This is a genomic window from Microbacterium sp. K2 (assembly GCF_051365005.1).
Lineage (GTDB): Bacteria > Actinomycetota > Actinomycetes > Actinomycetales > Microbacteriaceae > Microbacterium > Microbacterium foliorum_B.
Genome location: NZ_JBLWII010000001.1, coordinates 56,769 through 113,233, shown reverse-complemented (window position 1 = coordinate 113,233; position 56,465 = coordinate 56,769). Strand labels below are relative to the sequence as shown.

The window sequence follows — 56,465 nt, the reverse complement described above, 5'->3', positions numbered from 1 at the left end:
CACCATCAGGATCACGGTGAGCATCTGCGCGACCGCGGCATTCGTGGGTTCGCCCTCCATCGGCTCAGGGAGGCCTGTCCCACCCGGCGACGCCGTGGGCAGCGGCTCAACCGTACCGGCGGGAATCGGCTCGGCGGGACGGAATGTCGGCTGTCCCTGGATCGCCGACACGATCATCGCCACGACGAAGAGCACCACCACGACGAAAGGAAGGACCAGCCGATCGACACTCCGGCGCGCAGGACACGTCTGGTGGTCGATCGGCATGCCCACACCCTATGACGCGGTCACTCCGGGGACGGACGGCGCCCCGCGAACGCCGACAACCCATCACGCAGCGTCGCGATCTGCTGCAGGTCCATTCCCACGGCGGCCATCACCTGTCGGGGAACGTCGAGGGCTCGGTCACGCAGAGCCCGACCGGCCTCTGTGAGCGTGATGTCGAGACGCCGCTCGTCTTCGACGCTGCGCTGTCTCGCCACCAGACCGTCGGCTTCCAGCCGCTTCACCAGCGGCGACGCCGTCGCGGGCTCGAGCGCGAGATCGGCCGCAAGGTCGTTCAGTGGGCGCGGAGCGCGTTCCCAGAGCGCCAGCATCACGAGATACTGCGGATGAGTGAGCCCGAGAGGCTCGAGTATCGGCCTGTAGATCGCCACGACGTTGCGCGCCGCTGTCACCAGAGCGAAGCAGAGCTGGTTGTCGAGTTTGAGCAGGTCGTCCGATGCGGTCACGAATCCGAATATACATTGACACTAATAGTTAGTACACTAAGCAACATGGCCAGTTCTGATGATCGCCCTCCGCTCCGCTCTCGGATCCGCGAGGCAGGAGGCCTCTATGCCTGGTTCAACTCGAATCTGATCCGCTTCGCCGGCCCGGCCTCGGTCGGACCCTACGAGAAGACTCCTCCGCCGAGTCCCTCTGAGCGTGCAGAGCGCGCCTGTCCGCTGTGCGGATCACCGATGAGCGAGCACGAGATCGATCGATCGGGTCCGAAGACTCTCGTACACTGCCCCTGAGGCTCGACCTCAGTCATCTCGCTTCGCGTCTTCACGCGCGATGTCGAGCCAGGATGCGAGATCATCGTCGTCGACGATGACGCTCGGCGACACATCGAGCCAGCCGGCCCCCATCGTCCGTGGGCCCATGACCGCGGACGCGACCCCTGACCGCGTGATCAGCGAGGCGCCGTGCTCCTCATCGACGCGAACCAGCAGCACCCCGCCTGTGCGCGCTCCGACGAGGATGTGTCCGTCGAGAAGGAATGCGCGCGTGCCGAACATCCGCTTCTCCTCGACGTTTCCGTCGAGGGTGAGAAGCGCTCTCACGCGATCTGCGAGCTCCTCTCCTGCTGCATCCATGCTCGTCGCTCCCGTGTCGTCAGGCGTGGCCGGCCTTCTCCATGGCGCGCAGCTCCTTCTTCATGTCCTGCACCTCGTCGCGCAGTCGTCCGGCGAGTTCGAACTTGAGCTCGGCGGCCGCCGCGAGCATCTGGTCGGAGAGGTCCTGGATCACAGCCTCGAGCTGTTGGGCGCCCTCGGCGGCGATCCCGGTGCGCCGCAGGTTGGGCGTCGGCGACTTGCCCTTGCCGGTAGCGCGCCCGCGGCCGGACATCATCGCAGCAGTGTCGGCGCCTTCACGCGCGAGCACCTCGGTGATGTCGGCGATCCGCTTGCGCAGCGGCTGCGGGTCGATCCCATGTTCGAGGTTGTAGGCGACCTGCTTCTCGCGACGTCGATCGGTCTCTTCGATCGCCTTTGCCATCGAGTCCGTGATCTTGTCGGCGTACATGTGCACTTCGCCCGAGACGTTGCGCGCCGCACGGCCGATCGTCTGGATCAGCGACGTGCCCGATCTCAGGAACCCCTCCTTGTCGGCGTCGAGGATCGCTACCAGCGACACCTCGGGCAGGTCGAGTCCTTCACGCAGCAGGTTGATGCCGACGAGGACGTCGTAGACGCCTGCTCGCAGCTCGCTGAGCAGCTCGACTCGTCGCAGGGTGTCGACATCGGAGTGGAGATACCGCACGCGCACGCCGTGCTCGCCGAGGAAGTCCGTGAGTTCTTCGGACATCTTCTTGGTGAGTGTCGTCACGAGCACGCGCTCGTCGCGCTCTACACGCTGCCTGATCTCTTCGAGAAGGTCGTCGATCTGGCCCTTCGACGGCTTCACGATGATGTGCGGGTCGACCAGACCCGTCGGGCGGATGATCTGCTCGACGACACCGTCGGCGATGCCCATCTCGTACTTGCCGGGGGTCGCCGACAGATACACGGTCTGCCCGATCCGGTTCTTGAACTCATCCCATCGCAGCGGCCGGTTGTCCATCGCGCTCGGCAGCCGGAAGCCGTGCTCGACGAGCGTGCGCTTGCGGGAGGCGTCTCCCTCGTACATCGCGCCGATCTGCGGCACCGTGACGTGCGACTCGTCGATCACGAGCATGAAGTCGTCGGGGAAGAAGTCGAGCAGCGTATGCGGCGGCTCGCCGGGCTGCCGGCCGTCCATGTGCCGGGAGTAGTTCTCGATTCCCGAGCAGAAGCCGAGCTGCTGCAGCATCTCGAGGTCGAAGGTCGTCCGCATCCTCAGCCGCTGAGCCTCGAGCAGCTTCCCCTGACGCTCGAACTCCTTGAGCCTCTCTTCGAGCTCGTGCTCGATCGTGCCGATGGAGCGCTGGATCACGTCGGTGCCAGCCACGTAGTGCGAGGCGGGGAAGATCGGTACGGAGTCGAGCTTCTCGATGACCTCCCCGGTGAGCGGATGCAACGAGTAGAGCGCCTCGATCTCATCGCCGAACAGCTCGATGCGGATCGCGTGCTCCTCGTAGACGGGGATGATCTCGATGGTGTCGCCGCGCACGCGGAAGTTGCCGCGGGAGAAGTCGACGTCGTTGCGGTTGTACTGCATCGAGATGAACTGCCTGATGAGCGCGTCCCTGTCGTACCGCTCCCCCACCTGGAGGGCGACCATCGCTCTGAGGTACTCCTCGGGCGCGCCGAGGCCGTAGATGCACGACACGGTCGAGACCACGATCACGTCTCGCCGACTCAGCAGAGAGTTGGTGGTCGAGTGGCGCAGGCGTTCGACCTCGGAGTTGATCGAGGAGTCCTTCTCGATGAAGGTGTCTGTCTGGGGCACGTATGCCTCAGGCTGGTAGTAGTCGTAGTAGGAGACGAAGTACTCGACGGCATTGTTCGGCATCAGCTCGCGGAACTCATTGGCGAGCTGCGCGGCGAGCGTCTTGTTGTGCGCGAGGACGAGCGTCGGACGCTGCACCTGCTCGACGAGCCAGGCGGTGGTGGCGGACTTTCCCGTGCCCGTCGCTCCGAGCAGGACGATGTCGGTCTCACCGGCGTTGATGCGTGATGCGAGCTCGGCGATGGCCTTGGGCTGGTCGCCGGCGGGCGCGTACTCGCTGATGACCTCGAAAGGGCGGACGCTGCGCGTGGGTTGCATACCTCCAGCGTATGCCTGGCCGCCGACATCGGGGCCACGAGCGGCCTCCGCCTAGAGTGGGGGCGTGATCGAGTTCCTCATCGGCACCAGCCTCGCCGCGTCCGCGGGCCTCAACGCCTGGATGCCGCTGTTCCTGCTCGGTCTCACCGATCGACTGCTTCCCGCCGTGGTGCTGCCGCCTTCGTGGTCGTGGCTCTCGAGCGACCTCGCACTCTGGATCCTCGGCGCTCTTCTGCTGCTCGAGATCGTCGCCGACAAGATCCCGGCGCTCGACTCCGTCAACGACGTGATCCAGAGCATTCTGCGTCCGGCATCCGGAGGCATCGCCTTCGGCGCAGGCTCCGGTGCTCAGACGATCGCGGTCGACGATCCAGCGGCGTTCTTCACCGACAACGCCTGGGTGCCAGTGGTCGTGGGCATCGCGATCGCCCTGATCGTGCACGTCGTGAAGGCCACGGCGCGTGTCGCCGCCAACACCGTGACCGGCGGCCTTGCGGCTCCCGTCTTGAGCACGGCTGAGGACGGGGCGTCATTCATGCTCGCCGCGACCGCGATCGTCATCCCCATCGTCGCGGCCCTGCTGCTGGTGGGCCTCGTCATCGTCGCCATCGTGGGCGTGCGCCGCCTGGCGCGCGCGCGTCGAGAGGGCCGTGGCGGTCCGTCAGCCGGACGCGTCCGCACATAGGGAGTGGTGGTCGAGACCTTGACGAGTCCTGCCCGCTCGAGGATCGGCCGAGGGCGATCCTCCTGGACGACAGTGGCAGCGAGTGACGATGACGAGGTGCCGCTTCGCGATCATGCGCGCCCGGTCGGCGCCATCCGCAGCGCGCGTGCCGCCAGCGCCGCGGACACCGCGCACATGACCACGATCGCCGCGACGAACCACGCCCAATCAGCCCTCCCGAACACGATCCCCAGCATCCAGCCGAAGAGACTCGACCCCGCGTAGTAGCCGAAGTAGTACAGCGACGATGCCTGCGCTCTGCTGTCAGGAGCGGCTGCTGCGGGAGCCCACCCTGAGGCGACCGCATGCGCGCCGAAGAAGCCGCCGGTGAAGAGCAGCAGCCCGAGGATCACCACGAGGAGGACATGGCTGAGCATGGCGAGGGCACCGGCGGCCATCACGGCGATCGAGACCAGCAGCACCGGATACCGACCGAAGCGGGATGCGAGGGCGCCGGCCGTCGGCGACGACACGGTACCCGCGAGATAAGCGAGGAACAGAAGCGTCACCAACCAGCTCGGAAGAGCGAACGGCGGGTCGATGAGGTGGAACCCGAGGTAGTTGTACACCGCGACGAAAGCGCCCATGAGAAGGAAGCCCTGCGCGTAGAGCGCGAGCTGCGGCCCGGAGCGCAGCGGCATCACCAGGCGCTCGAGCATTCCCGGCGACGCATCGTCGCGAAAGCGACCGGGCACGAACCCCTGGGCCTTCGGCGTCAGCCAGAGGAACAGCACCGCCGCGACCGCGCACACACCGGCTACGGTCCAGATGCCCGCACGCCACCCCCACGGCTCGCCGACCAATCCCGACAGGACACGACCGAGCAGACCGCCCACGGTCGTCCCGGCTATATAGCTCCCGGCTGCAGTCGCGGCATCGCGTGCGCTCACCTCCTCGCCGAGATATGCGAGCGCCACCGCAGGCACCGCCCCCAACGCCACTCCCTCGAGCAGACGCAGCGCCAACAGCATCTCCATCCCGGTGCTCAACGGCGCCAGAAGCCCGAGCGCGGTCGCAGTGAGGATGCCGATCCCCATCGCGGGAACGCGTCCGATGCGATCCGCCACCATCGACCACGGAATCACAGCCGCCGCCAGGCCGAGCGTCGCGGCCGACACCGCGAGTGCCGCGGTCGCCGGTGTGATCCCGAGGTTCGATGAGAGCTGCGGCAGAACGGCCTGGGGCGAGTACAACTGCGCGAACGTCGCGACGCCGGCGAAGAACAGCCCGACGATGAGACGCCGATAGGCGGGAGACCCCGGTGAGTGACCGGTGAAGGTCACGACGAGCGGATCCGCTCCCACAGGGAGTCGGTCTGCCGGATCGTCTCCTCCAGAGAGCCGGAGGTGTCGACGATCTCGTCGGCGATCGCCAGCCGACGCTCGTCCGACACCTGCGCGTCGATCCGCTCCTGCGCCGCCTGCTCCGCCATGCCTCGCAGCTCGACGAGCCGGCGCCTGCGCTCGCCTGCGGGAGCATGCGCGACGACGATCAGATCCCACGGGTCATCGACCCGCGCCTCGACCAGGAGAGGGACGTCGTAGACGACGACCGTCTCGGGATCGGCGGAGGCGGCCGCCTCGAATCGACGCTGCGACTCGGCACGGACCGCGGGGTGCACGATCGCGTTCAGCCGCGCCAGCTGCTCGGGATCGGCGAAGACCTTGGCACCCAGCGCCGCACGGTCGAGTGCGCCATCCGCTGCGATGACGTCGGCACCGAAGACCTCCTCGATCCGTGCCAGAACCGCGGATCCCGGCGCCTGCACGTCGCGCACGATCTGATCGGCGTCGACGATGACCGCTCCGAGCTCTGCGAGTCGTCGTGCGATGGTCGACTTTCCCGAGGCGATGCCGCCGGTGAGCGCGATGAGAGGCATCTCGCCAGTCTAGGCTCGGCCGCGAACTCGGGTCAGCGCGCCAGCAGTTGCCGACGCGAGCTGATGACCCCGGTGTCGAATCCGGCGAGGTGGAGCCCACCGTGGAACCGGGCGTGCTCGATCTTGATGCACCTGTCCATCACCACCGAGAGTCCTGCGCTCTCGGCGATCGCTGCGGCATCCTCGTTCCACGACCCCAGCTGCAGCCAGAGCGTCTGCGCGCCGGCCTCGATCGCCTCCTGGGCGACCCCCGGCAGGTCGTCGTGCCGACGGAAGACGTCGACGATGTCGGGCACCACAGGCAGGTCCGCGAGCGAGGCGTAGACCGGCTGGCCGAGGATCTCGGATTCCCGCGGGTTGACGAGGTAGACATCGTAGGCGGTGCTGGAGAGCAGGTAGGTCGCGACGAAGTACGACGCGCGCGCAGGATTGTTCGATGCTCCGACGATGGCGACGGATCTCGCGCGTCGGAGGATGCCGAAGCGCTGCTGCTGGCCGGGGCCGGTCCAGGTGCGATCGGGGTGCACCGGTGCGGGGCCGGGCAGGGCGCAGGCCGCAGCGTCCTGCGCGTTCGGAAGCGCGCAGGCGTCGGCTGCCGTCGTCTCGATTCCGCTCATCGGGTCGCTCCTGTCGCTGTGGTGAGGGCCTGATCGAGATCCCAGATGATGTCTTCGGCATCCTCGAGTCCCACAGAGATGCGGATGAGGTCAGGGCGCACGCCCGCTGCGACGAGCTGCGGTTCCGTGAGCTGCCGGTGAGTGGTGGATGCAGGGTGGATGACGAGCGTGCGCGCATCGCCGATGTTCGCGAGATGCGACGCCAGCTGCAGGCTCTCGATGAGCGTCTCCCCCGCAGCACGGCCGTCGTCGGCCTTCACCCCGAAGGCGAACACCGAACCGGGACCGAGCGGCAGGTACTTCGCCGCACGCTCATGATGCGGGTGATGAGCGAGACCCGCCCAGGTCACGTAGTCGACCCTGGGGTCCGAGTCGAGCCACTCGGCGACGATCCGTGCGTTCGCGAGGTGCGCATCGATGCGCTGCGGAAGCGTCTCCACTCCCTGCAGGAGATTGAACGCCGACTGCGGGCTGAGCGCCGGACCGATGTCGCGCAGCTGCTCGGTGCGGAGCTTGGTGAGGAACCCGTACTCGCCGAAGTTGTCCCACCACTTGATCCCGCCGTAGGACTCGACCGGCTCGGTCATCTGCGGGAACCGTCCGTTGCCCCAGTCGAACGTGCCCTTCTCGATCACCACCCCGCCGAGCGTGGTGCCGTGACCGCCGAGGAACTTCGTGACCGAGTGGATGACGATGTCGGCACCGTGCTCGAGCGGCCGCGCAAGATACGGCGTGGCCAGCGTCGCGTCGACGACCAGAGGCACCCCTGCGGCATGGGCGACCTCTGCCAGGCCCTCGATGTCGGCGATCTCGCCCGAGGGGTTGCCGATCATCTCGACGTAGACGACCTTGGTCTCGGGGCGGATCGCTGCCGCGTAGTCTGCGGGGTCGGTGGAGGCGACGAAGGTCGTCTGCACGCCGAACCGGCGCAGCGTCACGTCGAGCTGCGTCACGGTGCCGCCGTACAGCTGGGCGGAGGCCACCACGTGGTCACCGGCTCCGACGAGGGCCGCGAACGTGATGAACTCCGCGCTCATCCCCGAAGCGGTCGCGACGGCGCCGATGCCGCCTTCCAACGACGCGAGGCGCTCCTCGAGCGCGGCGACGGTGGGGTTGCCGATGCGTGAGTAGATGTTGCCGTACTTCTGCAGCGCGAAGAGGTTGCCGGCGTCCGCAGCGTCCTCGAACACGAACGACGTCGTCTGATAGATCGGCACGGCGCGGGCGCCGGTGGCGGCATCGGGGGTGCCCCCGGCATGGAGTGCCCTCGTGCGAAATCCGAAGCGGTGTTCTTCCGTCATGATGTCCTCAGTTCTGCGGTCTCGAGCGCGGCGGCGATGTCGTCGACGGCCCACGGGTTCTGCAGCGATGTCGTGTCGCCGAGCTGAGCCGATGCGCGCCCCGCCCGACGGTCCTGCTCTGCTTCCCAGAGCTGAGCGAGCAGCCTGCGCATGATCTTGCCCGAGCGGGTCTTCGGGAGGTCGGGGACGACGACGATGTGCTTCGGCTTGGCGATGGGGCCGATGGCCCTCGCGACTTCTGCCCGCAGCACCGGGGTCGATACCTCAGCGCGACCCGATGCGGTCACGAAGGCGACGACAGCCTGCCCGGTCACCGGATCTGCGACACCCGCAGTGCCTGCTTCTCCGACCGTGTCGTGGGCCACCAGTGCCGATTCGATCTCGATGGTCGAGAGCCTGTGGCCCGACACGTTCACGACGTCGTCGAGCCGGCCGAGGATCCAGATGTGCCCGTCCGCGTCCCGGGTCGCCCCATCACCGGCGACGTAGTAGCCGCCATGCTCGCCGTGCCCTGCGAACGTCGACCAGTACGCGTCACGGTACCGCTGCGGGTCTCCCCATACCGTCCTCGCCATCCCCGGCCACGGGCGGCGCACCACGAGCGTCCCCGATCGTCCAGGGGCGACCTCGTCGCCGTTCGCGTCCACGACCGTCGCGTCGATTCCCGGCAGCGGCACGGAGGCGGACCCGGGCTTGAGCGTCGTCACACCGGGCAGTGGCGCGATCATCGCTGCCCCGGTCTCGGACTGCCACCAGGTGTCGACCACCGGCAGCTCGTCGCGTCCGAAGTTGCGCCGGAACCAGACCCAGGCTTCGGGGTTGATCGCCTCACCGACGGTGCCCAGCAGACGCAGGGTCGAGAGGTCGTGCCCCTCGGGCAGATCGGCGCCGAACCAGGTCATGAATGTGCGGATGAGGGTCGGAGCCGTGTAGTAGACCGTCACGCCGTAGCGCTCGATGATCTCGAGGTGGCGCTCGCGGTTCGGGGTGTCCGGCGTGCCCTCGTAGATGACCTGCGTCAGTCCGTTCGAGAGCGGACCGTAGATCTCGTAAGTGTGCGCCGTGACCCACGCGAGGTCGGCCGTGCACCAGTGCACGTCGTCGGGCTTCGCGTCGAAATGCGCCCAGTGCGCCCAGCTCGCATGGGTGAGGTACCCGCCCGAAGTGTGCACCAGTCCTTTCGGCTTGCCCGTGGTGCCCGAGGTGTAGATGATGAAGAGCGGATGCTCGGCGTCGAACGCCTCCGCCTCATGCTCCGGCGAGGCGGTGTCGACGACATCGTGCCACCAGACGTCGCGGCCGTGCGTCCAGGGCACGTCCTGCCCCGTGCGCCGGAGCACGAGGACGTGCTCGAGGTCGGCGAGGCCGGCGGCTGCGACATCGGCGGTGGACTTGACCTCGGTCGCGGTGCCACGGCGGAACTGGCCGTCACTCGTGACGAGCAGCTTGGCACCGGTGTCGGCGAGCCGGAACCGCACGGCCTCGGCAGAGAACCCGCCGAACACGAGCGAGTGCACGGCGCCGATGCGCGCGCAGGCGAGCGTGATGACGACCGTCTCGATCAGCACGGGTAGGTAGACCACGACGCGGTCGCCCGGTCGGATGCCGAGTGCGATGAGCGCATTGGCGGCGCGCGACACCCTGATCTGGAGGTCGGCGTATGTGACCTCCACGCGGTCGCCGGGCTCCCCCTCGAAGTGCAGGGCGACCTTGTCGCCACTCCCCGCCGCCACGTGCCGATCGACGCAGTTGTATGCGACGTTCAGTCGCCCTCCGACGAACCAGCGCGCGGCCGGAACGGCATCCCCCACAGGCGGATCCCACTCGTGCGCGGCGTGCCACGGCTCGACCCAGTCGAGGCGGCCAGCAGCCTGCTCCCAGAAGAGGGTCGGGTCGGACGCGGCCCTCGCATAGGCCTCTCGCGTGACGTTCGCCTGTGCCGCGAATGCGGTGGGAGCGGGATATGTGCGCGTCTCTTGCAGGCGTGCCTCTGTCATCGTCATATCCACCGTCGGAGCAGATACTTCTCGACCAGCACGAGGATCGCGTTGGTGATCGTGCCGAGAACGGCGAGCAGCACGATCGAGAGGATGATCCTGTCGACGCGTCCGCTGTTCTGCGAGTCGATGAGCAGGAACCCGAGTCCCATCGACGACGCGATGAGCTCGGCGGCGACGAGGAACAGCCACGCCTGGGCGAGCGCGAGACGAAGACCCGCCGCGACCGACGGCACGACGGCCGGCAGCTGCACAGTGCGGAAGAGAGACCAGCCACGGAGGCTGAACGACCGCCCCGCCTCGACGAGCTGCGGGTCGACGTGGCGGAGCGCCGACGCCACAGTGGTGTACACCGGGAAGAAGGCGCCGATGGCGATCAACGTCACTTTGGACTCCTCGCCGATCTGCATCCACAGGATCAGCAACGGAACCCAGGCCAGCGACGGCACAGCTCGGATCGCCGAGAGGGTGGGACTGAGCAGCACGTCGCCGATTCTCGAGAGCCCGACGATACCGGCAGCCGCGAGTCCGACCACCGATCCAAGCGCGAAGCCGAGCAGTACGCGCTGGACGGAGATCGCGATGTGCGTCCACAGCACTCCGCGTTCGGCCAGCTCGGCGCCCGCGGTGAAGACGGAGGCCGGCGACGGCAGCAGATACGGCGCGACGAGACCCATGGTCGTGACCACCTGCCATGCGCCGATGATGGCGATCGGCAGAAGCAGTCCGCCGATGAGGCGCACCGCCGGTCTATCCCACGCATGACGCGCACCTGCTCCGTCGCGCCGACGGACTCCGCGAGCGGCGTGGAGAGCATCCTGCGCGTCTGCGGGAACCACCACGCGCTGGTCGGGAAGAGTCACTCGCCCCCGACCGCCTTCTCTGCGAATGTGGCGTTGACGATCGAGTCGAGCGCCTCGTCGACGGAGTCCTTGCCGCCCTGGACGTCTCCTGACTCGACGAGCACCGGAGCGATCTTCTCGAGCACGTCGAGCTGCGCGTCGCCCGGGATGCCGCTCACATCGAGGTTCGAACGCTCCTCGATCACGGTCGTCGCGACCTCGATGTCGATTCCCGCGACCTCGGCCAGCAGGGCTGCGGTCTCCTCGGGGTTCTCGAGCGCCCACTCGCGTGCCTGCTCGTATGCGTCCACGACCGCCTGAGCGAGGTCGGCGTGGTTCTCGATGAAGTCCTCTGTGGCGTTGAGGAAACCGTAGGTGTTGAAGTCCACGTTGCGGTAGATCAGCTGGTCGCCCGACTCCACCTCGGCGGCTGCCATGATGGGGTCGAGGCCCGCCCAGGCATCCACCGAACCGCCGTCGAGAGCAGCACGGCCGTCGGCGTGCTGGAGGTTCTGCACCTCGACGTCATCGATCGAGAGCCCCGCCTCCTCCAGCGACTGGAGCAGGAAGAAATAGGGGTCGGTTCCCTTCGTCGCGGCGACCGACTTGCCGGCGAGGTCCTCCACCGACGCGATGTCGCTGTCCGGCCCCACGACGATCGCCGACCACTCGGGCTGCGAGAAGATGTCGATCACCTGGATGGGCGAGCCGTTCGAGCGCGCCAGAAGCGCAGCCGAGCCGGCCGTCGAGCCCACATCGATCGATCCGGAGCGGAGCAGCTCGTTCGCCTTGTTGGAGCCGGCGGACTGCACCCACTCGACCGCGACGTCGTCGCCGAGGATCTCTTCGAGAATGCCCTGGTCTCGGATCACCAGGCTGAGCGGGTTGTACGTCGCGAAGTCGATGGAGAGCGTATCTGCGGACCATTCGCCCGTCGCGGCCGCATCGTCCGTCGACGCGTCCGAGGCAGTGGCGTTCTCACCGGCGACGCACCCGGTGGCGACGAGCATCATCGTCCCGGCGACAGCGATCGCAGGGATGATTCGGCGGGTGATGGTGCTCATCGGGTCTCCTCGGTGGCAGTGCGGTGGTGGGTGTCGACGCCGAGTCCTTCGAGGAGCTCGGCGCGGAGGTCCGCGAGGCCGCGATCGGCGCGGTCGCGGGGGCGGATGCCGGGCACGGTGATCGTGCGCACGATCGAGTGCTCATCCGGGCCGCCGTCGGCGTCGAGCGTGCGCAGCAGCAGCACGCGGTCGGCCAGGTAGAGGGCCTCTTCGACGTCATGGGTGACGAGGAGGACGGTCGTGGGTTCTGCCGCGTGGATCTTCAGCAGCAGATCGTGCATCCGCAGGCGGGTGAGAGCGTCGAGCGCGCCGAACGGCTCATCCAGCAGCAGCACTCCGGGGTTCCGAGCGAGGGCGCGCGCGAGCGAGGCACGCTGGGCCATGCCGCCTGACACCTCGCGTGGGCGCTGGTCGGCGGCATTCTCGAGGCCGACCAGTTCGAGCAGCTCGCGCACGCGTTCTCGGCCAGCACGGCGTGCCGTGCCCCGCGGAAGGCCGAGCTCGACGTTCTGCGAGATCGTCCGCCAGGGCAGCAGCCGTGGCTCCTGGAAAGCGACGGCGGTGCGCTCATCGACGTCCGCGACACCCGAGTCGTCGAGCAGGATGCTGCCGCTGGAGGGCGCGTCCAGACCGCCGATCAGTCGGAGAAGCGTCGACTTGCCGCATCCTGACGGTCCGACGACGGCGATGATCTCGCCGGCCGCCACCTCGATGTCGACCCCGCGGAGAACATCGCGGCGTCCTCGCGCGAGCGGGAAGCTCCGCCCGACCTCTCGCAACCGCACGCGCTGCGCCGTGCCGGCGTCGGCCGACTCGTCGACGCGCGTGGTGGAGAGGAGGGAAGTCATATCCCCATGCTGGCGGGGCCAGCCCCATGTTACGAATGCCGTCGTAATGTTCGGTCACGGAGCCACCACACGCGACCAGAATGCAGAACGGGCCGCCATCCCGAAGGATGACGGCCCGTTCAGAGCGTGATGCTTAAGCGTTGCCGCCCGAGAGCTTCTCGCGCAGAGCGGCGAGAGCCTCGTCGTCAGCGAGCGTGCCCGCGCCTGCGACCTCGCTCGAGAAGACCTGGCCACCGAAGTCGTCGCCAGCGGCCGCCTCGGCCTCGGCTGCCTTGGCAACCTGAGCCTTGTGGGCCTCCCAGCGAGCCTGGGCTGCCGCGTACTCCTGCTCCCATGCCTCGCGCTGGGTGTCGAAGCCTTCCTTCCATGCACCGGTCTCGGGGTCGAAGCCCTCCGGGTACTTGTACTCGCCAGCCTCGTCGTATTCGGCGAGCATGCCGTAGAGCGCCGGGTCGAACTCGGTGCCGTTGACGTCGACGGCCTCGTTGGCCTGCTTCAGCGACAGCGAGATGCGGCGACGCTCGAGGTCGATGTCGATGACCTTGACGAAGACCTCTTCGCCGACCGACACGACCTGCTCGGCCAGCTCGACGTGCTTGCTGGAGAGCTCGGAGATGTGGACGAGGCCCTCGATGCCGTCCGCGACGCGGACGAACGCACCGAACGGAACGAGCTTGGTGACCTTACCCGGCGTGACCTGACCGATCGCGTGGGTACGGGCGAAGACCTGCCACGGGTCCTCCTGCGTCGCCTTCAGCGACAGGGAGACGCGCTCGCGGTCGAGGTCGACCTCGAGGATCTCGACGGTGACCTCCTGGCCGACCTCGACGACCTCGGAGGCGTGCTCGATGTGCTTCCAGGACAGCTCGGAGACGTGCACGAGGCCGTCCACGCCGCCCAGGTCGACGAATGCACCGAAGTTGACGATCGACGACACGACACCCTTGCGGACCTGACCCTTGTGCAGGTTGTTCAGGAACGTGGTGCGCGACTCCGACTGCGTCTGCTCGAGCAGCGCACGGCGGCTGAGCACGACGTTGTTGCGGTTCTTGTCGAGCTCGAGGATCTTGGCCTCGATCTCCTGGCCGAGGTACGGCGTGAGATCGCGGACGCGGCGGAGCTCGATGAGCGAAGCCGGAAGGAAGCCGCGGAGGCCGATGTCGACGATGAGTCCACCCTTGACGACCTCGATGACCGTACCGGTGACGACGCCGTCGTTCTCCTTGATCTTCTCGACATCTCCCCAGGCACGCTCGTACTGAGCACGCTTCTTGGAGAGGATGAGACGGCCTTCCTTGTCCTCCTTCTGGAGAACCAGGGCCTCGACCTCGTCGCCGACCTTGACGACCTCGTTGGGGTCTACGTCGTGCTTGATCGAGAGCTCGCGCGAGGGGATGACGCCCTCGGTCTTGTATCCGACATCGAGGAGGACCTCATCGCGGTCGATCTTGACGATCGTTCCTTCGATGATGTCGCCGTCGTTGAAGAACTTCAGGGTCTTCTCGACCGCGGCCAGGAAGTCCTCAGCAGATCCGATGTCGTTGATGGCGACCTGCTTGGTGGCCGGGGCGGTCGTTGCGGTAGTCATGTAGTGGGTTGTCCTTGTGAATGGAGACTCGGGCTGAAGGCTCCGGTCGCGCACGACCGATCACGAGCTCTGCAGCGATTGATTTGGTTTCTGCCACGCAGGCATGCATAGGCACGCCACGAGTGACAATCAAGGCTATCAGATCGCAGCGCGATATGACGGACTCGATACCAACAGCTTTCGCCGCGCTGACAGACTGTGTGCATGCCCCGCGCCGACAAGCTTCTCCTGCTCGACACCGCCAGTCTCTACTTCCGCGCCTTCTACGGAGTGCCCGACAAGGTCACGGCACCCGACGGCTCCCCCATCAACGCCGCGCGGGGGCTGCTCGACATCATCGCGAAGCTGATCACACTGTACGAGCCGACCCACGTGGTCGCGTGCTGGGACGACGACTGGCGACCCCAGTGGCGCGTCGATCTGATCCCGAGCTACAAGGAGCATCGTGTTGTCGAGGTCGTTCCCGCCGGGCCCGACGTCGAAGAGGTACCCGACCCGTTGGAGGCGCAGATACCGCTGATCCGTCAGACGCTCGGTGCACTCGGCATCCCGATCATCGGTGTCGCCGAGCACGAGGCCGATGATGTCATCGGCACCCTCACGACCCACGCGACCATGCCGGTCGACATCGTGACGGGCGACCGGGATCTGTTCCAGCTCGTCGACGATGCGAGAGGCATCCGCGTCATCTATACGGCTCGGGGAATGAGCAACCTCGAGATCGTCACGGATGCCGTCGTGGTGGCGAAGTACGGTGTGCTGCCCGGCCAGTACGCCGACTTCGCGACGATGCGCGGCGATGCGTCCGACGGCCTGCCCGGCGTCGCGGGCGTCGGAGAGAAGACCGCAGCCACGCTCCTGCAGGCGCATGGCGACCTGGTCGGCATCCGACAGGCCGCTGAAGCCGGAGAGGGCATGAGCGCGGGGGTCCGCTCGAAGATCCTCGCCGCGGCCGACTACCTCGATGTCGCCCCGACGGTGGTCGCGGTAGCGCCCGACCTCGACATCGTGGCGCCGAGCGACGCGCTCCGTCCGCTCGACCCGGCCGAGGTCGACGCTGCGACCGAGCTCGCGGAGAAGTGGAACCTCGGAGGCTCGATGACCCGTGCCGTCGCTGCGATCGCGACGATCGACGACTGATTCAGCTCGCCCAGGCGAGCAGCCGGTCGAGCCCCCAGGTCGTGATGATGCGGGATGCGGGCACCCCGGCCCGTTCCGCGCGCTCCGCGCCATGGTCGAGGAGCGAGAGCTGACCGGGCGCATGTGCATCCGAGTCGATCGAGAAGAGGCAGCCGGCGTCGAGGGCGATCGCGATCAGCTCGTCGGGCGGATCCTGACGCTCGGGTCGGGAGTTGATCTCGACGGCCACTCCGTTCTCCGCGCATGCCGCGAACACGGCAGCCGCATCGAACCGGGATTCCGGCCGCGTGCCGCGTTCGCCCTGCACGAGGCGGCCGGTGCAATGGCCGAGGACGTTGACGCGCGGATGCGAGACGGCGGCGATCATCCGAGCCGTCATCGGCCTCGCCTCCATGCGCAGTTTGGAATGGACGGAGGCGACGACGATGTCGAGCTCGCCGAGCAGCGCATCCTCCTGGTCGAGGGCGCCGTCCTCGAGGATGTCGACCTCGATGCCTGCCAGGAGCGTGAACCCCTCCACCGACTCGGCCCGCACGAGCGGGATCTGCTCGCGCAGCCTCTCTGGCGAGAGCCCGCGAGCGACCCTCAGGCGCGGTGAATGGTCGGTGATCGCCTGGTATTCGTGTCCGAGGGCTCGCGCCGCCGCCGCCATCACGGGGATGGGCGTGGTCCCGTCAGACCAGTCCGTGTGCGCGTGCAGATCTCCGCGCAGCTTCGCCCTCAGCGCGGACACCCGCTCCGGCTCGACGTCGCCACGCAGCTCGACGAGATAGTCGGGCACTTCTCCGCTCTGCGCCTGGCGGATGACCGCGAACGTCGACTCGCCGATCCCCTTCGATGCACGCAGCCTCGTCGGGTCGGCGCGCACGTCTTGGGGCAGCTGCTCCAGAGTCGCCGCGGCCTGACGGAACGCCTTCGCCCGATACCGGGATGCCCGTTCGCGCTCGAGCAACGAGGCGATCTCGAGCAGAGCGGCTACGGGGTCCATCGTGGTGCCTATGCCGACGCCAGCTCGCGGCTCACGCCGATCCACTGGTCGAGTTTGGCGATGGCGCTGCCGTCGTCGACGGCGGCAGCTGCTCGCTCGTATCCCTCGCGGAGGCGCTCGAGGATCGGGCGCTGCACCTGTGTCGCATCCTGGGAGAGCTCGAACGCGACGATGCCGGCGGCCGCGTTGAGCAGGACGATGTCTCGCACTGCCCCCTTCTCGCCCTCGAGGGTTCTGCGGAGCACTGCGGCGTTGTGATCAGGGGTTCCGCCGATCAGATCTGCGAGGTCGGCGATAGGGATGCCGAGGTCACGAGGGTCGAGGTCGTGCTCGTGGATGTCGCCGCGCGTGACCTCCCAGATGCGGCTGTGCCCCGTGGTGGTCAGCTCGTCGAGTCCGTCGTCGCCGCGGAACACCAGCGCCGTCGCGCCGCGCGTCCGGAACACGCCCGTGATCAGCGGCACACGCTCGAGCTGGGCGACGCCTACGGCGTTCGCCTCCGCCCGCGCAGGGTTGCAGAGCGGTCCGAGCATGTTGAAGACGGTGGGAACCCCGAGTTCGGCGCGCACGGCACCCGCGTGCTTGAAGCCGGGGTGGAAGGCGCCCGCCCATGCGAAGGTGATGCCGGTGCGGTCGAGGATCGACGAGACCGCTGCGGGATCGAGGGTGAGTTCCAACCCGAGTGCGCTCAGCACATCGGACGACCCGGAGGCCGAGCTGGCGGCACGATTTCCGTGCTTGACGACCGGGATTCCGGTGGCGCCGATGATGACCGCTGCGGTGGTCGAGACATTGACCGTGCCGACCCGGTCACCGCCGGTGCCGACGATGTCGAGGACGTCAGGCGACACGGGCAGCGGGACCGCCGCCTCGAGGATGGCGTCACGGAAGCCGACGATCTCGTCGATCGTCTCTCCCTTGGCGCGGAGAGCGACGAGGAAGCCTGCGAGCTGGGCCTGGGTGACGTCGCCGCGCATGATCTGCCGCATGGCCCACGTCGACTCCCAGACGCTGAGATCGCGACGCTCCAGGAGAGTGGTGAGCACGTCGGACCAGGTCAGGGAATCAGCCATGTGTGCGATCCTATCGGCGCCGGGAAAACGTGCAGGATCTTCGCGACAGACGCACGGGCGTGCGCCATCCCTCGTTTCCCGCGGATTCACCGAGGATTCGCAGCGTTTTCTTAGGGTCACCTAAGTCGAATTAGGGCCAAACGACGGCCGCCGGTGCGAGAATCATGCCCGCGGATCGGCCATAATGGAAGGGTGACGACCTCAGCGACGTATGCCCCGGCGGCAAGAACGATCAAGCGCCCCAACCCGGTAGCTGTCGGCACCATTGTGTGGCTCGGCAGTGAGGTGATGTTCTTCGCGGGACTCTTCGCGATCTACTTCACGCTCCGCAGCACCTCCCCCGAGCTCTGGGCCGACCGCACCGAACTGCTGAACGTTCCGTTCGCGTTCGTCAACACGGCCATCCTGGTCCTCTCCTCCTTCACGTGCCAGATGGGCGTGTTCGCGGCAGAGGACCTGCAGCCGTACCGCCTCGCCAAGGGCCTGAAGAACGGCGCAGGCCGCCGCCGCCTGTTCGGCTGGGGCATGGTCGAGTGGTTCTTCCTCACCTTCGCACTCGGCTCGATCTTCGTCGCCGGTCAGGTCTGGGAGTACGCGACGCTCGTCGCCGAGGGCATGCCGATCAGCGCAGACTCCTACGCTTCCGCGTTCTACATCACGACGGGCTTCCACGCCCTGCACGTCACCGGCGGTCTGATCGCGTTCCTCCTCGTCATCGGGCGTGCATACGCCGTCAAGAATTTCCGGCACAAAGAGGCGACGTCCTCGATCGTGGTGTCCTACTACTGGCACTTCGTCGACGTCGTCTGGATCGTGCTGTTCGTCGTTATCTACTTCCTGAAATAAGAGCGGAGCTGATCCCCGAGATGGCACGAGAGAAGAAGCGCCGTTCGAATGGCCGTCGCAGCCCACTGGCTGCGGCAGCGCTCATCGGAGCAGGCCTCATGATCACCGGCGCGGTATACGCCGGAACGTCCGCAGCCTTCGCTGCGACGGACACCCAGACCACCGCTGCGAGCACGCTCACGGTCGAGGACGGCGAGAAGCTGTTCACGGCCAACTGCGCCACCTGCCACGGTCTCGATCTGCAGGGGACTGCGAACGGACCGAGCCTCTACGGCGTCGGCGAGCTCGCGACCGAGTTCCAGCTGTCGACGGGCCGCATGCCGCTGCAGATGCAGGGACCGCAGGCTCCGCAGAAGGAGCCGCAGTTCACCGAGGAGCAGATCCTCGCGATCTCCTCCTTCGTGCAGGCGTCGGCTCCTGGTCCCACGTTCCCCGAGGATCACATCCTCGACGGTGGCGGAGACGTCGCCAACGGTGCCGAGCTGTTCCGCGTGAACTGCGCGATGTGCCACAACGTGGCAGCAGCCGGTGGCGCACTCACCGAGGGCAAGTACGCCCCGGCGATCACCGAGACCAGCGCACTGCACATGTATGCGGCCATGGTCACGGGACCCCAGAACATGCCCGTCTTCGGCGACATGAACCTGTCGGACGAAGACAAGCGCGACATCATCTCGGCTCTGCTCTACCAGCAGCAGTCCGTGCAGATCGGCGGTTTCTCGCTCGGTTCGCTCGGTCCCGTCTCCGAGGGCCTGTTCGTCTGGATCTTCGGAATCGGCGCGCTCGTCGCCATCACCGTGTGGATCACGGCGAAGTCCAACTGACGCTTATTCATCGAAGAGGAACGTACGAGGAGCACCATGGCACACGACGACGACTCGCAGGCTCTTGACAGGGCCTACCAGCCCTCTCCAGGGCTGGGTGTCGCAGTCAGCGATCCCGTGCAGAACCCGGGGCTGCCGCCGCACCGCGCGCGGATGACCGACAAGGACCCGCGCGCTGAGAAGGCTGCGGAGCGCACGGTCTACACGCTGTTCTATCTCTCGCTGGCAGGAAGCATCTGGGCGGTCGCCGCCTACATGCTCTTCCCCATCGAGAGCGGCGCGCTCATCGACATCCGTCAGAACAACCTCTTCATCGGTCTGGGAATCGCGCTGGCGCTGCTCTCGATCGGCATCGGCGCGATCCACTGGTCCAAGGCGCTGATGAGCGACAAGGAGCACATCGAGCACCGCCACCCCACCCGGGGCAAGGACTCGACGCGAGAGGCCGTCGTCGAAGCGTTCGCCACCGCGAACGAGGAATCCGGCTTCGGGCGACGCACGATGATCCGCAACTCGCTGTTCGCGGCGATCGTGGCCTCGATCATCCCCGGAGTCACGCTCTTCCGTGGCCTCGCCCCGCACAGCACTCCTGACGACCCCACCGCGGGCGACCCGGTGACGCTCCTGAAGCACACCATGTGGGAGAAGGGTCAGCGCCTCGTGCGCGACCCCGACGGCACGCCGATCCGCGCAGCGGATGTCACCCTCGGATCCGCGTTCCACGTGATCCCCGAGGACCTCGCCGAGCTCAGCCACCACGACGGCTACCTCGAGGAGAAGGCGAAGGCCATCGTGCTGATGATGCGCCTCCGCCCCGAGCAGCTCACCGAGGCCGAAGACCGCAAGGACTGGTCGTACGACGGCATCGTCGCGTACTCGAAGGTCTGCACGCACGTCGGATGCCCTGTGGCGCTCTACGAGCAGCAGACCCACCACCTCCTCTGCCCCTGTCACCAGTCGCAGTTCGACGTCACGGATCACGCCAAGGTCATCTTCGGACCGGCCGCACGTCCGCTGCCGCAGCTGCCCATCACCGTCGACGACGAGGGCTACCTCGTCGCACGCAGTGACTTCACCGAGCCCGTCGGCCCGAGCTTCTGGGAGCGCCATTGAGCACCGCAACGCTGTCCAAAGAGGACAAGGACAACAAGGCGCCTCTCGGCGGTCGATTCGTCGGCGCCGCGTCGAACTACATCGATGAGCGCACCAGCATCTCCGGCTTCGTCAAAGAGCTCGGTCGCAAGATCTTCCCCGACCACTGGTCGTTCATGCTGGGTGAGATCGCGCTGTGGAGCTTCGTGGTCGTGTTCCTCTCGGGAACCTTCCTGACCTTCTTCTTCGACGCCTCGATGGTCGAGACGCACTACACGGGCGCATACGCACCGATGCGCGGAATCGCCATGTCGGCGGCTCTCGAGTCATCCCTGCACATCTCGTTCGATCTCCGCGGTGGTCTTCTGGTCCGCCAGATCCACCACTGGGCCGCACTGGTCTTCGTCGCCGGAATCGGCGTGCACATGCTGCGCGTCTTCTTCACGGGTGCGTTCCGCAAGCCTCGCGAGCTCAACTGGGTGATCGGCTTCGTGCTGTTCGTCCTCGCGATGGCAGAGGGCTTCACCGGTTACTCGCTGCCCGACGACCTCCTCTCGGGCAACGGCCTGCGCATCATCGACGGAATGATCAAGGGCATCCCGCTGATCGGCACGTGGACGTCTTTCCTTCTCTTCGGTGGCGAGTTCCCCGGAACCGCGATCGTCGGACGCCTGTACACGCTGCACATCCTGCTGCTTCCGCTGCTGGTGATCGGCCTCATCGCCGTGCACCTGATGCTGATGATCGTCAACAAGCACACGCAGTTCGCCGGCCCCGGCCGCACGAACGACAACGTCGTCGGCTACCCGATGATGCCCGTGTACATGTCGAAGATGGGCGGCTACCTGTTCATCGTGTTCGGCACGATCGTTCTGATCGCGACGTTCTTCCAGATCAACCCGATCTGGAACTACGGCCCGTACGACCCCTCCCCCGTCTCGGCCGGTACCCAGCCTGACTGGTACATCGGCTTCGCCGACGGTGCACTGCGTCTGGCGCCGTCGAACCTCGACGTGGTCTTCCTCGATCACACCTGGTCGTTCGGAATCCTGCTGCCGCTGGTGGTTCTCGGTCTGTTCATCGTGCTCGTCGCGATCTATCCGTTCATCGAGGCCTGGGTCACGGGAGACAAGCGCGAGCACCACATCGCTCAGCGCCCTCGCAACGCAGCGACCCGCACCGCCATCGGCGTCGCCGGCGTCATCTTCTACGCCGTCCTGTGGGCTGCAGCATCGTCCGACCTCATCGCGACGCACTTCATGCTCACGATGGAGGGCGTGATCCACGCCCTCCAGGCACTGCTGTTCGTCGGACCGGTTCTCGGTTACTTCATCGCGAAGCGGATCGCGCTCGCTCTGCAGAAGAAGGACCGGGAGATCGTGCTTCACGGCTTCGAGTCCGGCCGTATCGTCCGCCTTCCCGGCGGCGAGTTCATCGAGGTCCACCAGCCGGTCGACAAGTACGACCGCTGGAAGCTCATCGATGTCGACGGCTACGAGCCCCTGGTCGTGCGCCCCAATGCGAAGGGACGCATCTCGTGGACCGAGAACCTGCGCTCCTCCATCTCGCGCTGGTTCTTCGAGGACCGTCTCGCTCCCCTCACTCAGGCCGAGATCGAGGCTGCGGATGCGCACCAGCATCACGTCACCGCACAGAACGACGAGACCGAAGCGGCCGAGATCCAGGGCGCTCACGAGCGCGCCGGTGTCCCCGATGCTCCTCTCACCGTCAGCGAGACCCACGTCGATGAGACCGCGAACACTCCCAGCACGGTCATCTCGACCGAGCCGGTGAAGAAGCCTCGCAAGAAGAAGTCTGAGGACGGCGAGTAATATCTCCCATCCCACGAAAGGGCCCTGTTCGATTCTCGGACAGGGCCCTTTCGCATGCGGAAGCCATCCATGTGCGCGTGGCAGGATCGTGACATGAGCTCAGCAGTCCAACTCATCCGTTCCGCCGACCTCGCCGCCGCACCGTACGCGTACGCAGCGACAGCCCCAGCCGGGTCTCGGCTTATCTTCTTCGCCGGGGCCTGCCCGCTCGAAGACGACGGCAGCACGACAGCCCCTGGTGACTACTCCGCACAGGCCGCACGCTGCGTCGAGACGCTCGACATCGCCCTGCGTGCCAGTGGTGCTACGCGGTCAGACATCATCAGCACACGCGTCCTCGTGGCGTCCTCGTCCCAGGACGACCTGGTGGCCGCCTGGGACGTCGTGCACGCCGCCTTCGGCGACCACGATGTGCCGAGCACCCTGATGGGAGTCACCGTGCTCGGGTACGACCATCAGCTGGTGGAGATCGAAGCGGTCGCGGCCATCACGGAGGATGCACGATGAGCGAACTCATCCGACCGGCAGTCGCCGAAGACGCGGAGGCGCTGCATGCCATCGAGACACAGGCCGACGCCCTCCTGATCAGCAGCCTGGGGGCGCCGGATTGGCCGCCCGCAGGCGATGGAGGTGCGCGACTCGCAGCTACAGGGTTCGTCCTCGTGCTCGAAGATCCCAGCGGCTCCTCCCCTGTCGGCTTCGTGCACGTCCTCGACGCCGACGGCCATGCGCACCTGGAACAGCTCTCCGTGCTTCCGTCTTCCACACGTCAGGGCTTCGGGCGCCGACTCGTCAGTGCCGCTCTCGAGGCGGCACGCGAGCGTGGCTACACCCGCATGACCCTGCGGACGTACGCAGAGATCCCCTGGAACGCTCCGTTCTACTCGTCGTGCGGCTTCCTCGAGAGCATCCCCGAGACGCCGTTCCAGCGCGGCCTCGTCGACACCGAGACCTCTCTCGGGCTCGACCGATACGGTCGTCGGGTGCAGATGACCGTCGAGCTCTGAATCGCGCATCGAGATTGGCGGGATCAGACCTGTCGTCGTCGGGAAGACGACGGCGGATGCACCCACGCGTCCCTAGGCTGAGTGAATGATCGATCGCGCTGAATACTATGCCGCCAAACTCGCCTACGAGACCGATGCGAGCGATGTGCACGCCGCGCTCCAGGCCGGAGACAGCGTCGTCATCATCGATGTCCGCTCCGACGAGGCATGGGCGCAGGGACGCGTCGCCGGGGCCACGCACATGCACTACAGCGAGATCGCGAGTCGCGCGCCGGGTGAGATCCCGGCAGGCTCCGCGGTGGTGGTCTACTGCTGGAGCCCGGGGTGCAACGCCGGCGCGAAAGGCGCTCTCGAGTTCGCGAAGCTCGGATACGCGGTTCGGGAGATGATCGGCGGTTTCGAGTACTGGGTCAGGGAGGGCTATCCCGTGGAAGATGCCGACGGCGTGCACCGACGCCCTGTCGACCCGCTGACCGGCATCGCCCGCATCCGCTCGCGGGCGTAGCCACTACATGCAGAAAGCCCCTGGGACCGGGTCCCAGGGGCTTTCTCGCTGTATGTCAGCGGGCGAAGTTGCCGCGGTAGTACTCGTAGACCCAGCCGATGATCGCGACCACGAAGATCGCAAGACCGATCGGGAGCAGGAACTGTCCGACGGCGAGGCCCACCACGAAGATGCCGGCGGATCCGGCCAGCACGATCGGCCACCAGGACCACGGGCTGAACTCACCGAGTTCGGGGTCACCGTCATCGATGTCACTCGTGAGGATGTCCTCGGGCAGCTCACCGTTCTGAGCCTTGTGGGTGCGGTCGAGGTAGAACGCGATCATCGCGCCCATGAACGCTGCGAAGAACAGCGCAACTGTTCCGACCCATTCGATCCGCATGGCGAAGTTGTCCGACGGCGTGGCAAGGATGTGCCAGCCGGTGTAGACGACTCCGACCAGGGCGAAGAAGGCGGTCAGGACCCACCAGAGGATGACGTTGTCGCGCATGGCTCAGTGGCCCTCTCGCTCGCCGGGTGCGGCATGTGTGAACTCCGCCGCCTCCGGGTGATTCAGGTCGAACGCGGGACGCTCGCTGCGGATACGCGGGATCGACGTGAAGTTGTGACGCGGCGGCGGGCAGGAGGTCGCCCACTCGAGCGAAGCTCCGTAGCCCCACGGGTCGTTGACCGTGACCTTGGGTGCCTTGCGAGCCGTGATCCAGACGTTCAGGAAGAACGGCAGCATGGACGCACCGAGGATGATCGCACCGATCGTCGAGACCTGGTTCTGCCAGGTCCAGCCGTCAGCCGCCGAGTAGTCGGCGTAACGACGCACCATGCCGTCGACACCCAGCCAGTGCTGGATGAGGAAGGTCATGTGGAAGCCGATGAACAGCATCCAGAAGTGCACGTAGCCGAGACGCTCGTTGAGCATGCGTCCGGTCCACTTCGGCCACCAGAAGTAGAAGCCGGCGAACATCGCGAAGACCACGGTGCCGAAGACGACGTAGTGGAAGTGTGCGACGACGAAGTACGAGTCGGACAGCGCGAAGTCGAGCGGCGGAGCCGCGAGGATCACACCGGTCAGACCACCGAACACGAACGAGACCAGGAAGCCGAGTGCGAACACCATCGGCGTCTCGAACGTCACGGACCCGCGCCAGAGCGTGCCGATCCAGTTGAAGATCTTCACACCCGTCGGCACCGCGATGAGCATCGTCATCAGCGCGAAGAACGGCAGCAGCACCGAGCCGGTCACGTACATGTGGTGAGCCCACACGGCGACGGACAGTGCGGCGATCGCGATCGTCGCGTAGACGAGGGTCTTGTATCCGAAGATCGGCTTGCGGCTGAAGACCGGGAAGATCTCGGACACGATGCCGAAGAACGGCAGGGCGATGATGTACACCTCGGGGTGACCGAAGAACCAGAAGAGGTGCTGCCAGAGCAGGACACCGCCGTTGGCCGGGTCGTAGATGTGAGCGCCGAGCACGCGGTCGGCGCCGGCGGCGAAGATCGCCGCCGCGAGCACCGGGAAGGCCATCAGGATGAGGAGGCTCGTGATCAGCGTGTTCCACGAGAAGATCGGCATGCGCCACATCGTCATGCCCGGGGCACGCATCGTGATCACCGTGGTGATGAAGTTCACTGCGCCGAGAATGGTTCCGAAGCCCGAGATGCCGAGACCCAGCATCCAGAGGTTTCCACCGGCACCCGGCGAGAACGACGCACTGGCGAGCGGCTGATAGGCGAACCAGCCGAACGACGCCGCACCCTGAGGGGTGAGGAAGCCGGCGACCGCGATCGTGGATCCGAAGAGGAACAGCCAGAACGCGAACGCGTTGAGACGCGGGAACGCCACGTCCGGTGCGCCGAGCTGGAGCGGCAGGATCGCATTCGCGAACCCGGCGAAGAGCGGCGTCGCGAACATGAGGAGCATGATCGTTCCGTGCATCGTGAAGAGCTGGTTGTACTGCTCCTTGGTCGGGATGATCTGCATCCCGGGAGCGAACAGCTCTGCGCGGATGACGAGGGCCATCACACCGCCGAGGAGGAAGAACAGCACCGAGGCGATGAGGTACATGTACCCGATCGTCTTGTGGTCGGTGGAGGTGATCCACTTGACGACGATGTTGCCCTTCTGCTCGACGCGTGACGTGCTCATGAGAGCGGCCTGGCGCGCGGGCAGAGTGGTGGGTCGAGAGCGAGGGGCCTCGTCGGTGCGGGGGGCTTCAGTGGTCGACATGGCTTACTCCTCTCCTTCCTCGGAGGTCGGGGCGGTTGTCCCGGGGTAGTTCGACAGACGGTCGTAGGCGTCCGTGATGTCTCCGGTGTTGCCTTCCTCCTCGAGCGACTGGAGGTAGGCGTCGTACTCGTCCTGCTCGACGACCTTGACGTTGAAGAGCATCATCGAGTGGTACTCGCCACACAGCTCGGCGCACTTGCCGGCGTACTCGCCGACACGCGTCGGGATGAAGGACCAGGAGTTGTCCTTCCCGATGTACATGTCCTTCTTGTAGAGGAAGTCGATGATCCAGAAGGAGTGGATGACGTCGCGGGACTGGAGGTTGATCGTGACCTTCTGGTCGACCGGCAGCACCAGGGTCGGAAGCTGCGCCTGGTCGATGTTGCCGTCTGCATCGGGCTGAGCCTGGATTCCCATGGTCCAGACGGCGTCGGAGTTGTCCTCCTCGTCGCCGTCGTACTGGAAGTCCCACGCCCACTGCTTGGCGATCGCCGTGATCTCGACGTCGGGCTCGTCCCACTTCGCCTCGATCGCCGACTGGTCACGAGCCGTGAAGAAGAACATGCCCAGCACGAGGATCAGCGGCACGACCGTGTAGAAGATCTCGATCGGCATGTTGTAGCGCATCTGCACCGGCAGACCCGTCTGACCCTTGCGACGACGGTAGGCGATCGCGGCCCAGGCCATCAGGCCCCAGGTGATCACGCCGACAGCGAGGAGGACGATCCAGGAGTTGACCCAGAGCGAGGACACGCGCTCGGTCTGGTTGGTGGCCGCAGGCTCACCCTCCACGAAGCCAGGGAGGTAACCGTTCAGCTCAGTGGCAGTACATCCCGCCAGGGCCACGGCTGCCGCTACTCCCAGGGGGAGAGCGGCCCAACGAAGGCGGCGTTTCGAGGGCACGATGCACCTTTCAGATTGCGGACAGGGCACACCCAAGTCTAGGGCAACCTCACACCTGATTCATGCCAACCACGCAGGTTGGCGAGGGGGTTCGGATCAGTGGAAGCTGTCTCCACAGGCGCAGCTGCCCGCGGCGTTCGGGTTGTCGATCGTGAAGCCCTGCTCGGAGATCGTGTCCTTGAAGTCGATCGATGCTCCATCGAGATACGGGACGCTCATGTTGTCGATGATGACCTCGACGCCGTCGAAGTCGACGGTCTCGTCTCCCTCGAGGAATCGCTCGTCGAAGTACAGCTGGTAGATCAGGCCGGAGCATCCTCCGGGCTGGACGGCGACGCGCAGACGCAGGTCGTCACGGCCCTCCTGCTCGAGGAGGTTCTTGACCTTGATGGCCGCGGCGTCTGTCAGCTTCACGCCGTGCGCCTGGGTGGTCTCTGCTGAAGTCAGTGTGGTGTCGCTCATGTCGCTCCTTCGGACGGGCCGTGCTCGCACGGCTGGTGACTCGATTTTACCCTCAGCCTCGACGATCGGGCTCAGATGATGATGTCGTTCATCCGCGAGAGCAGCAGCGCCTCGGTCGCCACCGCGTGGCGGAACGTGTCGAGGTGCAGTGATTCGTTGGGGCTGTGTGCTCGCGAGTGCGGGTCCTCGACGCCGGTAACGAGGATCTGCGCATCGGGGAACTCGCGCACGAGATCGGCGATGAACGGGATCGACCCGCCGACACCGAGGTCGACGGGCGGCACTCCGTAGCCGTCCCGCATGGCATCGCGGGTGAGCGCGACGGCCCAGCCGCTGGTGTCGACGAGGAAGCCGTTGCCGAGATCGACGTCGGAGAAGGTCAGCTCCGCGCCGTACGGCGCGTTCGCGCGCAGGTGCGCCTCGAGGGCGGCGTACGCCTCCTCACCGGTCTGGCCGGGCGCGACGCGCGCGCTCACGACGACCGTCACCTCCGGAAGGAGGGTGTTCGACGCCGCAGCGACACTGGTCGCGTCGATGCCGATGACGGTCACCGACGGCTTGTTCCAGATCCGGCTGAGGATGCTGCCGCCGCCGATCGGCGACGTGCCGGGCAGAAGGCCTGCTTCATCTCGAAGCGTCTCCTCGCTGTATTCGGGCGTGGGCGCCTCGCGCTCGGTCATCCCGTCGACCGCGACGGATCCGTCGTCGTTCCAGAGCGTCGATAGCATCTTGACCGTGGCCATCATCGCGTCGGGGACGGCGCCGCCGAACATCCCCGAGTGCGACGCGTGATCGAGCGTGCGCACGCGCACGGTGAATCGTGCGTTGCCGCGCAGCGAGACCGTGAGACCAGGTGTCACCGAATCCCAGTTCCCCGAGTCCGCCACCACGATGGCGTCGGCGCGGAGTGCCTCCTTGTTGTCCGAGAGGAACTGTGCGAACGAACGGGAGCCGTACTCCTCCTCACCCTCGATGAACATCGCGATGCCCAATTCGAGGTCATCACCGACGACCTCGGCGACAGCACGGATCGAGGCGATATGGGCCATGATCCCCGCCTTGTCGTCGGCAGCGCCCCGACCGTACAGACGTCCGTCGCGCACGGTGGGCTCGAACGGCGGCGTCTCCCACAGAGCGTCGTCGCCCGGAGGCTGCACATCGTGGTGCGCGTAGAGCAGGATGGTCGGCTTGCCGTTGCGCGCCGCGCGTGTCGCGAGCACCGCCGGCTGCCCGTGCTCGTCGGTGCCCGGGATCGCGGCACGGAGAACGCGCACATCGTCGAACACCCCGGTGGCCGTGGCGAGTGCGGCGACGGCCTCGGAGCTGCGCTCGAGCTGCGTCTGGTCGAACGCGGGCCACGCCATGCCGGGAATGCGGACGAGTGCACCCAGGTCACTCAGCGCCGCGGGCAACCCCGTCGACACAGCCTCCAGGACGGCCGGTTCGCGTTCGCTGGACAGATTCTGTTCGCCGGGCTGGGCAGGAGATGTCATGCGAGTAATCTTAAGGTGATCCGCCTTCACTGAACCGAGGAACCTCGTGGCCACTACCCCTGTCACCCCTTCGACGAACGACGACGCCCCCGAGACGCCTGCGTCGGGCAAGGGACGCGCGACGCCGACCCGGGCCGAGCAGGAGGCTGCTCGCCGTCGACCTCTGGTCGCGAACACCAAAGAAGCGAAGGCCGCGGCGCGCGCAGAGCTCAACGAGCGACGCAACCGAGCACAGGCCGGCCTGGCCGCCGGCGAGGAGAAGTACCTCCCGGCTCGCGACAAGGGGCCGCAGCGCCGTTGGGTCCGTGACTACGTCGACGCCGGTTGGCACCCGGCCGAGTTCGTCATGGGCGTCATGGTGCTCGTCATCCTGGTCTCGCTTCTGCCCGCGAACCTCGCCATCGGCGGATTCGCCATCGCCGGCTGGGCCTACCTCGTGATGATGGCGTACCTGATCCTCGCGATCGGCGGCATGGTGCTGCTGGGCATGCGGGTCAAGCGCAAGATCGCCGCGAAGTTCGGCAAGGAGCGCATGGAGCGCGGCCTCGGCTGGTACGCCGCGATGCGGTCGCTGCAGATGCGGTTCATGCGCCTGCCCAAGCCTCAGGTGAAGCGCGGCGACTACCCCGCCTGATCCCAGGACTTCCAAGAGAGGCGTCTCCTGCTCCCCGAGCACGAGGCGCCTCTCGCTTGCACGGGCGCGGCGGCTCAGCGAGCGACGAGACCCCGGTTGATCTCGCGACCCCAGAACGGACCGCGGTAGAGGAAGGCCGTGTAACCCTGCACGAGCGTCGCTCCGGCTTCGAGCCGCTCCTGAACGTCGGAGGGGGTCTCCACTCCCCCGACGGCGATGACGCAGAACTCCGAGGGCACGACCGAGCGCACGAGACGCAGCACCTGCAGAGAACGCTCCTTGAGCGGAGCGCCCGAGAGTCCACCCGCTCCGATCTCCGCGACCGTCGCCGAATCGGTCGTGAGGCCGTCCCTGCTGATCGTGGTGTTGTGAGCGATGATCCCGGCGAGCCCCTCGTCGACCGCGAGCTTCGCGATGGCGACGATCTCCTCGTCTGAGAGATCGGGGGCGATCTTGACGAGCAGCGGAGTCTCACCGGATGCTGCTCGCACCGCCCTGAGCAGCGGAGCCAGGGTCTCGACGGCCTGAAGCCCACGAAGTCCGGGAGTGTTCGGCGATGAGACGTTGACCGCCAGGTAGTCGGCGAGCGGGGCCAGCCTCGTCGCGGAGGCCACATAGTCGGCTGTGGCGTTCTCGACATCGACGACACGACTCTTGCCGATGTTCACGCCGATGACCGTGTCGGGTGCACCGCGCCGCAGTCGCGCGAGTCGCCGAGCGGCGGCATCCGCGCCCTCGTTGTTGAACCCCATGCGGTTGATGACCGCTCGATCGGCGATCAGGCGGAACAGCCGCGGCTTCGGGTTGCCGTCCTGCGGGATCGCCGTGACGGTGCCCACCTCGACGTGTCCGAAGCCGAGCGCGGCGAGACCACGGACGCCGACGGCGTTCTTGTCGAATCCGGCCGCGATCCCGAAGGGAGAGGAGAACGTCAGGCCGAGAGCCTGAACCTGCAGGGACGGGTCGGGCTTCGTCAGCGTCCGCGTCGCCCAGGAGAACGGCGGCGCCCCGAGCACGCGGATCACCGCCATACCGGCGTGGTGGGCGAACTCAGGGTCGAAGCGCGACAGGACAGCGCGAAAGAGCAGCGGATACATCCCTGCCAGATTACCGGTCGACGGGCTCCGGCTTGACGTGGTCGGCACGGAGGTCGGTGATGGCGCTCTCGAAGTCCTCGAGCGAGTCGAAGGCCTGGTACACGCTCGCGAATCGCAGGTACGCGACCTCGTCCAGGTCGCGGAGCGGCCCGAGGATCGCCAAGCCGATCTCGTTCGTGTCGAGCTGCGAGACACCAGTCTGTCGAACGGCCTCCTCGACCCGCTGTGCGAGGATCGCCAGATCGGCCTCGGTGACGGGCCGCCCCTGACAGGCCTTGCGCACGCCCGAGATCACCTTCTCGCGACTGAACGGCTCCATGACGCCGGATCGCTTGATCACGTTGAGGCTCGCCGTCTCCGTCGTCGTGAAACGGCCACCGCACTCAGGGCACTGACGTCGACGACGGATCGAGAGACCGTCATCACTGGTGCGGGAATCGATGACCCGGGAGTCCGAGTGACGGCAGAAGGGGCAGTGCATCTGACCGATCCTACGCGGTGAAACGCGCCTCGATCGCCTCGCCGTGTGCGGGAAGCACCTCGGTCTCCGCGAGGGCGACGACTCCCTCGCGCACATCGGCGAGTGCGGCGCGATCGTAAGAGATGACCTGCTGCGGACGCAGGAACGTGTATGCACCGAGTCCGGGCGCGTAACGCGCCTGTCCCCCGGTCGGCAGGACGTGGTTGCTGCCCGCCATGTAGTCGCCGAGGCTCACTGGGGTGTGGTCTCCGACGAACACCGCCCCTGCGCTGGTGAAGGCGTCGGCCGCGGCCTCGGCGTCTTCGAGGTGCAGTTCGAGGTGTTCGGGAGCGTACGCGTTGCTGAACGCCGTGGCCATCGCACGGTCATCGACCAGGACGATCGCCGACTGCGGCCCGTCCAGCGCCGCCGCCACTCTCGTCGCGTGGCGCGTGGCGCCAGCCCGTCGCTGGACCTCGACGGCGACGCGGTCGGCCAGCTGCGGCGAGTCGGTGACGAGCACAGCCGACGCCTGCTCGTCGTGCTCAGCCTGGCTGACGAGGTCGGCGGCGATGAGTCGCGGGTCGGCGGCGACGTCGGCGACGACGAGGATCTCGGTCGCCCCCGCCTCGGAGTCGGTGCCGACGACGCCCGCCACAGCGCGCTTCGCGGATGCGACGTAGTTGTTGCCCGGCCCTGACAGCACGTCGACCGGATCGAGCCCGATCCCCGCGACGCCGTGCGCGAAGGATCCGATCGCCCCTGCCCCACCGATCGCGTACACCTCCGTGATGCCGAGCAGGCCCGCTGCGGCGAGGATCGTGGGGTGGACGCGCCCGCCCTGGTCCTCCTGCGGCGGTGAGGCCAGTGCGATCTGCTGCACTCCCGCGACCTGCGCCGGGACGACGTTCATGATGACGCTGGACGGATAGACCGCTTTGCCTCCGGGGATGTACACCCCTGCGCGGTGAACGGGCTGCCAGCGCTGGGTGATCGTCGCGCCGGCACCGATCCGCGTGATCTGACGCTCCGGCACCTGCGCCGCCGAGGCGATGCGCACGCGGCGGATCGCCTCCTCGAGAGCGAGGCGGACATCAGGCGCGAGCACCTCGAGGGCGTCCGCGATGTGCTGGGCGGGCACACGGATCTCGTGCCCGGAGACCCGATCGAAACGCTCCGCCTGCTCGCGCAGAGCCTCTTCGCCTCGCTCTCGTACGTCGTCGACGATGCGGGCCGCGGTGTCGAGAGCCTCGGCCCGGGCCTGGGTGGCGCGCGGCACGACCGCGAGCATGTCAGCGGGCGAGAGCTCTTGCCCCCGCAGATCGATCGTGCGCAAGATCAGCCTCTCGTGATGTCTGCGATGTCGTGCAGGTAGCCGATGCGACCGTCATCGTGTCTGATGACGTACGCACCGCCCCGGTCCTCGATGACGAGAGCCCAGGCGTTCGGACCTACCCGGAAGATGCTCTCGCCGCGCTCATCATGCACGTCACGCTCGGTCGGTGCGAGGATCCAGAAGGGCTGCGGGGCCGAGAAGTCCTGCTGCGGGTTCGTCGCGGCGAAGTCGTTCTCGTCGTCGACGGCGGGGAACGCGGTGGTCTCGGCCGACGACACGTCGCGTGCGGTCGCTCCCAGCAGAGACTCGATGCTTCCGGTGTCGGAGACGATCTCGGGCTCCTGACCGCGTGATCGGCGCGAGTACGCGGGAGTATAGGCCTCATCAGAGGTCGTCTCCTCGGTTCCCGTGCCTCCGCCCGAGGCGTGCGAGGAGAGCGGCACCTGCTCGGCGAGATCGAGACGGGCGACCTCATCGGTCGCCTGCGCGTCGGACAGCTCGACGTCGATGCCGGACGACGGAGCAGCCACGGTCGTGTACGCCGGCTGGGTCGACTCCACCGTGTGCGGCGCGGGGGCAGGATCCTCCGTGTACGCCGGCGGGGCGGCATCTGTGGCGGAGGCCGCCGGGACTGGGACAGCGTCCGTCGTGTTCGCCGCCGGGGCGAGGTGGGACTCGTGGCCGACGTCGGCGGACGGAACGGACGCGAGGTGAGAAGCAGGTGCTGTCTCCTCGTGCGGCGCATGGTCTGACTCGGGGGCCCCGGCGGTGTTGTTCTCCGCGGGCGCAGGCTCGGGGCGCGGGCGCGCGATGACCGGCCGGACCGGATTCGCATTACGGTGCGCGAGGGTGACGAGTCGACCCTGGAAGTCCTCCTTGAGGCCGGGCACCAGCGGAGCGAACACCGTGAAGACGACGAGCGCGAGCGCCGCGAGAAGTTGGACGACGCCGTTCCAGGGGAGCCCGAAGACGCCGAACTCGATCACGAAGGCGACCGCGTTCCAGAGTGCTCCCAGCCAGAAGACGGCCGAGACGGAGAACGCCACGGAAGCGAACTGATCGATCCCCAGCGAACCGACGCGTCGGATGCCGTCGGGCGAGAAGCGGCGGAGGACCAGCAGGAACACGGCGACCGTCGGCACGCCGATGGGCAGAATCCACTGGATGCCGGCGCCCCAGATCGACGCGTCGCCGACGTAGGGGAAGAACGAGGCGATGAAGGCGATGAGCCACACGCCGACGATGAGCAGCTCCCGCAGCGTGAACCCGAGGATGCCGTACTCCGGCGTCACCTCATCGTCATAGAGAACGCCGTCGTCATCGGAGAAATCCTCCTCGATCGCGACGTCGGATGCGGCCGCGGAACGGTCTGCATCTGAGTCATCGTTGTTCAGGAAGGGTGATTCCGTGCTCATGGGGAGGGTCCTTTCGCCACGGTGCAGAGCCTCTGCGTCGTGCACCCGAACGCGTCCTGATACTACCCGGTGCGCCCGTGAGGACCCATCGAGCGGCGACGCTTCGCTGATGCTCAGCCCAGGCAGGTCGGCCCGAGCAGCGATTTGAGATCGCCGAACAGATCGGCTGACACCTTGACCGGCATCGGCACGTCGAAGACCTTCGCCGTGCCTCCGCGGTGCACGCGCAGCACCACCTCGGTGTCGCCGTTGTGGCGTCGCAGCACTTCGGCGAGCTCGGTCATCACACGCTCGGTCGCCCTCTGCTCCGCCAGGACGAGCGAGAGGGGTCCCGCGGCGTCGAAGGAGCCGACATCCGGCGCGAACGCCGACTGCGCATGCAGGTTGAGTCCGTCATCGCGCTTCGACACGCGTCCGCGCACCGCGAGGATGGAGTCCTGCTGCAGGATGTGCTGGAACTCGGTGTAGGTCTTGCCCATGAACATGACCGTCACCTCGCCGTTGAAGTCCTCGACGGTGATCATGCCGTAAGGGTTTCCGCTGGCCTTCGCGACACGATGCTGGACGCTCGTGACGAGACCGGCGACGGTGACCTGCTCGCCGTCCTGCATATCCTCGGAGTTGATCAGGTTGTGGATCGAGATCGATGCGTGCTTCGCAAGCGGCACCTCGAGCCCTGCGAGGGGGTGGTCCGACACGTAGAGCCCGAGCATCTCGCGCTCGAACGCGAGCTTGTCCTTCTTGATCCACTCCGGCCGCGCCGGCACCTTCGCAGGCGGCGCCTCTTCCATGTCGTCGTACAGGCTGTCGAAGTCGAAGCCGATCGCGCCCTGCGCCTCGTTCCGCTTGCGATCCACAGCCGCCTCGACGGCGTCCTCGTGGACTTCGAGCAGCGCGCGGCGGGAGTCGCCCATCGAGTCGAACGCACCGGCCTTGATCAGCGATTCGACCGTGCGCTTGTTCGAGACATGCAGCGGCACCTTCTCGAGGAAGTGGTGGAACGAGGTGAATCGCTCGTCCTTCCGTGCCGCGATGATGCCCTCGACGACGTTGCTGCCGACGTTGCGGACGGCACCCAACCCGAATCGGATGTCGTCGCCGACGGCGGCGAAGTACTTGATCGACTCGGAGACGTCGGGCGGGAGCACCTTGATGCCCATGCGACGGCACTCGTTGAGGTACAGCGCCATCTTGTCTTTCGAGTCGCCGACGCTGGTGAGCAGCGCAGCCATGTACTCGGCGGGATAGTGGGCCTTGAGATAGGCGGTCCAGTACGACACGACGCCGTAGGCCGCCGAGTGCGCCTTGTTGAAGGCGTAGTCCGAGAACGGGAGCAGGATCTCCCAGATCGCGTTGACGGCTCCGTCGGAGTATCCGTTCGCGTGCATGCCGGCCTGGAAGCCCTCGAACTGCTTGTCGAGCTCCGACTTCTTCTTCTTGCCCATCGCGCGGCGGAGGATGTCGGCCTGTCCGAGCGAGAACCCGGCCACGCGCTGGGCGATGGCCATCACCTGCTCCTGGTAGATGATCAGACCATAGGACTCGTCCAGGATGTCGGCGAGCGACTCGGTGAACTCCGGATGGATCGGCGTGATGGGCTGCTGACCGTTCTTGCGCAGCGCGTAGTTCGTGTGCGAGTTCGCGCCCATGGGCCCTGGACGGTACAGCGCGATGAGTGCCGAGATGTCACCGAAGTTGTCCGGACGCATGAGGCGCATGAGCGACCGCATCGGACCGCCGTCGAGCTGGAAGACGCCGAGCGATTCGCCTCGTCCGAGCAGGTCGTAGGCCCCGCGGTCGTCGAGTGCGAGGTGTTCGAGGTCGAGCTCCTCTCCGCGGTTGGTGCGGATGTTGTCGAGCGCGTCCGAGATGATCGTCAGGTTGCGCAGCCCGAGGAAGTCCATCTTGATCAGGCCGAGCGACTCGCACGAGGGGTAGTCGAACTGCGTGACGATCTGTCCGTCCTGCTCGCGGCGCATGATCGGGATGATGTCGATCAACGGCTCGGACGACATGATCACGCCCGCCGCGTGCACTCCCCACTGTCGTTTCAGACCCTCGAGACCGAGCGCGCGGTCGAAGACCGTCTTCGCCTCCGGGTCGGTCTCGATGAGAGCGCGGAACTCGCTCGCCTCCTTGTAGCGGGGGTGCGCGGAGTCGAACATTCCGTCGAGGGGCATGTCCTTGCCCATCACGGGCGGCGGCATCGCCTTGGTCAGCCGCTCCCCCATGCTGAACGGGAACCCGAGCACGCGGCCCGCATCCTTCAGCGCCTGCTTGGACTTGATCGTGCCGTACGTGACGATCTGTGCGACGCGCTCGGATCCGTACTTCCTGGTCACGTAGTCGATGACCTCGCCACGGCGCCGGTCATCGAAGTCGACGTCGAAGTCGGGCATCGAGACGCGGTCGGGGTTCAGGAACCGCTCGAAGATGAGGCCGTGCTCGAGCGGGTCGAGATCAGTGATCCTCATGGCATAGGCGACCATGGAACCGGCTCCGGATCCACGACCGGGCCCCACGCGGATGCCGTTGTCCTTGGCCCAGTTGATGAAGTCGGCGACGACGAGGAAGTAGCCCGGGAAGCCCATCTGCAGGATGATGCCGGTCTCGTACTCGGCCTGCTTGCGCACCTTGTCGGGGATCCCGCTCGGGTACCGGTAGTGGAGACCCGCCTCGACCTCTTTGATGAGCCAGCTGTCCTCGGTCTCTCCGTCGGGCACCGGGAAGCGCGGCATGTAGTTCGCCGCCGTGTTGAACTCGACCTCGCAGCGCTCGGCGATGAGCAGCGTGTTGTCGCAGGCCTCAGGGTGATCGCGGAAGAGCTGACGCATCTCGGCGGCGGTCTTGATGTAGTAGCCGTCGCCGTCGAACTTGAAGCGGTTGGGGTCGTCGAGTGTCGAGCCCGACTGCACGCACAGCAGGGCCTCGTGCGCATCGGCCTCGTGCTGATGCGTGTAGTGCGAATCGTTCGTCCCGACGAGCGGGATGCTCAGATCTTTCGCGAGCCGGATCAGATCCGTCATGACCCTGCGCTCGATGGAGAGACCGTGATCCATGATCTCGGCGAAGTAGTTCTCCTTGCCGAAAAGGTCTTGGAACTCCGCGGCTGCGGCGCGGGCCGCGTCGTACTGGCCGAGGCGAAGACGTGTCTGGATCTCTCCCGAGGGGCACCCGGTGGTGGCGATCAGTCCCTTGCCGTAGGTCTGGAGCAGCTCACGGTCCATGCGGGGCTTGAAGTAGTAGCCCTCCATGCTCGACAGAGAGCTGAGGCGGAACAGGTTGTGCATCCCCTGCGTGCTCTCGCTCCACATCGTCATGTGCGTGTAGGCACCCGAGCCCGAGACATCGTCGCTCTTCTGATCGGGAGACCCCCACTGCACGCGCGTCTTGTCACTGCGATGTGTGCCGGGCGTGACGTACGCCTCGAGTCCGATGATCGGCTTGACCCCTGCCGCGTTCGCCGCCTTGTAGAACTCGAAGGCCGCGAACGTGTTGCCGTGGTCGGTCACCGCGATGGCCGGCATGTCGTAATCGGCCGCCGCCTGGGTCATCGCCGCGATCTTCGCCGCCCCGTCGAGCATCGAGTACTCGCTGTGCACGTGCAGGTGGACGAAGGAGTCGGATGCCATGCCTTCGAGTCTACTTTCGGCATCCGACATCGCAGGCCGGGTGGAGCGGCGCGGTCACCGCAGATCGAGGCGCATCAGCACCCGGGGAAACCCGTCGAGGGTGGAACCGGTGTCGGCGGCCTTCTCGAACCCCGCGTTCTCGAAAAGTCGCCTCGTTCCGACATACGCCATCGTCAGATTCACCTTCTCCCCTCGATTGTCGACCGGGTACCCCTCGATCGCGGGCGCCCCACGCTCCTCGGCGTACGCGACGGCTCCCTCGATCAGTGCGTGCGAGATGCCCTGCTTCCGATAGCCGGGGCGGATGCGGATGCACCACAGCGACCACACTTCGAGGTCATCGATATGCGGGATCAGCCGATTGCGGGCGAAGCTCGTCGCACTGCGGGGGTGCACCGCGGCCCAGCCCACGGGTTCTTCGTCGAGATAGGCGATGACTCCGGGCGGCGGGTCCTGATGGCAGAGCTCGCGTACGCGGTCGGCGCGCTGCGCGCCCCGCAGCGCGTTGTTCTCCTTGCTGCCTATGCGGTAGCTCAGGCAGAAGCACACGTTCGACGTCGGCTTCTTCGGACCGACGAGGGTCGCCACGTCGTCGAACTCGGTCGCCGGTCGCACCTCGATGTTCATGCGCTCAGTCTGGCTCACGGCGCCGACATCCGCCGCTGACGATTCACTCGCCGCGCAGGATCTCCAGTGCATGCTCGAAATCTGCGGGGTAGGGCGACTCGAACTGCACCCAGTCCCCCGTCGTCGGGTGCGAGAACGCGAGCCTGTGTGCGTGCAGCCATTGACGGGTCAGGCCGAGCCGCGCCGACAGCGTCGGGTCGGCGCCATAGAGAGGGTCGCCCGCACACGGGTGGCGGAGCGCCGCCATGTGCACGCGGATCTGGTGCGTGCGCCCTGTCTCGAGGTGGATCTCCAGCAGCGACGCCCCCGGAAAAGCCTCGAGCGTCTCGTAGTGGGTCACCGACGGCTTGCCGTCCGGCACCACGGCGAACTTCCAGGAGTGATTCGGGTGCCGGCCGATCGGCGCGTCGATCGTTCCCGTCAGCGGGTCGGGGTGACCCTGAACCACCGCGTGATAGATCTTCTCGACCGTGCGCTCTTTGAACGCGTGCTTCAACCTCGTGTACGCGATCTCGCTCTTGGCCACGACCATGAGTCCGCTCGTGCCGACATCCAGACGGTGCACGACCCCCTGGCGCTCCGAGGCCCCGCTGGTGGACACTCGGAACCCCGCCGCGGCGAGAGCCCCGACGACGGTCGGCCCCTCCCACCCGAGTGAGGGGTGCGCAGCGACGCCGGTGGGCTTGTCGACCACGACGATGTCGTCGTCGTCGTAGACGATTCCGAGTTCGGGAACCGCGATCGGGATGATCCGCGGCTCTTCCTTCGGCTGCCATTCCACCTCGAGCCACCCTCCGCCACGTAGGCGGTCGGACTTGTCGAGGGTGACTCCATCGAGGCGCACGCCCCCGGCGGAGGCGACATCCGCGGCGAAAGTGCGCGAGAAGCCCATCAACTTCGCCAGCGCCGCGTCGACGCGTGAGCCCTCCAATCCGTCAGGAACCGGGAGGGAACGGGATTCCACGCTCAGCGTCCGTCCGACGCCGAGGCCGGCGCATCGGGAGATGCTCCGTCCGGGCGGGAGACCTCGGAGCGAGGATCCGAGCCGGCTTCTTCGGCCATGGCGGCGGCCTCGGCTTCCTCGTCGGTCTCGACAGGAGCATGATCTCGCTCGCGCGTGCCGTCGAAACGAAGCCCGAGCACGACGAGCAATGCCACAGAGATCATTCCGCTGACGATGAAGATGTCGGCGACGTTGAAGATCGCGGGCATCATCCACGGCATCGAGATCATGTCGACCACATGTCCCATGGGGAAGCCAGGATCGCGGAAGAGCCGATCGGTGAGGTTGCCGAGAACCCCGCCGAGCAGGCAGCCGAGGACGACGGCCCAGAGGCGAGAGCGGAGCCCGAAGGCCTTCCACACGATCACTCCGGCGACGACCGCCAGAGCGATCGTGAAGATCCATGTGACATCGGATCCGAGCGAGAACGCCGCACCGGGGTTGCGCACGTAATACAGCTGAAGGAACTCACCCAGCACCGGGACGGGCTCCTGCAGGGGCAGGTTCTCGGTGGTGAGGTACTTCACAAACTGATCGGCGGCCAGCACGATCGCTGCGAGAACCGCAACGATCGCACCGGCCGCCGACCGACGAAGGGCAGGGCGTCCTGGCAAAGGGACGACCTACAGTCCGATCGCAGAGACCGGGGTCGAGTCCGTCGACGCCGACTTCTCGTCGAGGTCGCGGAGCTGGCCCTCGATGTAGCCGCGCAGCTGCGAGCGGTAGTCGCGCTCGAAGTTGCGGAGCTCGGTGATGCGAGCCTCGAGCGCATTGCGCTCGCGCTCGAGACGTGCCGACTCTTCGCGCTGCTTGGCCTCGGCCTCGGTGCGGATGCGGTTGACTTCGCCTTCGGCTTCGGCGATGAGCTGAGCGCGCTTGGCCTCACCCTCGGCGACGTGCTCGTCGTGCAGGCGCTGCGCGAGCTCGATGATGCCGGCGGTCGCGGTGGCGGAACCCGACGGAGCGGGCTCAGCGGGCGCCTGGGCCGGAGCCGGAGCCTCTTCGACGACCGCAGCGGGTGCCTCTGCAGCGGCTGCGGGAGCGGCCGGCGCGTCGCCGGACTCGTACGCGGCCAGCTTGGCCTTGAGTTCGACGTTCTCTTCGAGGGCCTTGCGCCACTCGATGACGATCTCGTCGAGGAAGTCGTCGACCTCGTCCGGGTCGAAGCCGTCCTTGAAGCGGACGTGCTGGAACTGCTTGGTGACGACGTCATCCGGGGTAAGTGCCATGGTGGCTCCTTCGATGAGTTCGGTTGCCAGTTTGGAGAATGGCGTGGTCGAGATTCGGCGCGAACCCGGGGCGCGCACCTGGGAGCCAAGCATAGTCCCCGAGCCTGTCAGTCGCGACGCCACGACACCCCAGGGTGTCGAAGTCGCACAGGTCTCAGATGAAGCTTCGGACGATGCTCATCAGGATCAGAACGATCAGGATGGTGATCGAGAACCCGAAATCCAGGGACAGCGAGCCGACTCGCAGGGGTGGGATGATCCGCCGGAAGAACCGGACGGGCGGATCGGTCACCGTGTAGACGAGTTCGGCGGCGACGAGCCCGGCGCCCTTGGGCCGCCACTCACGATTGAACAGCGGGATGTAGCTCAGGATGAGCCGCGCGAAGAGCACCAGCAGGTACAGCAGAAGAGCCAGATGCACGATGCTGGCGACGATGGAGACGACGAACCCCACGGTCTACGACTGGTCGAAGCCCGCGGACTCTGCATCCGCGTGCGCGATTCCCCCGTGCCCCGAGACCGCGATGTTCTCCGGCGACAGCAGGAAGACCTTCGACGTGACCCGCTCGATGCGGCCGTAGAGGCCGAGCGAGAGCCCGGACGCGAAGTCGATCAGACGGCGAGCGTCTGCATCGCTCATCTGCGACAGGTTGATGATGACCGGCACACCCTCGCGGAAGCTCTCCGCGATGAGCTGAGCATCGCGGTACTGCTTCGGGTGCACGGTGAGGATCTCGTTCACTGCCCCTCCTGCGGGCTGGCGCACGGCGACGGGGCGCCGTAGCGGGGTCACGGGCGCCGGAGCGGGCTCCTCGCGTTCGCGGTCGCGATCACGCTCTCGGTGGGAGCGGGCCGGGGCCGGCTCCTCCTCGTAGACCTCTTCCTCGTCAGCGAGGCCGAGATACACCATGGTCTTCTTCAGCGGGTTACCCATCGTGTCCTCCGGTTCGAACGTGTCGGGTGGTCTTTCTAGAGGTTAACCCCGGTCGGGGCGGGGTCCCGTGATTGCGGACCCGATCCGCAGGTGTGTCGCGCCCGCATCGATGGCCGCGACGAAGTCGCCGGTCATACCTGCGGATATCCAGTCGGCGGAGGGCTCGACCTCGCGCACTCTCTCGGCGATCGTGCGCAGGTGCGCGAATGCCGAGGCGGGTTCCTCGTCGAGCGGTGCGACCGCCATCACGCCGCGCAGGCGCAGCGACGGAAGGGCGAGGATGTGCTCAGCGAGCGACCGGGCATCGTCGGGCTCGACTCCGCCCCGGCCCGCATCGTCGGTGAGGTTCACCTGGACGAGGACGTCGAGGATGTCATCGTCCTCTGCGGCCCTGTGCAGGGCATCGGCCAGCCGGTCTCGGTCGACCGAGTGCACGGCATCCGCACCGCGTCGGATCGCGGACGCCTTGTTGGTCTGCGCCTGGCCGATGAAGTGCCAGCGCAGATCGAGGTCACCGAGCTCGCCGGTCTTCGACGAGAGCTCCTGTTGACGGTTCTCCCCCACGTCGCGGACGCCGAGCGAATGCAGTTCGCGGACGAGCGACGAGGGGTGGAACTTCGTCACGACGATCCGGGTGATCTCCCCCGGATCCCTGCCGGCCAGGCGCGCGGCGTCGGCGATCCGTCGATCGATCGCCGACAGCCGCGCTGCCAGACCGGACTCGGTCTGGCCCTGCGCCGGAGTCACTTCAGGAATTCGGGGATGTCGATGTCGTCATCCGCGAAGGCCGGCTCGATGCTCGTCGCCGCGACGCGCTGCTGCGCCTTCTCAGGAGCAGGCGTCTCGGCTGCGGGCTTGCTCTCCTCGTCGTTCGAGAGCGCCACCTCGGGCAGCGTGCTGGCCGCGGCCGGACGCGAGACGACCATCGGGTCGAGACGCAGCGAGGGCTCGCCGCTGTCGAAGCCGGCGGCGATCACGGTGACGCGCACCTCGTCGCCGAGCGTGTCGTCGATGACGGTACCGAAGATGATGTTCGCCTCGGGGTGCGCGGCCTCCTTGACGAGGTCGGCGGCATCGTGGATCTCGAAGATCCCGAGGTTCGAGCCACCCTGGATCGAGAGCAGGACTCCATGAGCGCCTTCGATGCTGGCCTCGAGAAGCGGCGACTCGACAGCCAGCTCGGCGGCCTTGATCGCACGATCGGCGCCACGAGCGGATCCGATTCCCATGAGCGCGGAACCTGCGCCCTGCATCACCGACTTCACGTCTGCGAAGTCGAGGTTGATGAGACCAGGGGTCGTGATGAGGTCGGTGATTCCCTGGACACCCGCGAGGAGCACCTGGTCTGCGGTGGCGAATGCCTCGATCATCGAGATGCCGCGATCGCTGATCTCGAGGAGACGGTCGTTCGGCACCACGATGAGGGTGTCGACCTCTTCCTTGAGCTTCACCACGCCGGCTTCCGCCTGGCTCTGACGACGACGACCCTCGAACGAGAACGGCTTGGTGACGACGCCGATGGTCAGCGCGCCGATCGACTTCGCGATGCGAGCGACGACGGGGGCTCCACCGGTTCCGGTTCCGCCTCCCTCACCTGCCGTCACGAAGACCATGTCGGCTCCCGTGAGCGCCTGCTCGATCTCCTCGGCGTGGTCCTCGGCGGCGCGACGACCCACTTCGGGGTCGGCACCGGCGCCGAGTCCACGGGTGAGCTCACGACCCACGTCGAGCTTGACGTCGGCGTCGCTCATCAGCAGCGCCTGAGCGTCGGTGTTGACGGCGATGAACTCGACTCCGCGGAGACCGAGATCGATCATGCGGTTGACGGCGTTGACGCCGCCACCGCCGACGCCGACGACCTTGATCACGGCGAGGTAGTTCTGGTTCTGGCTCATGGCCGGCCTCCGAATAGTCGAACCTGTCTTGGGAGAGATTCCGCCGGGTTGAACCTTAAACCTCAACTAGAGGTGTAAAGTATTTCCCGGTATTGGTTTCTCTTGTTCGAAGGTAAGCGTCACGCACCCGTGCACTCGCAGCGACACGGGCGTGTCGCCCGTTTGCCGTCGAAACCTCAGCCGACGACCACCGCATGCGGCGAAGTGACGTCGATCGTCGACGCCTCGGGGTTGCTCAGCAGGGTCTTCGTGAGCACTTCGCTCTTCATCGGAGAGTCCTCGGAGCTGCCCCACACGACCGTCAGGCCGCTGCTCAGTGTCAGCGTCACGTCATCGGCCGTCGTCGCACTCACTCCCGTGAGCAAGGCACGCACGTCAGCGGGGACGGAACGCACCACGAGACCCGCGCTCTCGAAGGCCACCGAGTCGGTGCCCCCGTCGATCTCGAGCACAGGCTGACCTGCCGGCTGGTCGGAGGTCGTGGCGAGAGCGACGCCCGCGGCGTCCACGACGGTGTAACCGGCGTCCGAGCGGATGACGCCGACCGGCGTGCGCTCGACGATCCGCACCGTGAGGTCGTGAGGCGGCTTCGCCTCGAGCGCATAGGTCTCGATCAGAGGGAATGCGAGCAGTGCGGCTTTCACCTCGCTCGAGTCGACCAGAGCCAGCGGGGTGCCCACCTGCTCCGCCAGAGCCGCCTCCACAGCGGCGGCGTCCAGCGTCGTCGCACCCAGCACCGTGATCTTCTCGACGGCGAAGAGCGGACTGTACGCGGCCGCGGTCGTACCGCCGATCAGGAGAACCACGGCGCCGATCGCGCTGAGCCAGACGATGCGACGCCGACGCGAACGCTGCGTGAACCGCCTGATCTCCGCCCGCAGCGCCCTGCGCCGCGCTCGTGCCGCGCGCCAGACGTCGCGAGTGGACGTCGGCCGCACCGCGGCATCCTCAGCCGTCTCCGCAGCGACCTCGGGCTCCGGCCTCAGCGGGGCGACCCGACCGCCGGCCTGTTCGTCTTGCTCGACGTCACGCGCGCGGCCCCTGGCCGACTGCGCCCGTCGTCGGGGCGCGCCCTCCGCGGGACCCGCGGGAGGCGTGGGGAGCGGAGGCGGACGACGCATCTGCTAGACCTCGGTGGTCCGCAGCGACTCGAGCACCTGCGGGATGATCTGGTACACATTGCCGCAGCCGAGCGTGACGACGAAGTCGCCGTCGCGGGCTACCGACGCCGTGTAGTCGGCCGCCTGCTGCCAGTCGGCCACGAAGTGCACATGGGAGGGGTCACGGAACGCGCCGCTCACCAGTTCGCCGGTGACACCGGGCACCGGGTCCTCCCGAGCACCGTAGACGTCGAGCACGACCGTGTGGTCGGCGTACGTCTCGAGCACGTCGGCGAACTCGCGGAACATGTGCTGCGTGCGCGAGTAGGTGTGCGGCTGCTGGATCGCGATGATCCTGCCCGAGCCCGCGATCGATCGCATCGCCTCGAGCGCCGCGCGCACCTCTGTCGGGTGGTGGGAATAGTCGTCGTAGACCGTGACACCGCGCTCGACACCGTGCTGCTCGAGGCGACGGACAGTGCCGGCGAACCCCTCGACGGCACGCGCGGACTCGGCCAGGCCGAAGCCGACAGAGAGGAGGACCGTGATGGCTCCTGCCGCGTTGATCGCATTGTGCACACCGGGGACGGCGAGCTGCAGGCGCACGCTCTCCGAACCCCGACTCACGGTGGCCGAGACCGGCCCGTCCGTCACGATGTCGGTCACCCTGACATCCGCGCCCTCCGCCTGCCCGAAGGTGATGACGTTCGGGTGCGAGAGACCTCCTCCGACGCGCAGCGCGCCGGGGTCGTCGCTCGAGATGACGACGGCCTCCGTGGCCGCGTCGGCGAAGCGCACGAACGCATCGTGGAACGCCTCGTCGGAACCGTAGTGGTCGAGATGATCCGGGTCGACGTTCGTGATGAGAGCGACGGCGGTGTCGTAGAGCAGGAAGGTGCCGTCGGACTCGTCGGCCTCGATCACGAAGAGCTCGCCCGACCCCGTCGCGCTGGAGACGCCGAGCTGTTCGATCACGCCGCCGTTGACGAAGTTCGGGTCGGCACCGAGCGCCTGAAGCGCGGTCACGATCATGCCGGTCGACGTGGTCTTGCCGTGGGCGCCGGCGACCGAGACGAGTCGCCGCGAGCCGATCAGCCAGTGCAGCGCCTGTGAGCGGTGGATGACGTGCAGCCCGCGCTCCTTGGCGGTGACGAACTCGGGGTTCTCCGGCCAGATCGCCCCCGTGTGGACCACTGTGTCTGCGTCGCCGAGATGGGCGGCGTCATGCCCGACGTGCACGACGGCTCCGGCCGCCTCGAGTGCGCGCAGGTTGTCGCTGTCGGCGCGGTCGCTGCCGGACACACGGATGCCCGCATCGAGGAACATCTTGGCGAGCCCGCTCATGCCGGACCCGCCGATGCCGATGAAGTGCGCGGAGGAGATCGACTCGGGGATCGGGAGGGAGAGGTCAGGTCTGATCATGTCGGGTTCAGTCTACTTTTCGGTGATGACGTTGCGGGCTCGCGGAGGCGTGTCCAGGGCGATGTCAGGAGGCCCTGAGCGCGCGATCCACCAGGGCGATGAGGTTCTCCGTGCCGCTGCGGGTGCCGACCTGTCCTGCGGCCGCCTGCATGGCTGCGAGCTGCTGCGGATCCTTCATGACCGGGATCACCAGTCGGCGCACCGCATCGCCGTCGAAGGTCGCGTCGTCGAGGAGACGCGCAGCGCCGGCGGCCACGGCCGAGGCCGCGTTCAGCCGCTGCTCGCCGTTGCCCACCGAATACGGCACGTACAGCGCGGGGATTCCGAGCGCGCTGATCTCGCTCACGGTGGCGGCGCCGGATCTCGAGACGATGAGGTCGGCCAGGGCGAATGCGAGATCCATCCGGTCGACATAGCGGCGCATCGCGTAACCGGGCACCTCGGGGTCTGCGAGATCGCTGCGCTCACCCGTGACGTGCAGCAGCTGCCACCCGGCGGCCAGGACATCGCCCCACGAGTCTGCGAGGGCCTCGTTCAGCCGCTGAGCGCCGAGCGAGCCGCCGAAGACGAGAAGTACGGGGCGCGCGGGGTCGAGCCCGAAGCTCGCGGCGGCTTCTTCGCGCAGGGCTGCGCGGTCGAGCTCGATGACCTCGCGACGCAGCGGCATGCCCACGACCTCGCCACCTCGCAGGGGCGTCCCTGCGAAGGCGACTCCCGTGGCAGCTGCCCGACGAGCACCCAGCACATTGGCGAGGCCGGGCTTCGCGTTGGCCTCGTGCACCACGAAGGGCACCCTCTCGCGGCCCGCGGCGACGTAGGCCGGTGCAGAGGCGTAGCCTCCGAATCCGACGACGACGTCGACGCCATGAGCGCGGATGTGATCGCGCACCTGAGCGACCGCCCGACGGAACCTGGCCGGGAACATGGCTGCCTGCTTGTCGGGCCGCCGCGGGAACGGGACCTTGTCGACGATGAGCAGCTCATAGCCCCTGGCCGGGACGAGACGGGATTCGAGTCCCTCGGCCGTTCCCAGCACCAGAACGGTCGCGTCCGCGTCGCGGGCGCGCAGTGCGTCAGCGACGGCGAGCAGGGGGTTGACGTGACCGGCGGTTCCACCGCCGGCGAGAAGGTACGTGGTCACCGTGTGACCTTACCCCGCCCTGCTGAAGCGGCCCGTCCAGGCGAACGGCCCTCGGCGACGGGGATGGTGCGCGCGAACGAGAGCAGCACTCCGCAGGCGATGAGAACGGCCAGGAGCGCCGTGCCACCCTGCGACATGAAAGGCAGCGGCACACCCATGACGGGGAACAGCCCGATCACGACGCCGATGTTGAAGACGGCCTGCCCGGTGATCCACACGGTGATTCCACCGGCTGCGACGCGGATGAACGGGTCTGCGGTCTTGCGGATGATGTGGAAGGCACCGACGGTGAAGAGGGTGAACAGCGCCAGCACGACGATGCAGCCGATCAGTCCCAGCTCTTCGCCGACGATGGCGAAGATGAAGTCGTTGCCCGCGGCGGGCAGCCACCCGTACTTCTCCTGCGAGTTGCCGAGCCCCACTCCGAAGACGCCGCCGGAGGCCATGCCCCACACACCATGGATCGACTGATAGCAGTCACCCGTGTAGGCAGACATGTCCGAGCATGTGGCGGTGATGCGCCGCATGCGGTCAGGGCTCGTGATGGCCAGGGCGATGACGGCGACCACCCCGAGCAGCACCGGGAGGATGAACAGCCGGAGCTTCACGCCCGAGAAGAAGAGACAGCCGAGCAGGATGATGACGAGCACCATCGCGGTGCCGAGGTCTTTGCCCGCGATGACCGTTGCGATCGCCAGCGCGCCGACGGGCACGACCGGGATGAAGACCTGGTGCCAGGTGCCGAGCATGGTCTGCTTGCGCATCAGAACGAAGCCGATCCACAGTGCGAGTGCGAGCTTGAGGAACTCGGACGGCTGCAGGGTGAACCCCGCGATCATGATCCAGTTGCGGTTTCCGCCGTCCTCGATGCCGAGCGGCGTGAAGACGAGAAGCTGCAGCGCGATGGCGCCGAACAGCGCGGGCCAGGCCATGCGCTTGAGGAACGCGATCGGAAGTCGTGAGATCAGGAACATCAGCGGCACGCCGAGCACGGCGAAGATCCCCTGGCGCAGCGCGCCGTCCATCGGGTTCTCACCGTTGGACACGGCGGTCGCGCTCGTCGCCGAGAGCACCATCACGAGACCGAAGATGGTCAGCATCAGCGCGGCCGATGCGATCATCAGGAATTCGGTCGAGACAGGGGTGAACCGACGCCCGAGCGACACTCTGGCGGCGAGGCCCCCTGAGCCGGTGCTGCCGGTGTCAGAGCGGTGGGGGCGTTCGACCTGCGTCATCGGCGCTCCCCCGGTCTATCCAGTCGTGCACCGCTTCGGCGAAGCGGTGTCCTCGATCCGCATAGCTGGAGAACTGATCGAAGGAGGCCGCTGCGGGGGCCAGCAGAACTGTGCCCTCGTCTTCGACGATCCCCGCGGCGATCTCCACCACGCGATTCATGACCTGACCAGTCTCGCCAGCATCCACCTCGAACACCGGCACCTGCGGCGCGTGTCGCTCGAATGCCGCGACGACGGCCGCGCGCTCCACTCCGATGACCACGGCCGCACGGGCGGTCGTGCCGGCCGTCGCGACCAGAGCGCCGATGTCGACGCCCTTGAGGTCGCCGCCGACGACCCAGACCGCACCGGGGTACGCGCGGAGCGACGAAGCGGCCGCATGAGGGTTGGTCGCCTTGGAGTCGTCCACCCACGTGATGCCGCCGTGCCGGGCGATGATCTGGATGCGATGCTCGTCGAGCCGGAAGGACTGCAGCGCCGAGTGGATGGCCTCGGGCGCGACGCCCAGCGAGCGGGCGAGCGCACTCGCGGCGAGGATGTTCTGCACGATGTGGGGTGCGGCGAGGCCGGCCTCCTGAAGGTCCGCGACGGTCGTGAGCTCGAGGGCGCTGCTGGACCGATCGTCCAGGAAAGCGCGATCGACGATCAGGCCCTCCACGACACCGAGGTCACTCGGACCGGGGATGCCGAGATCGAAGCCGATCGCGCGTGCCCCCTCGACGACCTCGGCCTCCTCGACCATGATCCGGGTCGCCTCGTCGGCCTTGTTGTAGACACAGGCGACGCGGGTGTTGCGGTAGACGAGAGCCTTCGCATCGCGGTACGCCCGCGCACTCCCGTGCCACACCAGGTGGTCGTCGGCGAGGTTCAGGCACACCGAGGCATGCGGATACAGCTCGCCCTCGGCTCGCGAGAGCCCGAGATACCAGAGCTGATGGCTCGACAGCTCGACGACGAGCGCATCGAAGCCCGCCGGATCGCGCACCGCGTCGAGCACCGGCACTCCGATGTTGCCGCAGGGCGCCGCACGCAGTCCGCCTTCGACCAGAAGGGAGGCGGTGAGCTGCGTCGTGGTGGTCTTGCCGTTGGTGCCGGTGATGAGCACCCAGTCGGCAGGAGTGCCATCAGGGCGAGTCACCTTGTCACGCACTCGCCAGGCGAGCTCGATGTCACCCCAGAGCGCGATGCCGACCTCCTGCGTCCAGCGGATCACGGGGTGCGAGGGAGAGAACCCCGGAGACGCGATGACGACCTCGGGCGCGAATTCCCTCAGTGTCTCGGGAACCTGATCGAGAGGCCCGAGCTCGAGCCGGGCGCCGATCACAGGAAGGAGCTTGGCATACTCCTCTTCCGCGGATTCGGACAGGACCAGCACATCCGCACCGAGTTCGGTCAGCGTGTCGGCCACCGAGAATCCGGTCATGGAGAGTCCGAGAACCGCCACACGCAGACCCGACCAGTCGGAGCTCCAGCTCGTGAGGGTCGCAAGCCTCGCCTCAGTCGACACGTGTCAGCCACTCCACGTAGAACAGGCCCACCGCCGAGATCGCGAGGAGACCCGCGATGATCCACATGCGGACCACGATCGTCACCTCGGACCATCCACGCATCTCGAGATGGTGGTGGAAGGGGCTCATCAGGAACAGCCGCTTGCCGCGGGTGATCTTGAAGTATGCGCGCTGGAGGATCACCGACCCGGAGGCGAGGACGAACACTCCTGCGATCACGAGAAGCAGCAGCTCTGTGCGGGTGAGGATCGCCATGGCGGTGATGACGCCTCCGATCGCCATGGAGCCGACGTCGCCCATGAAGACCTTCGCCTTCGGCGCGTTCCACCAGAGGAAGCCGATCAGGCTCGCGGCGAACGACGCGGCGATGATCGCCAGACTGAACGGATCGCGCACTTCGTAGCATCCGCCCAAAGCCGCCGTCTCGACGCCCTCTCCGACGCACGACTGCTTGAACTGCCAGAACGCGATGAGACTGTAGGCACCGACGACGATGACTCCCGCGCCTGCAGCGAGACCGTCGAGACCGTCTGTGAGGTTGACGCTGTTCGACGTCGCGACGCCGATGACCGAGATCCAGAGCAGATACAGCGCCCAGCCGAGGATCGCCGTGAAGGCGAACAGGTTCAGCCAGGGGATGTCGCGGAACAGCGAGATCGACCCGGATGCCGGGGTCTGATCGAACGCGTTCGGGAAGTTCAGGGCGACGATGCCGAACGGGATGATCACGACGAGCTGGCCGATGATCTTGCGCCAGCCCGAGAGCCCGAGGCTGCGCTGGCTGCGCACCTTCATGTAGTCGTCGATGAAGCCGACGGCTCCGAAGCCCACCATCAGCCAGATGACGAGAAGCGCGGACAGCGCAGGGGTGCCGCCACCGACGTACGTGCCGGTGAAGTAGCCGACCATGGTGCCGACGATGAAGATCACGCCACCCATGGTGGGTGTTCCGCGCTTCGCCTCGTGGTTAGGGTTTTCGATCGCCTCGGGCGTGCGGATGACCTGGCCCCAGCCCCACTTGCGGAAGAGCCGGAGGAAGACGGGAGTCAGGAAGAGAGTGAAGGCGAGCGAGATGGCAGCCGCCATGATGAGAGATCTCACGAGAACAATTCTCCCAGACGATCGCCGAGGTGCCGGAGGCCCACGGAATTGGAGGACTTCACGAGCACGCGGTCGCCGTCGCGGAGTTCGGAGCGGAGGTAGTCGAACGCCGCGTCCTGGTCGGGGAAGAAGATGGCTTCGCTGTCCCAGGAGCCTTCGCCGATCGCCGAGATGTAGAGCCGGCGGGCCTCGGGGCCCACGACGACGATCCGCTGGATGTTCAGCCGCACGGCCAGCAGTCCGATCCGGTCATGCTCCTCGCCTGCGGTCTCACCGAGCTCGCTCATGGCGCCGAGCACCGCGACCGTCCGCTCATCCGGGCCGGTGATCTGGGCGAGAGTGCGCAGCGCCGCCGCCATGGAGTCGGGGCTGGCGTTGTAGGCGTCGTTGATGATGCGCACTCGGTCGCTGCCCATCGGCTGCATGCGCCAGCGCTCCGCGATCTCGACCGTCTCGAGACGCGCGATGGCGTCGGCCGCTGACACGCCGAGCACCCCCGCGGCGGTGATGGCCGCCAGCGCATTGCCGATGTGGTGCGCGCCGAGCACCTGCAGGCGCAGGGGCAGGCTCTCCCCCGCCGCTTCGATGATGCATGAGGTGCCGGATGCGGTGACCTCGAGGTCGTGGGCCTGCACGTCTGCGTTGGCACTCTGGCCGAAGCTGACGACCTGCATGCCCCGCGACTCGGCGAGCTCGCCCATCGCGGCCACACGGGAGTCGTCGATGTTGAGCACAGCTGTGCCTGAGGGGCGTGCAGCGGCCACGAGCTCGGACTTGGCCTTCGCTGTCGCCTCGATGCCGCCGAATCCGCCGGCATGCGCCATTCCGACCATCAGCACCACCGCGACGTCCGGCTCCACGAGTCCGGCGAGACGGGCGATGCTCCCCGGCGCATCTGCGCCGAACTCACTGACGAGGAAGCGCGTGCCGTACGTGACGCGCAGCATGGTGACCGGTGCGCCCACCTCGTTGTTGTACGAGTTGATCGGCGCGACGGTCTCGCCCTCGTCGGCGAGGATGCGGGCGAGGAAGTTCTTCGTCGTCGTCTTGCCGTTCGATCCGGTGATCCCGACGATCTTCAGATCTCCCGCCGCGCGCACGCGCGCGACCACCTCGCGCGCGAGGTCGGCGAGAGCGACGACGACGTCGGGCACGACGATCTGCGCGATCTCCTCATCGACCTCGTGCTCGACGATCGCGAGAGCGGCACCGGCGGCCAGCGCCGACCCGACGAACCGATGTCCGTCGGTCTCGGCTCCTGGCTTGGCGACGAAGACGGATCCGGGCGCCATGTTGCGCGAGTCGGTGTCGACCACACCGTCGATGACGGTGTCGGCGGTCGAAGAACCGGCGAGGCGGAGATCACCCCCGACGACGGCGGCGATCTCAGCAAGCGACAGGGCGATCATGACGTCTCCAGGCGCGGCAGGGCGCCGTCTACTCGAACTTGGGAAGCAGTGCGTCCATCGGGCTGGAGGACGGCATCACGCGGTAGGTCTTCATGGTCTGGGTCATCGCCTTCTGGAAGGCAGAAGCGGTAGCAGCAGACGATGTAACTCTAGTCGGCTCATCGAGAGTCACCACCACGACGTACTGCGGATCGTCGACCGGCGCGAAGCCCACCATGCTGGTGTAGTACACGCCCGACTTGTATCCGCCCTTGCCGTCAGGGATCTGCGCAGTACCCGTCTTGCTCGTCACACGGTAGCCGGGCACCTGGATGCGGTCGGCGTTGCCTCCCTGGACGGCGACGTTCTCGAGCATGCGCGTCAGGTCGGCTGCGGTCTCGGGCTTGACGATCTGCTCTGACTCGGGCGCCTCGGGTGTGACCACCGTGCCGTCGGGCGCCGTGCACGACTCGACCAGCGAGAGACCGATCTTCTCGCCGCCGTTCGCGATCGCCTGATACGCGCCGGCGAGCTGGGGAGCGGTGACCGTGAAGTACTGACCGAACGTGGTCGTGTACAGCGACTGGTTGTCCCAGTCGCTCGTGGGGTGGATCTCCCCGGACGTCTCGTTGGGGAACCCGATCGTCGTGTCGCCCACGCCGAAGCGCTCGAGGTAGTCGTGCCGGATATCGGGGCTCACCATGGTGCCGAACTTCGACAGTGCGACGTTCGAGGAGTCGATCAGCGCGCCGGCGAGGGTGTACTGGAACGTGGGGTGGACGAACGCGTCGTTGATCACGGCACCGTTGTCGAACTTCTCATGCGAGGACGCCGACACGGTCGGACTCGTCATGGTCACGCCGGCGTTCTCCATGACGGCCGCAGCGGTCACCGCTTTGAAGGTCGACCCCGGCTCGAACGGGTAGGTGAAGAGCTTGCTGGTCCAGGTCTCCGGCGACGATGCGTCGAGATCGTTGGGGTCCATGGTCGGCCATTCGGCGGCTGCACGGATCTTTCCGGTGCCGACCTCGACCACGGTGACGGTGCCGCCCTTGGCGCCCTGGGCCTGCGCCTCTTCGGCGATCATCTGCTGCATGTACCACTGCAGATCACTGTTGACCGTCAGCTGCACGGTGCCGCCGTCGACGGCATCCACCCTGCTCTCACTGCCGGGGATGACGACGTTGTTCTTGCCCGTGCGATACGACTCTTCGCCGTCGGTCGGAGCGAGGCACTTCTCGTCCATCTTCTCGACCCCGGTCTGCGCGGCGCCCGTTCCGTCGAGGTAGCCCAGCAGGTTTCCCGCCACAGCTCCGTTCGGGTAGACCCGAACCTCGCGCGGCTTCATCTCGAGGTACGACGACACCTTGAGTTCGCGGAGTGCGATGTACTTCTCGGTGCTGAGACCCTTGACCAGCGGAAGGTACTGCGAATCAGGGTTCTCCGCGAGCTTCGCTGCGACCTCGGCCCGCAGCTCGTCCGCATCGATGCCCATGATCTCGGCGATGCGGGTCGATGCCTCGGCCCACGGCAGCTTCGGCGGATTCTTGTCGTCCTCCTCCAGCAGCCGGATGACCTGGGGGCTGAGCTGCGCGTCGTAGACCAAGACGCTCTCGGCGAGCACCGATCCCTCGCTGTCGACCACTGAACCGCGTTCGCCCGGAATGGAGGTGCGGTGCGCGATGAACTCGAGCGACTGGGCCACGTGCTCATCCGCCTTCACCACCTGGATGTCGACGAGACGCACGACGAATGCCGCCAGGACCGCCAGGATCACAGCGAGCGCGACGACCGTGCGTCGCCGGGGCGTCCGGGTTGCTCGTGTCGTCATGGACTCTCTCCGTCAGGTCTCGGTGGTGGGCGGATTCGGCTAGCGGGTGCTGGGGCTCGGGAGCCCGTCGGTGATCGCGGGCGGGAGCTCCTGCACGGACTGGCCTGCGGTCCCTTCGGGCACGGCGTCGTCTGCCGTCGAGGGGTTCACCGGCACATCGTTCAGCAGGGAGTTGCTCACCGCGCCCGCGCCGTTGGGATCGATCGTCGACGAACCGGTCGCACCGGTTCCCTGACCGAAGACGGCGCCGTCGCTCAGCCGCAGATAGGACGGAGCCCCTGCCACGACCATGCCGAGGGAGGCGGCGCTGGCAGCGAGGGACTGCGGCGAGCTCGTTCCCGTGAGATCCTCCTGCAGGGCGTTGGCGTGCAGGTCGAGCTCGTGCTGCTGTGCAGAAAGACCGGCCAGCACGAACGAGTCCTGCGTGATCGCCAGTGAGAGTCCGATCTGCACGGCTCCGATGATCATCGCCCCGGCGAGTGCCGCGATCGCGTAGGCGAGCTTCGGCTTGCGGCGGACCGGGGTGCCGGTCACCGGCTCGAGACGTCGCCGAGGAGCGCGCTCAGGCGCGTCAGGCAGTGCTCTGGACTTCGGAGCTGCGACGTTCAGGCTCATGAGCTCTCCCGCACTTTCTCTGCGGCACGCAGTCTGACCGGAATGGCTCGGGGGTTGCGAGCCCGCTCGTCGTCGTCGGCGAGCTCGGCTCCCTTGGTGATGATGCGGAATCGAGGTGCGTGTTCCGGCAGTTCGACGGGCAGGCCCCGAGGCGCGGTGGAGGCGGCGCCGGCGGCGAAGGCCTGCTTCACGAGTCGATCCTCGAGAGACTGGTAGGACATGACCACGATGCGCCCGCCGACCGCGAGCGCGTCCATCGCAGACGGGATCGCGTCCGCCAGCACGTTGAGTTCGGCGTTCACCTCGATGCGCAGGGCCTGGAAGACGCGCTTGGCCGGGTGACCGGAACGCTGAGCGGCTGCAGGCGTGGCCGCTTGGAGGATCTCCACGAGCTCACCGGATCGGGTGATCGGCTTCTTCTCGCGCGCGGCGATGATGAACCGCGCGTAGCGACCCGCGAGCTTCTCCTCGCCGTAGCGCTCGAAGATGCGACGCAGGTTGCCCTCGTTGTAGGTCGCGATGACCTCGGCGGCCGTGACGCCCTTCGTCTGATCCATCCGCATGTCGAGCGGGGCGTCTTTGGAGTACGCGAAGCCGCGCTCTGCCTCGTCGAGCTGCAGAGACGAGACGCCGAGGTCGAAGAGGATGCCTGCCGCGCCCTGGGCGTGCAGCCCGATCTCGTCGTAGACGGTGTGCACGAGTGTGATCCGGTCCTTGAAGCGAGCGAGCCGCTCCCCCGCGATGCGCAGGGCGTCGGTGTCGCGATCGAGTCCGACGAGACGGATGTTCGGGAACCGCTCGAGCAGTGCCTCGGAGTGACCTCCCATGCCGAGAGTGGCATCGACGAGCACCGCTCCGTCGGCCTGCAGGGCGGGAGCGAGGAGCTCGACGCAGCGGTCGAGCAGAACTGGGGTGTGGATGTCGCGGAGGTTCATGATCTTTCTCGGGTGACCTCTGTATGTCGGTGACCAGGGCCCTGATCCCCCTCCGCTTCACGACCCGGCACCGGGGAAGTGTGTCGGGGCAGGAGCGGCGGGGCATCACAGCCGTGGTCAGAAGAGTCCCGGAATCACCTCCTGCTCGAGTTCGGAGTAGGTCTCCTCGCCGGCTGCGAGGTAGCTGTTCCAGCTCTCGGCATCCCAGATCTCCGCATGGGCGCCGACTCCGGTGACGATGAGTTCCTTCTGCAGGCCCGCGTACTGACGAAGGTGCACGGGGATGGTGATGCGGTTCTGGCTGTCTGGCATCTCCGCACTCGCACCGGAGAGGAACAGTCGCATGAAGTCACGCGCCTGCTTGTTCGCGAGCGGCGCCTGACGGATCCGTTCGTGCATCGTCTCGAACTCGGCCGTGCTGAAGACGTAGAGGCAGCGTTCCTGCCCTCTGGTGACGACGATGCCGCCACCGAGGTCTTCGCGGAACTTCGCGGGAAGGATGACCCGTCCCTTGTCGTCCAACTTCGGAGAATGCGTTCCCAGCAACATCAGCCATCACCCCCTCTCCGTCCGGCCAACTCGAGGTGCGCCCCACTTTACTCCACTTTCCTCCACAAACCTACGATCAATCCGCGATCGAGCCCGGTGAGCGTGTCAGAGCGCGCCGAAAAACCGCGTGATCTAGCGGCTCGACGCCAGTGGAGGGAGGTGGAGGACCAGTGGAGGGCCAGTGGAGCGTCAGCAGACCGGCGTCAGCGCGCAGCCGTGCGGCGGTTCAGGGTCCGAACACGACGAAGGCCCGGATGCTCAGAGCATCCGGGCCTTCGAAAAACAGTTGGGGTCAGTTGCCGTCTTGGCGGCGGTCCCATCGATCGTTCATGCGATCCATGAAGGATGCTGAACTCCGCTGCTTGGGTGCGCGCTCACGAGGAACGGCAGACAGGGGCTTGCGGACGGGGGTCACGGCGATCATGACGCCCCCGAGCATGGCGACGAATCCGATGACGCCGACCACGACGCCCCAGACGTCTCCGAGCACGACTCCGACGATCAGTCCGCCGACCCCGGCAAGGAGCAGAAGTGCTCCGTAGACGAGGTTGCGGTAGCTGAGAGCTCGATCGCCTGACGGCGCACTGACGACATCGGCGTCGTTGTGGAGGAGATGGCGTTCCATCTCATCGAGCAGACGCTGCTCCTGTTCGGAGAGTGGCATTTCGTCCCC

General features: G+C 66.9%; 56 protein-coding genes (1 of these 56 only partly in view). 11 read left to right on the top strand and 45 right to left on the bottom strand.

Annotated elements, in window-relative coordinates; all coding sequences use genetic code 11:
• Positions 1-267 carry the beginning of a DUF4129 domain-containing protein gene (locus tag ACLKOY_RS00560; RefSeq protein WP_436451994.1) on the bottom strand. Its footprint begins 465 nt before the window's first position, so only the first 267 of its 732 coding nucleotides appear in the window; its start codon is at positions 265-267; its stop codon lies beyond the left edge, outside the window.
• 20 nt (positions 268-287) lie between these two features.
• The gene (locus ACLKOY_RS00555; RefSeq protein WP_436451993.1) at positions 288-731 is read right to left on the bottom strand and encodes a MarR family winged helix-turn-helix transcriptional regulator; all 444 of its coding nucleotides are present in this window, start codon (positions 729-731) and stop codon (positions 288-290) included.
• A 45-nt stretch (positions 732-776) separates the two neighbouring features.
• Here ACLKOY_RS00555 and ACLKOY_RS00550 point away from each other — a divergent pair, with 45 nt between their 5' ends.
• Positions 777-1,019, top strand: coding sequence for a hypothetical protein (locus ACLKOY_RS00550; RefSeq protein ID WP_140037408.1), 243 nt, complete (start codon positions 777-779; stop codon positions 1,017-1,019).
• Between the two features lie 9 nt (positions 1,020-1,028).
• On the opposite strand, the gene ACLKOY_RS00545 is transcribed toward ACLKOY_RS00550, so the two are convergent.
• Both ACLKOY_RS00545 and uvrB read right to left on the bottom strand, forming a co-directional pair.
• A complete protein-coding gene (locus tag ACLKOY_RS00545; protein ID WP_436451992.1) occupies positions 1,029-1,361 on the bottom strand; it encodes a TfoX/Sxy family protein in 333 nt (110 codons plus the stop codon).
• Positions 1,362-1,380: 19 nt separating this feature from the next.
• Positions 1,381-3,453: an excinuclease ABC subunit UvrB gene (uvrB, locus tag ACLKOY_RS00540; RefSeq protein WP_363569870.1), complete on the bottom strand. Its 2,073-nt coding sequence runs from the start codon at positions 3,451-3,453 to the stop codon at positions 1,381-1,383.
• 64 nt (positions 3,454-3,517) lie between these two features.
• Here uvrB and ACLKOY_RS00535 point away from each other — a divergent pair, with 64 nt between their 5' ends.
• The gene (locus tag ACLKOY_RS00535; RefSeq protein WP_436451991.1) at positions 3,518-4,138 is read left to right on the top strand and encodes a DUF4126 domain-containing protein; all 621 of its coding nucleotides are present in this window, start codon (positions 3,518-3,520) and stop codon (positions 4,136-4,138) included.
• Between the two features lie 110 nt (positions 4,139-4,248).
• Here the strand turns inward: ACLKOY_RS00535 and ACLKOY_RS00530 are convergent, their stop codons facing one another.
• The 9 genes from ACLKOY_RS00530 to rpsA form a co-directional block, all read right to left on the bottom strand.
• Positions 4,249-5,481 carry an MFS transporter gene (locus ACLKOY_RS00530; protein WP_436451990.1) on the bottom strand — a complete coding sequence of 411 codons (1,233 nt, stop codon included), beginning with the start codon at positions 5,479-5,481 and terminating at the stop codon, positions 4,249-4,251.
• Positions 5,457-6,056: a dephospho-CoA kinase gene (coaE, locus tag ACLKOY_RS00525; protein ID WP_436451989.1), complete on the bottom strand. Its 600-nt coding sequence runs from the start codon at positions 6,054-6,056 to the stop codon at positions 5,457-5,459. Before coaE ends, ACLKOY_RS00530 begins: the two co-directional genes overlap by 25 nt.
• A 32-nt stretch (positions 6,057-6,088) precedes the next feature.
• Positions 6,089-6,673, bottom strand: coding sequence for a CoA-binding protein (locus ACLKOY_RS00520; RefSeq protein ID WP_436451988.1), 585 nt, complete (start codon positions 6,671-6,673; stop codon positions 6,089-6,091).
• Positions 6,670-7,974, bottom strand: a complete 1,305-nt coding sequence (locus ACLKOY_RS00515; RefSeq protein ID WP_436451987.1) for an O-acetylhomoserine aminocarboxypropyltransferase/cysteine synthase family protein — start codon at positions 7,972-7,974, stop codon at positions 6,670-6,672. The genes ACLKOY_RS00520 and ACLKOY_RS00515 overlap by 4 nt, the downstream gene beginning before the upstream one ends.
• Positions 7,971-9,971, bottom strand: a complete 2,001-nt coding sequence (gene acs / locus ACLKOY_RS00510; protein ID WP_436451985.1) for an acetate--CoA ligase — start codon at positions 9,969-9,971, stop codon at positions 7,971-7,973. Before acs ends, ACLKOY_RS00515 begins: the two co-directional genes overlap by 4 nt.
• Positions 9,972-9,973: 2 nt before the next feature.
• On the bottom strand, positions 9,974-10,834 hold the full coding sequence (locus ACLKOY_RS00505; RefSeq protein WP_436451984.1) for an ABC transporter permease: 861 nt from the start codon (positions 10,832-10,834) through the stop codon (positions 9,974-9,976).
• Positions 10,831-11,877 (bottom strand): aliphatic sulfonate ABC transporter substrate-binding protein, encoded by a 1,047-nt coding sequence (locus ACLKOY_RS00500; RefSeq protein WP_436451983.1) that lies wholly within the window; start codon positions 11,875-11,877, stop codon positions 10,831-10,833. The genes ACLKOY_RS00505 and ACLKOY_RS00500 overlap by 4 nt, the downstream gene beginning before the upstream one ends.
• The gene (locus ACLKOY_RS00495) at positions 11,874-12,725 is read right to left on the bottom strand and encodes an ABC transporter ATP-binding protein (protein WP_436451982.1); all 852 of its coding nucleotides are present in this window, start codon (positions 12,723-12,725) and stop codon (positions 11,874-11,876) included. Before ACLKOY_RS00495 ends, ACLKOY_RS00500 begins: the two co-directional genes overlap by 4 nt.
• A gap of 133 nt (positions 12,726-12,858) precedes the next feature.
• Positions 12,859-14,313: a 30S ribosomal protein S1 gene (rpsA, locus tag ACLKOY_RS00490; protein WP_056377208.1), complete on the bottom strand. Its 1,455-nt coding sequence runs from the start codon at positions 14,311-14,313 to the stop codon at positions 12,859-12,861.
• Between the two features lie 204 nt (positions 14,314-14,517).
• Between rpsA and ACLKOY_RS00485 the strand changes: the two genes are divergently transcribed.
• Positions 14,518-15,453 (top strand): 5'-3' exonuclease, encoded by a 936-nt coding sequence (locus ACLKOY_RS00485; protein ID WP_436451981.1) that lies wholly within the window; start codon positions 14,518-14,520, stop codon positions 15,451-15,453.
• Between the two features lies 1 nt (position 15,454).
• On the opposite strand, the gene ACLKOY_RS00480 is transcribed toward ACLKOY_RS00485, so the two are convergent.
• Entirely contained in the window at positions 15,455-16,441 is a 987-nt protein-coding gene (locus ACLKOY_RS00480) for a PHP domain-containing protein (protein ID WP_436451980.1), read from the bottom strand.
• A gap of 8 nt (positions 16,442-16,449) precedes the next feature.
• A complete protein-coding gene (gene trpD / locus ACLKOY_RS00475; protein WP_140037421.1) occupies positions 16,450-17,514 on the bottom strand; it encodes an anthranilate phosphoribosyltransferase in 1,065 nt (354 codons plus the stop codon).
• A gap of 192 nt (positions 17,515-17,706) precedes the next feature.
• On the opposite strand from trpD, the gene ctaE reads away from it, so the two are divergent.
• The 7 genes from ctaE to ACLKOY_RS00440 all read left to right on the top strand — a co-directional run bounded on the left by ctaE (position 17,707) and on the right by ACLKOY_RS00440 (position 23,620).
• Complete coding sequence (gene ctaE / locus ACLKOY_RS00470) at positions 17,707-18,360, top strand: aa3-type cytochrome oxidase subunit III (protein WP_140037422.1); 654 nt, start codon at positions 17,707-17,709, stop codon at positions 18,358-18,360.
• 20 nt (positions 18,361-18,380) lie between these two features.
• A complete protein-coding gene (gene qcrC / locus ACLKOY_RS00465; RefSeq protein WP_140037423.1) occupies positions 18,381-19,184 on the top strand; it encodes a cytochrome bc1 complex diheme cytochrome c subunit in 804 nt (267 codons plus the stop codon).
• Between the two features lie 36 nt (positions 19,185-19,220).
• Complete coding sequence (gene qcrA, locus ACLKOY_RS00460) at positions 19,221-20,297, top strand: cytochrome bc1 complex Rieske iron-sulfur subunit (protein WP_140037424.1); 1,077 nt, start codon at positions 19,221-19,223, stop codon at positions 20,295-20,297.
• Positions 20,294-22,108: a cytochrome bc1 complex cytochrome b subunit gene (qcrB, locus tag ACLKOY_RS00455; protein ID WP_363569849.1), complete on the top strand. Its 1,815-nt coding sequence runs from the start codon at positions 20,294-20,296 to the stop codon at positions 22,106-22,108. The genes qcrA and qcrB overlap by 4 nt, the downstream gene beginning before the upstream one ends.
• A 93-nt stretch (positions 22,109-22,201) precedes the next feature.
• Complete coding sequence (locus ACLKOY_RS00450; RefSeq protein ID WP_363569847.1) at positions 22,202-22,615, top strand: Rid family hydrolase; 414 nt, start codon at positions 22,202-22,204, stop codon at positions 22,613-22,615.
• The gene (locus tag ACLKOY_RS00445) at positions 22,612-23,115 is read left to right on the top strand and encodes a GNAT family N-acetyltransferase (RefSeq protein ID WP_436451979.1); all 504 of its coding nucleotides are present in this window, start codon (positions 22,612-22,614) and stop codon (positions 23,113-23,115) included. The genes ACLKOY_RS00450 and ACLKOY_RS00445 overlap by 4 nt, the downstream gene beginning before the upstream one ends.
• Positions 23,116-23,200: 85 nt before the next feature.
• Positions 23,201-23,620 (top strand): rhodanese-like domain-containing protein, encoded by a 420-nt coding sequence (locus ACLKOY_RS00440; RefSeq protein WP_436451978.1) that lies wholly within the window; start codon positions 23,201-23,203, stop codon positions 23,618-23,620.
• A gap of 55 nt (positions 23,621-23,675) precedes the next feature.
• Here the strand turns inward: ACLKOY_RS00440 and ACLKOY_RS00435 are convergent, their stop codons facing one another.
• From ACLKOY_RS00435 to ACLKOY_RS00415, 5 genes are all read right to left on the bottom strand, one after another.
• On the bottom strand, positions 23,676-24,110 hold the full coding sequence (locus ACLKOY_RS00435; RefSeq protein WP_140037429.1) for a cytochrome c oxidase subunit 4: 435 nt from the start codon (positions 24,108-24,110) through the stop codon (positions 23,676-23,678).
• 3 nt (positions 24,111-24,113) lie between these two features.
• Entirely contained in the window at positions 24,114-25,847 is a 1,734-nt protein-coding gene (gene ctaD / locus ACLKOY_RS00430) for an aa3-type cytochrome oxidase subunit I (RefSeq protein ID WP_181164200.1), read from the bottom strand.
• 3 nt (positions 25,848-25,850) lie between these two features.
• On the bottom strand, positions 25,851-26,750 hold the full coding sequence (gene ctaC, locus ACLKOY_RS00425; RefSeq protein ID WP_436451977.1) for an aa3-type cytochrome oxidase subunit II: 900 nt from the start codon (positions 26,748-26,750) through the stop codon (positions 25,851-25,853).
• Positions 26,751-26,846: 96 nt separating this feature from the next.
• Positions 26,847-27,212 carry an iron-sulfur cluster insertion protein ErpA gene (erpA, locus tag ACLKOY_RS00420; protein WP_042538408.1) on the bottom strand — a complete coding sequence of 122 codons (366 nt, stop codon included), beginning with the start codon at positions 27,210-27,212 and terminating at the stop codon, positions 26,847-26,849.
• A gap of 71 nt (positions 27,213-27,283) precedes the next feature.
• Positions 27,284-28,705, bottom strand: a complete 1,422-nt coding sequence (locus tag ACLKOY_RS00415) for a dipeptidase (protein ID WP_436451976.1) — start codon at positions 28,703-28,705, stop codon at positions 27,284-27,286.
• Positions 28,706-28,751: 46 nt separating this feature from the next.
• On the opposite strand from ACLKOY_RS00415, the gene ACLKOY_RS00410 reads away from it, so the two are divergent.
• Positions 28,752-29,339 carry a DUF3043 domain-containing protein gene (locus tag ACLKOY_RS00410; protein WP_363569836.1) on the top strand — a complete coding sequence of 196 codons (588 nt, stop codon included), beginning with the start codon at positions 28,752-28,754 and terminating at the stop codon, positions 29,337-29,339.
• A 74-nt stretch (positions 29,340-29,413) separates the two neighbouring features.
• On the opposite strand, the gene ACLKOY_RS00405 is transcribed toward ACLKOY_RS00410, so the two are convergent.
• The 25 genes from ACLKOY_RS00405 to ACLKOY_RS00285 form a co-directional block, all read right to left on the bottom strand.
• On the bottom strand, positions 29,414-30,436 hold the full coding sequence (locus ACLKOY_RS00405; RefSeq protein ID WP_436451975.1) for a quinone-dependent dihydroorotate dehydrogenase: 1,023 nt from the start codon (positions 30,434-30,436) through the stop codon (positions 29,414-29,416).
• A 10-nt stretch (positions 30,437-30,446) separates the two neighbouring features.
• A complete protein-coding gene (gene nrdR, locus ACLKOY_RS00400; protein ID WP_056307011.1) occupies positions 30,447-30,917 on the bottom strand; it encodes a transcriptional regulator NrdR in 471 nt (156 codons plus the stop codon).
• A gap of 10 nt (positions 30,918-30,927) precedes the next feature.
• Positions 30,928-32,235, bottom strand: coding sequence for a histidinol dehydrogenase (gene hisD / locus ACLKOY_RS00395; RefSeq protein ID WP_436454072.1), 1,308 nt, complete (start codon positions 32,233-32,235; stop codon positions 30,928-30,930).
• Positions 32,235-33,647, bottom strand: coding sequence for a hypothetical protein (locus tag ACLKOY_RS00390; RefSeq protein ID WP_436451974.1), 1,413 nt, complete (start codon positions 33,645-33,647; stop codon positions 32,235-32,237). The genes hisD and ACLKOY_RS00390 overlap by 1 nt, the downstream gene beginning before the upstream one ends.
• A gap of 113 nt (positions 33,648-33,760) precedes the next feature.
• Positions 33,761-37,279, bottom strand: a complete 3,519-nt coding sequence (dnaE, locus tag ACLKOY_RS00385; RefSeq protein ID WP_363569829.1) for a DNA polymerase III subunit alpha — start codon at positions 37,277-37,279, stop codon at positions 33,761-33,763.
• 54 nt (positions 37,280-37,333) lie between these two features.
• Positions 37,334-37,906 (bottom strand): GNAT family N-acetyltransferase, encoded by a 573-nt coding sequence (locus ACLKOY_RS00380; protein ID WP_436451973.1) that lies wholly within the window; start codon positions 37,904-37,906, stop codon positions 37,334-37,336.
• A 43-nt stretch (positions 37,907-37,949) separates the two neighbouring features.
• Positions 37,950-38,870, bottom strand: coding sequence for an RluA family pseudouridine synthase (locus ACLKOY_RS00375; protein WP_436451972.1), 921 nt, complete (start codon positions 38,868-38,870; stop codon positions 37,950-37,952).
• 2 nt (positions 38,871-38,872) lie between these two features.
• A complete protein-coding gene (gene lspA, locus ACLKOY_RS00370) occupies positions 38,873-39,523 on the bottom strand; it encodes a signal peptidase II (RefSeq protein ID WP_436451971.1) in 651 nt (216 codons plus the stop codon).
• Positions 39,524-39,532: 9 nt separating this feature from the next.
• The gene (locus ACLKOY_RS00365) at positions 39,533-40,138 is read right to left on the bottom strand and encodes a DivIVA domain-containing protein (RefSeq protein ID WP_042538426.1); all 606 of its coding nucleotides are present in this window, start codon (positions 40,136-40,138) and stop codon (positions 39,533-39,535) included.
• A gap of 154 nt (positions 40,139-40,292) precedes the next feature.
• Positions 40,293-40,592, bottom strand: coding sequence for a YggT family protein (locus tag ACLKOY_RS00360; RefSeq protein ID WP_436451970.1), 300 nt, complete (start codon positions 40,590-40,592; stop codon positions 40,293-40,295).
• A 3-nt stretch (positions 40,593-40,595) separates the two neighbouring features.
• Positions 40,596-41,072 carry a cell division protein SepF gene (locus tag ACLKOY_RS00355; protein WP_042538430.1) on the bottom strand — a complete coding sequence of 159 codons (477 nt, stop codon included), beginning with the start codon at positions 41,070-41,072 and terminating at the stop codon, positions 40,596-40,598.
• A gap of 42 nt (positions 41,073-41,114) precedes the next feature.
• Positions 41,115-41,819 carry a YggS family pyridoxal phosphate-dependent enzyme gene (locus ACLKOY_RS00350; protein WP_436451969.1) on the bottom strand — a complete coding sequence of 235 codons (705 nt, stop codon included), beginning with the start codon at positions 41,817-41,819 and terminating at the stop codon, positions 41,115-41,117.
• Positions 41,816-42,967, bottom strand: coding sequence for a cell division protein FtsZ (ftsZ, locus tag ACLKOY_RS00345; RefSeq protein WP_042538433.1), 1,152 nt, complete (start codon positions 42,965-42,967; stop codon positions 41,816-41,818). Before ftsZ ends, ACLKOY_RS00350 begins: the two co-directional genes overlap by 4 nt.
• Positions 42,968-43,143: 176 nt before the next feature.
• On the bottom strand, positions 43,144-44,088 hold the full coding sequence (locus ACLKOY_RS00340) for an FtsQ-type POTRA domain-containing protein (RefSeq protein ID WP_436451968.1): 945 nt from the start codon (positions 44,086-44,088) through the stop codon (positions 43,144-43,146).
• 3 nt (positions 44,089-44,091) lie between these two features.
• Complete coding sequence (gene murC / locus ACLKOY_RS00335) at positions 44,092-45,489, bottom strand: UDP-N-acetylmuramate--L-alanine ligase (protein ID WP_436451967.1); 1,398 nt, start codon at positions 45,487-45,489, stop codon at positions 44,092-44,094.
• A 64-nt stretch (positions 45,490-45,553) separates the two neighbouring features.
• A complete protein-coding gene (locus ACLKOY_RS00330) occupies positions 45,554-46,630 on the bottom strand; it encodes a UDP-N-acetylglucosamine--N-acetylmuramyl-(pentapeptide) pyrophosphoryl-undecaprenol N-acetylglucosamine transferase (RefSeq protein ID WP_436451966.1) in 1,077 nt (358 codons plus the stop codon).
• Positions 46,627-47,865, bottom strand: a complete 1,239-nt coding sequence (ftsW, locus tag ACLKOY_RS00325) for a putative lipid II flippase FtsW (protein WP_436451965.1) — start codon at positions 47,863-47,865, stop codon at positions 46,627-46,629. The genes ACLKOY_RS00330 and ftsW overlap by 4 nt, the downstream gene beginning before the upstream one ends.
• On the bottom strand, positions 47,834-49,372 hold the full coding sequence (gene murD, locus ACLKOY_RS00320) for a UDP-N-acetylmuramoyl-L-alanine--D-glutamate ligase (RefSeq protein ID WP_436451964.1): 1,539 nt from the start codon (positions 49,370-49,372) through the stop codon (positions 47,834-47,836). The genes ftsW and murD overlap by 32 nt, the downstream gene beginning before the upstream one ends.
• Entirely contained in the window at positions 49,362-50,474 is a 1,113-nt protein-coding gene (mraY, locus tag ACLKOY_RS00315; RefSeq protein ID WP_056377159.1) for a phospho-N-acetylmuramoyl-pentapeptide-transferase, read from the bottom strand. Before mraY ends, murD begins: the two co-directional genes overlap by 11 nt.
• Entirely contained in the window at positions 50,471-51,883 is a 1,413-nt protein-coding gene (locus ACLKOY_RS00310) for a UDP-N-acetylmuramoyl-tripeptide--D-alanyl-D-alanine ligase (protein ID WP_436451963.1), read from the bottom strand. Before ACLKOY_RS00310 ends, mraY begins: the two co-directional genes overlap by 4 nt.
• Positions 51,884-51,911: 28 nt before the next feature.
• The gene (locus ACLKOY_RS00305; protein WP_363569805.1) at positions 51,912-53,693 is read right to left on the bottom strand and encodes a penicillin-binding protein 2; all 1,782 of its coding nucleotides are present in this window, start codon (positions 53,691-53,693) and stop codon (positions 51,912-51,914) included.
• Positions 53,694-53,732: 39 nt separating this feature from the next.
• Complete coding sequence (locus ACLKOY_RS00300; RefSeq protein ID WP_436451962.1) at positions 53,733-54,308, bottom strand: hypothetical protein; 576 nt, start codon at positions 54,306-54,308, stop codon at positions 53,733-53,735.
• Complete coding sequence (gene rsmH / locus ACLKOY_RS00295) at positions 54,305-55,243, bottom strand: 16S rRNA (cytosine(1402)-N(4))-methyltransferase RsmH (protein WP_436451961.1); 939 nt, start codon at positions 55,241-55,243, stop codon at positions 54,305-54,307. Before rsmH ends, ACLKOY_RS00300 begins: the two co-directional genes overlap by 4 nt.
• 117 nt (positions 55,244-55,360) lie before the next feature.
• Entirely contained in the window at positions 55,361-55,792 is a 432-nt protein-coding gene (gene mraZ, locus ACLKOY_RS00290; protein ID WP_140037448.1) for a division/cell wall cluster transcriptional repressor MraZ, read from the bottom strand.
• Positions 55,793-56,084: 292 nt separating this feature from the next.
• Complete coding sequence (locus tag ACLKOY_RS00285; protein WP_140037449.1) at positions 56,085-56,456, bottom strand: DUF3040 domain-containing protein; 372 nt, start codon at positions 56,454-56,456, stop codon at positions 56,085-56,087.
• Positions 56,457-56,465: the final 9 nt, after the last annotated feature.

Excerpts from the sequence above, each read along its gene's own strand:
- ACLKOY_RS00450 (WP_363569847.1), top strand. The coding sequence starts at position 22,202 with ATGAGCTCAGCAGTCCAACTCATCCGTTCCGCCGACCTCGCCGCCGCA.
- ACLKOY_RS00355 (WP_042538430.1), bottom strand. The coding sequence starts at position 41,072 with ATGGGTAACCCGCTGAAGAAGACCATGGTGTATCTCGGCCTCGCTGAC.
- acs (WP_436451985.1), bottom strand. The coding sequence starts at position 9,971 with ATGACAGAGGCACGCCTGCAAGAGACGCGCACATATCCCGCTCCCACC.
- nrdR (WP_056307011.1), bottom strand. The coding sequence starts at position 30,917 with ATGCACTGCCCCTTCTGCCGTCACTCGGACTCCCGGGTCATCGATTCC.
- ACLKOY_RS00515 (WP_436451987.1), bottom strand. The coding sequence starts at position 7,974 with ATGACGGAAGAACACCGCTTCGGATTTCGCACGAGGGCACTCCATGCC.
- murC (WP_436451967.1), bottom strand. The coding sequence starts at position 45,489 with ATGATCAGACCTGACCTCTCCCTCCCGATCCCCGAGTCGATCTCCTCC.
- ACLKOY_RS00445 (WP_436451979.1), top strand. The coding sequence starts at position 22,612 with ATGAGCGAACTCATCCGACCGGCAGTCGCCGAAGACGCGGAGGCGCTG.
- ftsZ (WP_042538433.1), bottom strand. The coding sequence starts at position 42,967 with ATGAGCCAGAACCAGAACTACCTCGCCGTGATCAAGGTCGTCGGCGTC.
- dnaE (WP_363569829.1), bottom strand. The coding sequence starts at position 37,279 with ATGGCATCCGACTCCTTCGTCCACCTGCACGTGCACAGCGAGTACTCG.
- uvrB (WP_363569870.1), bottom strand. The coding sequence starts at position 3,453 with ATGCAACCCACGCGCAGCGTCCGCCCTTTCGAGGTCATCAGCGAGTAC.
- mraZ (WP_140037448.1), bottom strand. The coding sequence starts at position 55,792 with ATGTTGCTGGGAACGCATTCTCCGAAGTTGGACGACAAGGGACGGGTC.
- qcrC (WP_140037423.1), top strand. The coding sequence starts at position 18,381 with ATGGCACGAGAGAAGAAGCGCCGTTCGAATGGCCGTCGCAGCCCACTG.
- ACLKOY_RS00440 (WP_436451978.1), top strand. The coding sequence starts at position 23,201 with ATGATCGATCGCGCTGAATACTATGCCGCCAAACTCGCCTACGAGACC.
- ACLKOY_RS00550 (WP_140037408.1), top strand. The coding sequence starts at position 777 with ATGGCCAGTTCTGATGATCGCCCTCCGCTCCGCTCTCGGATCCGCGAG.
- ACLKOY_RS00480 (WP_436451980.1), bottom strand. The coding sequence starts at position 16,441 with ATGGACCCCGTAGCCGCTCTGCTCGAGATCGCCTCGTTGCTCGAGCGC.
- ACLKOY_RS00520 (WP_436451988.1), bottom strand. The coding sequence starts at position 6,673 with ATGAGCGGAATCGAGACGACGGCAGCCGACGCCTGCGCGCTTCCGAAC.
- qcrA (WP_140037424.1), top strand. The coding sequence starts at position 19,221 with ATGGCACACGACGACGACTCGCAGGCTCTTGACAGGGCCTACCAGCCC.
- ctaD (WP_181164200.1), bottom strand. The coding sequence starts at position 25,847 with ATGTCGACCACTGAAGCCCCCCGCACCGACGAGGCCCCTCGCTCTCGA.
- coaE (WP_436451989.1), bottom strand. The coding sequence starts at position 6,056 with ATGCCTCTCATCGCGCTCACCGGCGGCATCGCCTCGGGAAAGTCGACC.
- rsmH (WP_436451961.1), bottom strand. The coding sequence starts at position 55,243 with ATGAACCTCCGCGACATCCACACCCCAGTTCTGCTCGACCGCTGCGTC.
- ACLKOY_RS00380 (WP_436451973.1), bottom strand. The coding sequence starts at position 37,906 with ATGAACATCGAGGTGCGACCGGCGACCGAGTTCGACGACGTGGCGACC.
- ACLKOY_RS00405 (WP_436451975.1), bottom strand. The coding sequence starts at position 30,436 with ATGTATCCGCTGCTCTTTCGCGCTGTCCTGTCGCGCTTCGACCCTGAG.
- erpA (WP_042538408.1), bottom strand. The coding sequence starts at position 27,212 with ATGAGCGACACCACACTGACTTCAGCAGAGACCACCCAGGCGCACGGC.
- ACLKOY_RS00415 (WP_436451976.1), bottom strand. The coding sequence starts at position 28,705 with ATGACATCTCCTGCCCAGCCCGGCGAACAGAATCTGTCCAGCGAACGC.
- ACLKOY_RS00340 (WP_436451968.1), bottom strand. The coding sequence starts at position 44,088 with ATGCGTCGTCCGCCTCCGCTCCCCACGCCTCCCGCGGGTCCCGCGGAG.
- ACLKOY_RS00365 (WP_042538426.1), bottom strand. The coding sequence starts at position 40,138 with ATGGCACTTACCCCGGATGACGTCGTCACCAAGCAGTTCCAGCACGTC.
- ftsW (WP_436451965.1), bottom strand. The coding sequence starts at position 47,865 with ATGACGCAGGTCGAACGCCCCCACCGCTCTGACACCGGCAGCACCGGC.
- ACLKOY_RS00495 (WP_436451982.1), bottom strand. The coding sequence starts at position 12,725 with ATGACTTCCCTCCTCTCCACCACGCGCGTCGACGAGTCGGCCGACGCC.
- ACLKOY_RS00485 (WP_436451981.1), top strand. The coding sequence starts at position 14,518 with ATGCCCCGCGCCGACAAGCTTCTCCTGCTCGACACCGCCAGTCTCTAC.
- ACLKOY_RS00390 (WP_436451974.1), bottom strand. The coding sequence starts at position 33,647 with ATGAGCACGGAATCACCCTTCCTGAACAACGATGACTCAGATGCAGAC.
- ACLKOY_RS00310 (WP_436451963.1), bottom strand. The coding sequence starts at position 51,883 with ATGATCGCCCTGTCGCTTGCTGAGATCGCCGCCGTCGTCGGGGGTGAT.
- ACLKOY_RS00435 (WP_140037429.1), bottom strand. The coding sequence starts at position 24,110 with ATGCGCGACAACGTCATCCTCTGGTGGGTCCTGACCGCCTTCTTCGCC.
- ACLKOY_RS00300 (WP_436451962.1), bottom strand. The coding sequence starts at position 54,308 with ATGAGCCTGAACGTCGCAGCTCCGAAGTCCAGAGCACTGCCTGACGCG.
- rpsA (WP_056377208.1), bottom strand. The coding sequence starts at position 14,313 with ATGACTACCGCAACGACCGCCCCGGCCACCAAGCAGGTCGCCATCAAC.
- trpD (WP_140037421.1), bottom strand. The coding sequence starts at position 17,514 with ATGGCTGATTCCCTGACCTGGTCCGACGTGCTCACCACTCTCCTGGAG.
- ACLKOY_RS00500 (WP_436451983.1), bottom strand. The coding sequence starts at position 11,877 with ATGAGCACCATCACCCGCCGAATCATCCCTGCGATCGCTGTCGCCGGG.
- ACLKOY_RS00545 (WP_436451992.1), bottom strand. The coding sequence starts at position 1,361 with ATGGATGCAGCAGGAGAGGAGCTCGCAGATCGCGTGAGAGCGCTTCTC.
- ACLKOY_RS00305 (WP_363569805.1), bottom strand. The coding sequence starts at position 53,693 with ATGACGACACGAGCAACCCGGACGCCCCGGCGACGCACGGTCGTCGCG.
- ACLKOY_RS00285 (WP_140037449.1), bottom strand. The coding sequence starts at position 56,456 with ATGCCACTCTCCGAACAGGAGCAGCGTCTGCTCGATGAGATGGAACGC.